55 protein-coding genes, 1 other RNA gene and 1 pseudogene (1 of these 57 running past the window's edge) are annotated in these 57,671 nt (G+C 40.4%); 25 read left to right on the forward strand and 32 right to left on the reverse strand.

Translation table 11 applies throughout. The features are described from left to right. Window positions 1–29 precede the first annotated feature (29 nt). Together tnpA and VB620_RS12285 are read right to left on the reverse strand one after the other, a co-directional pair. Window positions 30–452 carry an IS200/IS605 family transposase gene (gene tnpA, locus VB620_RS12280; RefSeq protein WP_323196439.1) on the reverse strand — a complete coding sequence of 141 codons (423 nt, stop codon included), beginning with the start codon at window positions 450–452 and terminating at the stop codon, window positions 30–32. Between the two features lie 283 nt (window positions 453–735). Then, complete coding sequence (locus VB620_RS12285) at window positions 736–1,566, reverse strand: formylglycine-generating enzyme family protein (RefSeq protein ID WP_323196440.1); 831 nt, start codon at window positions 1,564–1,566, stop codon at window positions 736–738. Window positions 1,567–1,752: 186 nt separating this feature from the next. On the opposite strand from VB620_RS12285, the gene VB620_RS12290 reads away from it, so the two are divergent. The 4 genes from VB620_RS12290 (at window position 1,753) to VB620_RS12305 (ending at window position 5,679) form a co-directional block, all read left to right on the forward strand. Next, a complete protein-coding gene (locus VB620_RS12290) occupies window positions 1,753–2,190 on the forward strand; it encodes a DUF3110 domain-containing protein (protein WP_323196441.1) in 438 nt (145 codons plus the stop codon). Window positions 2,191–2,245: 55 nt separating this feature from the next. After that, on the forward strand, window positions 2,246–3,172 hold the full coding sequence (gene murQ, locus VB620_RS12295) for an N-acetylmuramic acid 6-phosphate etherase (RefSeq protein WP_323196442.1): 927 nt from the start codon (window positions 2,246–2,248) through the stop codon (window positions 3,170–3,172). Between the two features lie 94 nt (window positions 3,173–3,266). Beyond that, on the forward strand, window positions 3,267–3,890 hold the full coding sequence (locus VB620_RS12300; RefSeq protein ID WP_323196443.1) for an exopolysaccharide biosynthesis protein: 624 nt from the start codon (window positions 3,267–3,269) through the stop codon (window positions 3,888–3,890). Window positions 3,891–4,701: 811 nt separating this feature from the next. Beyond that, window positions 4,702–5,679 carry a sucrase ferredoxin gene (locus VB620_RS12305; protein ID WP_323196444.1) on the forward strand — a complete coding sequence of 326 codons (978 nt, stop codon included), beginning with the start codon at window positions 4,702–4,704 and terminating at the stop codon, window positions 5,677–5,679. Window positions 5,680–5,744: 65 nt separating this feature from the next. Here the strand turns inward: VB620_RS12305 and VB620_RS12310 are convergent, their stop codons facing one another. The 3 genes from VB620_RS12310 to VB620_RS12320 all read right to left on the reverse strand — a co-directional run bounded on the left by VB620_RS12310 (window position 5,745) and on the right by VB620_RS12320 (window position 9,776). Continuing rightward, the gene (locus tag VB620_RS12310; protein ID WP_323196445.1) at window positions 5,745–7,625 is read right to left on the reverse strand and encodes an ABC transporter ATP-binding protein; all 1,881 of its coding nucleotides are present in this window, start codon (window positions 7,623–7,625) and stop codon (window positions 5,745–5,747) included. 76 nt (window positions 7,626–7,701) lie between these two features. Beyond that, entirely contained in the window at window positions 7,702–9,099 is a 1,398-nt protein-coding gene (locus VB620_RS12315) for a glycoside hydrolase 100 family protein (RefSeq protein ID WP_323196446.1), read from the reverse strand. A gap of 128 nt (window positions 9,100–9,227) precedes the next feature. Then, window positions 9,228–9,776 (reverse strand): 2'-5' RNA ligase family protein, encoded by a 549-nt coding sequence (locus VB620_RS12320; protein ID WP_323196447.1) that lies wholly within the window; start codon window positions 9,774–9,776, stop codon window positions 9,228–9,230. A 132-nt stretch (window positions 9,777–9,908) separates the two neighbouring features. Between VB620_RS12320 and VB620_RS12325 the strand changes: the two genes are divergently transcribed. The 5 genes from VB620_RS12325 (at window position 9,909) to queF (ending at window position 11,639) form a co-directional block, all read left to right on the forward strand. After that, on the forward strand, window positions 9,909–10,175 hold the full coding sequence (locus tag VB620_RS12325) for a YciI family protein (RefSeq protein WP_323196448.1): 267 nt from the start codon (window positions 9,909–9,911) through the stop codon (window positions 10,173–10,175). Window positions 10,176–10,212: 37 nt separating this feature from the next. Beyond that, window positions 10,213–10,309, forward strand: an RNA gene (ffs, locus tag VB620_RS12330) — signal recognition particle sRNA small type. Between the two features lie 27 nt (window positions 10,310–10,336). Continuing rightward, on the forward strand, window positions 10,337–10,720 hold the full coding sequence (locus VB620_RS12335; RefSeq protein WP_323196449.1) for a phasin family protein: 384 nt from the start codon (window positions 10,337–10,339) through the stop codon (window positions 10,718–10,720). Window positions 10,721–10,840: 120 nt separating this feature from the next. Next, the gene (locus VB620_RS12340; RefSeq protein WP_323196450.1) at window positions 10,841–11,224 is read left to right on the forward strand and encodes a hypothetical protein; all 384 of its coding nucleotides are present in this window, start codon (window positions 10,841–10,843) and stop codon (window positions 11,222–11,224) included. Window positions 11,225–11,246: 22 nt separating this feature from the next. Next, window positions 11,247–11,639: a preQ(1) synthase gene (gene queF, locus VB620_RS12345; RefSeq protein WP_323196451.1), complete on the forward strand. Its 393-nt coding sequence runs from the start codon at window positions 11,247–11,249 to the stop codon at window positions 11,637–11,639. Between the two features lie 112 nt (window positions 11,640–11,751). Here queF and VB620_RS12350 read toward each other — a convergent pair whose 3' ends face one another. The 4 genes from VB620_RS12350 to VB620_RS12365 form a co-directional block, all read right to left on the reverse strand. Beyond that, entirely contained in the window at window positions 11,752–13,125 is a 1,374-nt protein-coding gene (locus VB620_RS12350) for a cytochrome c biogenesis protein (RefSeq protein ID WP_323196452.1), read from the reverse strand. A 280-nt stretch (window positions 13,126–13,405) separates the two neighbouring features. Then, window positions 13,406–14,146, reverse strand: a complete 741-nt coding sequence (locus VB620_RS12355; protein ID WP_323196453.1) for a cytochrome c biogenesis protein CcdA — start codon at window positions 14,144–14,146, stop codon at window positions 13,406–13,408. Between the two features lie 61 nt (window positions 14,147–14,207). Next, entirely contained in the window at window positions 14,208–14,612 is a 405-nt protein-coding gene (locus tag VB620_RS12360) for a type II toxin-antitoxin system VapC family toxin (protein WP_323196454.1), read from the reverse strand. Continuing rightward, window positions 14,613–14,909, reverse strand: a complete 297-nt coding sequence (locus tag VB620_RS12365) for a hypothetical protein (protein ID WP_323196455.1) — start codon at window positions 14,907–14,909, stop codon at window positions 14,613–14,615. 105 nt (window positions 14,910–15,014) lie between these two features. On the opposite strand from VB620_RS12365, the gene VB620_RS12370 reads away from it, so the two are divergent. Next, window positions 15,015–15,455 (forward strand): YidH family protein, encoded by a 441-nt coding sequence (locus VB620_RS12370; protein ID WP_323196456.1) that lies wholly within the window; start codon window positions 15,015–15,017, stop codon window positions 15,453–15,455. A gap of 11 nt (window positions 15,456–15,466) precedes the next feature. Here the strand turns inward: VB620_RS12370 and VB620_RS12375 are convergent, their stop codons facing one another. Then, window positions 15,467–16,393, reverse strand: coding sequence for an AAA family ATPase (locus tag VB620_RS12375; RefSeq protein WP_323196457.1), 927 nt, complete (start codon window positions 16,391–16,393; stop codon window positions 15,467–15,469). 322 nt (window positions 16,394–16,715) lie between these two features. Here VB620_RS12375 and nifJ point away from each other — a divergent pair, with 322 nt between their 5' ends. Beyond that, on the forward strand, window positions 16,716–20,264 hold the full coding sequence (nifJ, locus tag VB620_RS12380) for a pyruvate:ferredoxin (flavodoxin) oxidoreductase (protein WP_323196458.1): 3,549 nt from the start codon (window positions 16,716–16,718) through the stop codon (window positions 20,262–20,264). Between the two features lie 315 nt (window positions 20,265–20,579). Here nifJ and VB620_RS12385 read toward each other — a convergent pair whose 3' ends face one another. The 9 genes from VB620_RS12385 to glpK form a co-directional block, all read right to left on the reverse strand. Continuing rightward, window positions 20,580–20,912, reverse strand: coding sequence for a DUF5615 family PIN-like protein (locus tag VB620_RS12385; protein ID WP_323196459.1), 333 nt, complete (start codon window positions 20,910–20,912; stop codon window positions 20,580–20,582). Then, entirely contained in the window at window positions 20,909–21,133 is a 225-nt protein-coding gene (locus VB620_RS12390) for a DUF433 domain-containing protein (RefSeq protein WP_323196460.1), read from the reverse strand. The genes VB620_RS12385 and VB620_RS12390 overlap by 4 nt, the downstream gene beginning before the upstream one ends. A gap of 64 nt (window positions 21,134–21,197) precedes the next feature. Next, entirely contained in the window at window positions 21,198–21,365 is a 168-nt protein-coding gene (locus VB620_RS12395) for a type II toxin-antitoxin system HicB family antitoxin (RefSeq protein WP_323196461.1), read from the reverse strand. Window positions 21,366–21,388: 23 nt separating this feature from the next. Further along, window positions 21,389–21,883: a DUF3368 domain-containing protein gene (locus VB620_RS12400; RefSeq protein WP_323196462.1), complete on the reverse strand. Its 495-nt coding sequence runs from the start codon at window positions 21,881–21,883 to the stop codon at window positions 21,389–21,391. Next, the gene (locus tag VB620_RS12405; protein ID WP_323196463.1) at window positions 21,880–22,125 is read right to left on the reverse strand and encodes a UPF0175 family protein; all 246 of its coding nucleotides are present in this window, start codon (window positions 22,123–22,125) and stop codon (window positions 21,880–21,882) included. Before VB620_RS12405 ends, VB620_RS12400 begins: the two co-directional genes overlap by 4 nt. Window positions 22,126–22,220: 95 nt before the next feature. Further along, the gene (locus VB620_RS12410; RefSeq protein ID WP_323196464.1) at window positions 22,221–22,637 is read right to left on the reverse strand and encodes a putative toxin-antitoxin system toxin component, PIN family; all 417 of its coding nucleotides are present in this window, start codon (window positions 22,635–22,637) and stop codon (window positions 22,221–22,223) included. After that, complete coding sequence (locus VB620_RS12415) at window positions 22,630–22,848, reverse strand: hypothetical protein (RefSeq protein ID WP_193999245.1); 219 nt, start codon at window positions 22,846–22,848, stop codon at window positions 22,630–22,632. The genes VB620_RS12410 and VB620_RS12415 overlap by 8 nt, the downstream gene beginning before the upstream one ends. Before the next feature lie 197 nt (window positions 22,849–23,045). Next, window positions 23,046–24,248: a pentapeptide repeat-containing protein gene (locus VB620_RS12420; RefSeq protein ID WP_323196465.1), complete on the reverse strand. Its 1,203-nt coding sequence runs from the start codon at window positions 24,246–24,248 to the stop codon at window positions 23,046–23,048. A 94-nt stretch (window positions 24,249–24,342) separates the two neighbouring features. Beyond that, window positions 24,343–25,836 carry a glycerol kinase GlpK gene (gene glpK / locus VB620_RS12425; RefSeq protein ID WP_323196466.1) on the reverse strand — a complete coding sequence of 498 codons (1,494 nt, stop codon included), beginning with the start codon at window positions 25,834–25,836 and terminating at the stop codon, window positions 24,343–24,345. 253 nt (window positions 25,837–26,089) lie between these two features. Here glpK and VB620_RS12430 point away from each other — a divergent pair, with 253 nt between their 5' ends. Next, window positions 26,090–26,413: a hypothetical protein gene (locus tag VB620_RS12430; RefSeq protein WP_323196467.1), complete on the forward strand. Its 324-nt coding sequence runs from the start codon at window positions 26,090–26,092 to the stop codon at window positions 26,411–26,413. A gap of 93 nt (window positions 26,414–26,506) precedes the next feature. On the opposite strand, the gene VB620_RS12435 is transcribed toward VB620_RS12430, so the two are convergent. Further along, a complete protein-coding gene (locus tag VB620_RS12435) occupies window positions 26,507–27,328 on the reverse strand; it encodes a sulfurtransferase (RefSeq protein WP_323196468.1) in 822 nt (273 codons plus the stop codon). 40 nt (window positions 27,329–27,368) lie between these two features. On the opposite strand from VB620_RS12435, the pseudogene VB620_RS20880 reads away from it, so the two are divergent. From VB620_RS20880 to glmU, 3 genes and pseudogenes are all read left to right on the forward strand, one after another. Continuing rightward, window positions 27,369–27,711 (forward strand): annotated as a pseudogene (locus tag VB620_RS20880) (hypothetical protein); the annotation flags it as partial. A gap of 255 nt (window positions 27,712–27,966) precedes the next feature. Further along, window positions 27,967–29,001 carry a response regulator gene (locus VB620_RS12445; protein WP_323196470.1) on the forward strand — a complete coding sequence of 345 codons (1,035 nt, stop codon included), beginning with the start codon at window positions 27,967–27,969 and terminating at the stop codon, window positions 28,999–29,001. Window positions 29,002–29,215: 214 nt separating this feature from the next. Continuing rightward, window positions 29,216–30,574 (forward strand): bifunctional UDP-N-acetylglucosamine diphosphorylase/glucosamine-1-phosphate N-acetyltransferase GlmU, encoded by a 1,359-nt coding sequence (gene glmU, locus VB620_RS12450; protein ID WP_323196471.1) that lies wholly within the window; start codon window positions 29,216–29,218, stop codon window positions 30,572–30,574. A gap of 51 nt (window positions 30,575–30,625) precedes the next feature. Here glmU and VB620_RS12455 read toward each other — a convergent pair whose 3' ends face one another. The 3 genes from VB620_RS12455 to VB620_RS12465 all read right to left on the reverse strand — a co-directional run bounded on the left by VB620_RS12455 (window position 30,626) and on the right by VB620_RS12465 (window position 34,847). Further along, on the reverse strand, window positions 30,626–31,594 hold the full coding sequence (locus VB620_RS12455) for an isoaspartyl peptidase/L-asparaginase (protein ID WP_323196472.1): 969 nt from the start codon (window positions 31,592–31,594) through the stop codon (window positions 30,626–30,628). Between the two features lie 99 nt (window positions 31,595–31,693). After that, entirely contained in the window at window positions 31,694–31,846 is a 153-nt protein-coding gene (locus tag VB620_RS12460; protein WP_323196473.1) for a DUF2256 domain-containing protein, read from the reverse strand. A 121-nt stretch (window positions 31,847–31,967) separates the two neighbouring features. Beyond that, window positions 31,968–34,847, reverse strand: a complete 2,880-nt coding sequence (locus VB620_RS12465) for a sensor histidine kinase (RefSeq protein ID WP_323196474.1) — start codon at window positions 34,845–34,847, stop codon at window positions 31,968–31,970. 104 nt (window positions 34,848–34,951) lie between these two features. Here VB620_RS12465 and VB620_RS12470 point away from each other — a divergent pair, with 104 nt between their 5' ends. Next, window positions 34,952–36,091 carry a quinone-dependent dihydroorotate dehydrogenase gene (locus VB620_RS12470; RefSeq protein WP_323196475.1) on the forward strand — a complete coding sequence of 380 codons (1,140 nt, stop codon included), beginning with the start codon at window positions 34,952–34,954 and terminating at the stop codon, window positions 36,089–36,091. A 4-nt stretch (window positions 36,092–36,095) separates the two neighbouring features. On the opposite strand, the gene VB620_RS12475 is transcribed toward VB620_RS12470, so the two are convergent. The 6 genes from VB620_RS12475 to VB620_RS12500 form a co-directional block, all read right to left on the reverse strand. Then, a complete protein-coding gene (locus VB620_RS12475; RefSeq protein WP_323196476.1) occupies window positions 36,096–36,830 on the reverse strand; it encodes a hypothetical protein in 735 nt (244 codons plus the stop codon). Window positions 36,831–36,988: 158 nt separating this feature from the next. Beyond that, entirely contained in the window at window positions 36,989–38,017 is a 1,029-nt protein-coding gene (gene egtD / locus VB620_RS12480) for an L-histidine N(alpha)-methyltransferase (protein WP_407674206.1), read from the reverse strand. Window positions 38,018–38,234: 217 nt separating this feature from the next. Beyond that, window positions 38,235–39,491 (reverse strand): ergothioneine biosynthesis protein EgtB, encoded by a 1,257-nt coding sequence (egtB, locus tag VB620_RS12485; RefSeq protein WP_323196477.1) that lies wholly within the window; start codon window positions 39,489–39,491, stop codon window positions 38,235–38,237. Continuing rightward, on the reverse strand, window positions 39,466–40,254 hold the full coding sequence (gene egtC / locus VB620_RS12490; protein ID WP_323196478.1) for an ergothioneine biosynthesis protein EgtC: 789 nt from the start codon (window positions 40,252–40,254) through the stop codon (window positions 39,466–39,468). Before egtC ends, egtB begins: the two co-directional genes overlap by 26 nt. 151 nt (window positions 40,255–40,405) lie before the next feature. Beyond that, window positions 40,406–41,431 carry an ABC transporter permease gene (locus VB620_RS12495; RefSeq protein WP_323196479.1) on the reverse strand — a complete coding sequence of 342 codons (1,026 nt, stop codon included), beginning with the start codon at window positions 41,429–41,431 and terminating at the stop codon, window positions 40,406–40,408. Between the two features lie 266 nt (window positions 41,432–41,697). Next, window positions 41,698–43,347, reverse strand: a complete 1,650-nt coding sequence (locus VB620_RS12500; RefSeq protein ID WP_323196480.1) for an ABC transporter substrate-binding protein — start codon at window positions 43,345–43,347, stop codon at window positions 41,698–41,700. A 440-nt stretch (window positions 43,348–43,787) separates the two neighbouring features. Between VB620_RS12500 and VB620_RS12505 the strand changes: the two genes are divergently transcribed. From VB620_RS12505 to VB620_RS12545, 9 genes are all read left to right on the forward strand, one after another. Further along, entirely contained in the window at window positions 43,788–44,213 is a 426-nt protein-coding gene (locus VB620_RS12505) for a hypothetical protein (protein ID WP_323196481.1), read from the forward strand. A 638-nt stretch (window positions 44,214–44,851) separates the two neighbouring features. After that, a complete protein-coding gene (gene psbB, locus VB620_RS12510) occupies window positions 44,852–46,384 on the forward strand; it encodes a photosystem II chlorophyll-binding protein CP47 (RefSeq protein ID WP_323196482.1) in 1,533 nt (510 codons plus the stop codon). 119 nt (window positions 46,385–46,503) lie between these two features. Continuing rightward, window positions 46,504–46,611, forward strand: coding sequence for a photosystem II reaction center protein T (locus tag VB620_RS12515; protein ID WP_323196483.1), 108 nt, complete (start codon window positions 46,504–46,506; stop codon window positions 46,609–46,611). Window positions 46,612–46,923: 312 nt separating this feature from the next. Beyond that, entirely contained in the window at window positions 46,924–48,072 is a 1,149-nt protein-coding gene (locus VB620_RS12520; RefSeq protein WP_323196484.1) for a 30S ribosomal protein S1, read from the forward strand. A gap of 187 nt (window positions 48,073–48,259) precedes the next feature. Further along, window positions 48,260–48,994: an HAD family hydrolase gene (locus VB620_RS12525; RefSeq protein ID WP_323196485.1), complete on the forward strand. Its 735-nt coding sequence runs from the start codon at window positions 48,260–48,262 to the stop codon at window positions 48,992–48,994. 126 nt (window positions 48,995–49,120) lie between these two features. Beyond that, window positions 49,121–50,089: an arsenosugar biosynthesis arsenite methyltransferase ArsM gene (gene arsM / locus VB620_RS12530; protein ID WP_323196486.1), complete on the forward strand. Its 969-nt coding sequence runs from the start codon at window positions 49,121–49,123 to the stop codon at window positions 50,087–50,089. Between the two features lie 39 nt (window positions 50,090–50,128). Then, window positions 50,129–51,064, forward strand: coding sequence for an inorganic phosphate transporter (locus tag VB620_RS12535; protein WP_323196487.1), 936 nt, complete (start codon window positions 50,129–50,131; stop codon window positions 51,062–51,064). An 844-nt stretch (window positions 51,065–51,908) separates the two neighbouring features. Further along, window positions 51,909–52,517, forward strand: coding sequence for a GNAT family N-acetyltransferase (locus VB620_RS12540; RefSeq protein WP_323196488.1), 609 nt, complete (start codon window positions 51,909–51,911; stop codon window positions 52,515–52,517). A 706-nt stretch (window positions 52,518–53,223) separates the two neighbouring features. Beyond that, on the forward strand, window positions 53,224–53,766 hold the full coding sequence (locus VB620_RS12545) for a hypothetical protein (protein WP_323196489.1): 543 nt from the start codon (window positions 53,224–53,226) through the stop codon (window positions 53,764–53,766). A gap of 93 nt (window positions 53,767–53,859) precedes the next feature. On the opposite strand, the gene VB620_RS12550 is transcribed toward VB620_RS12545, so the two are convergent. From VB620_RS12550 to pap, 3 genes are all read right to left on the reverse strand, one after another. Continuing rightward, window positions 53,860–55,029, reverse strand: coding sequence for a histidinol-phosphate transaminase (locus VB620_RS12550; protein WP_323196490.1), 1,170 nt, complete (start codon window positions 55,027–55,029; stop codon window positions 53,860–53,862). A gap of 219 nt (window positions 55,030–55,248) precedes the next feature. Next, window positions 55,249–55,485 (reverse strand): hypothetical protein, encoded by a 237-nt coding sequence (locus VB620_RS12555; protein WP_323196491.1) that lies wholly within the window; start codon window positions 55,483–55,485, stop codon window positions 55,249–55,251. Between the two features lie 619 nt (window positions 55,486–56,104). Beyond that, window positions 56,105–57,671, reverse strand: the 3' portion of a protein-coding gene (gene pap / locus VB620_RS12560) for a polyphosphate:AMP phosphotransferase (RefSeq protein ID WP_323196492.1). 134 nt of this gene lie beyond the right edge of the window; the window shows 1,567 of its 1,701 coding nt (coding positions 135–1,701); the start codon falls outside the window, past its right edge; it ends in the stop codon at window positions 56,105–56,107.

Consider the following 57,671-nt stretch of genomic DNA (forward strand, 5'->3'; position numbering starts at 1 on the left):
TTCTTGTTAATGATGGATGTTTTTCAATTTTATGGTGGTTTATCTAAATCGGTTTCTTGTTCTAATAATGAAATTGTAGTTTTATTTTGATGATGTATTTTTTGATTATTTACATAATGAACAGCTTTCTGTAATTGTTTACTTCCTAAAGAAAAAACACCATATCCTTCCTGCCAAGCAAATTCTTGAGTTTTCCCTAAATTATGATTATAATAATGAGAACTACTACCTTTTAAAGTTTTTACGAACTCAGCAATAGATAATTTAGGAGGAATAGAAACTACCAAATGAATATGGTCTTCAATTCCACCAATAGCATGAATAATGCAACCTAAATGATGGGCTTTACCAATTAAATAACCATAAAATTTATCTTCTATATTACTATTGATGAAAGGCTGTCGTTTTTTAGTAGCCCAAACAACATGATAGTATAACCGCCATAATGCCATATTAAACTTTAATTATAATACAGAAAAACCAGTTGTGTAATTAATTCTCTGCTATTAATTAATACTAGTCGGTTTCAACCGACTTCAGCTATGAGACAGAGAATTTATTCTCTGGCTACTCTGGCTACCGGAGAGTTCTCTTGCGATTGCTTCACTCTGCTACGCTCCGTTCGCAATGACATACCTGGAAATTTTCCTGCCTACTTAATTAATTCTCTGCTATTAATTAATACTAGTCGGTTTCAACCGACTTCAGCTATGAGACAGGGAATTTATTCTCTGGCTACTGGAGAGTTCTCCCAACAACCCACACAACACGAAAACCAAGATAGCTGTATCGGTCGTCGCGGTAGCTGTTGAGACGAGACGCGGAACGGCAGTAGTGAGGATTGCCGTACCAAGAACCACCCCGCATCATAGCAAGTCCCGACTTGTCACTTAGTGCATTGTCACTATCAAACCAGGGTTTAGCGTCTATTGGCGCGTCTGTATAGTTATTATGCCAATCATCCAAACACCACTCATCTACATTCCCGTGCATATCATATAACCCGAAGTTATTCGCTACTCCAAAACTCCCTACTTCTGTTGTTTTTTTCCTGTTAATTCCTTTGGGTCCTTGTCCATAAGTATAGTCACCATCATAGTTAGCTAAGTCTGTGGTAATCGTCTCTCCAAAGTGAAATGGTGTCGTTGTCCCGGCTCTACACCCATATTCCCATTCTGCTTCGCTGGGTAGTCTGTATTCTCTTTTTGTATGATTTGACAACCGTGAGCAAAATTCCACTGCATCATACCAAGACACTTGCTCTACAGGGCGGTTTGCACCTTTAAACTCAGATGGGTCTAGGTCTAGTTCTTTGTTGACTTGAGGGAGTTCTGCTACAAATTTCCATTGTGCTTGGGTAACAGGATATTTACCCATGTAGAAGGGTTCCACTGTGACAGGATGCTGGGGACTTTCACTACTGCGGCGTTCCAATTCTTCTGGTGGAGAACCCATCATAAAAGTACCTCCGGGGATAGATACCATTTCTAAGGTGAGATTATCACCTAAATCTTCTCTAAAATACTGTGCTGTTCTTTCATACTCATGAATCACAATTTTTGGCATTTTCTATCACCCGATTGATATGGCAGGGAACAGTTATCAGGGAACAGTTATCAGGGAACAGGGAACTGTTTAATGGTGAGGGTTTCATTATCTGTTTCTGTCCTAACCTCCTTGGCGGTTGTTATACATAATTATATACAGGGTAAAAATCTAATAATATAGGTAAATCGCAAAACAACAGGACAGATGATTACGCCAATGCGTGTTTTTGTATTAATTTTTAATGCTCGCACGGAAAACGAGGGGATTCATTCCATTCGGGTGGGAGATGCTGAAGGGTCTGAGGGGACTGTACGCAATAAAATTTTGATGTTCGAGTCGGAAGATGACGCTCTTCGCTTTGCTTTGTTGCTGGAAGCTCAGGATTTCCCTACTCCCACAGTGGAAATGATCGATGCTGAGGAAATTAAGGAGTTTTGTGTAGGTGCTGATTATGAATGGGAACTGGTTCCGGCTAACAGCGATTTAGTTTTACCCCCAGAAATGAATTTGGAAAAGACCGATTGGCAAGCAGATGATACTGATGAGGATAGCTACCGTTCTAATCAAGTGCCATCAGCAGCACCAGAAATGTCTGATGCTGAACTGGAAAATATTCGTCGTAAATTAGAAGGGTTGTTGTGAATTGCATGGGGATTGGGGAAAAAGGCAATGAAAGCTATTGATTGAGATGTAGAGTATGGCAAATTTGCAATCACGGGGCTATCTTTTAACTGAGCAGGTCAATCCTGATAGTCTGAATTTAGACCAGCTGAGTTCGGTTGAGTTGGTGAATTTATTTAATACTGAAGACCAAAAAGCGGTGGCGGCGGTGGCGGCGGCTCAACTTCAGTTGGCGGCGGGGATTGATTTGGCGGCGGAATGTTTGCGCCGGGGGGGTCATTTATTTTATGTGGGTGCGGGGACAAGTGGCAGGTTAGGGGTGTTAGATGCGGCGGAATGTCCCCCCACGTTCTGCACGTCTCCAGAGTTGGTACAGGGGATTATTGCTGGGGGTGCTGGTGCGTTGGTACGCAGTTCGGAAGATTTAGAAGATAGTACCGCAGATGGTGAGGCGGCGATCGCCCAACGACAGATTACTCAATTAGATGTGGTAGTAGGGATTACCGCCGGTGGGACAACTCCTTTTGTACATGGAGCGCTGAACGCCGCTCGTCAACGGGGTGCTAGGACTATTTTTATCGCTTGTGTACCTAGTGAACAAGTGCGCTGTGATGCAGATGTTGATATTCGCTTATTAACAGGGCCAGAAATTCTGGCTGGTTCTACCCGTTTGAAAGCTGGGACAGCGACAAAGTTGGCGTTAAATATCCTTTCTACTGGGGTAATGGTGAAGCTGGGGAAAGTTTATGGTAATCGCATGGTGGATGTAGCGGTAACAAATCAAAAGTTACGCGATCGCGCTTTACAGATGTTGCAAGACCTGACAGGTTTAAGTCGTGAAGCTGCTGGTTTTTTACTAGAAAAAAGTGGCAAGTGGGTTAAGCTAGCTTTACTGATGCACTGGACTGGTTTAGAAAAAGCAGATGGCGATCGCTTATTAGCAAAACACCAAGGTAATCTCAGGGTAGCAGTTGCTAGTTATAAAGATGAGCAAAAACTTTGAGCCTTGCTAATTTCTATGGTTTTGGGGTGCGCTGTTAGTCCTTCGAGACAGCCCGTACTTTGTTTAACTCAATTACACTCATATTCCCCAATCAATGGCTAAACTATCTCACGAGTTACAACGCTATTTTTTTGCAGAAACCCGCACCCCAGAAGTAACGCTAGCAGAAATTATGCTGTTAGCAAAAGAACGAGTGTTTGGATTTTTGTTGGTAATTTTGTCTTTACCTTCAGCTTTACCAGTTCCCGCCCCTGGTTACTCTATATTCTTTGGGATTCCGATTTTCCTCCTAGCTATACAGTTGATGATTGGGGCTAAAATTCCTTGGATACCCCCGAAAATGCTGAATCATCCCATCAAATTGACAACGGTGCAGAAGTTGTTAAAAGCCGGGAATCCTTGGTTAAAAAGAATTGAGGCGATCGCCAAGCCGCGTCTCACCTATATTTGTACTACCGTACCTGGTAAAGTTACTCTCTCCAGTGCGATCGCCTTAATGGCAATTTCCATGATGATTCCAATTCCTGGAACTAATACCCTTCCAGCCATCGGTATATTCGTCACTAGCTTTGGTTTACTAGAAGACGATGGTGTTATTAGCTTAGGTGGTTTAGTAATCTGTTTAATAGCAGCAATTACCAGCATTTCCATTTTAATTGCAGTAGTTTGGGGTGGTGCAAGTCTTGTCGATGTAGTCAAAACTTGGCTTGGTCTGTAAGAGAACAGGAAAGATAATTAAAAATCCCTAATTACAAGTCTTTAATTATCTTTTTGCTTCCTCTCATCCTGGGTAATGACGATAACTTTTATACAGCCTATATATATCATTAAAACTTTCAATACTTCTTCGCTTTATTTTCCGGTTAATTCACCTAACAAAATTGTAAAATTGCCTAGTAAATTAAATTTATCCCCACCAACCTAGAGCAAACAACCTTAATTTTCTCTGTATAGTAGCCTCAAAAAATTTGAATATCAGGTTAAAAAACCTACTAATGGAATCCATCTGCCGAGAGTCATTTTACTTTCATCTGGATGTTTTATTTTTCTGAAGTAATTGAGAATATTTTGCAATATGATTAAATTTTTTTGATATATTAAGAGTAAATACTTTCATAAAAGCATGAAACAGCGATCGCAATAACATAAACCAGTTCATGGGCGACGACAGGAAACAACAAGTATTTTCTCCTGTTACAGCCTGACTGCATTTATATAGAGATATTCATCAGGTGAGAAAAACTGAGTTTGAGTGAGTAATTTTTTTTGTTTTACCGGATAAAAGACAATCCAAAAGGAAGTTTAAAGTCACGGGAACATCTATCTGGAGATCAATCAATTCTAATCTAGAGATTTTATTAATCAGAGAGACGTTGATCACAAATAATGTTATAAAGTGGCTACCTCCTTCTACTAGTAAATGTAGATCATTCTCGTTAGTTGATCAGGATTGAAATATCGTAGCCAAAAATACATGAGTTTTGCCTCATAGTCTGCTGTCCATAAAATTCACTAATGAGTAAATTTCGATGAATACTTTTTTTTGTTCTGACCATGCACGAGAAGTAGGAGAAGATATTATTAGTAGTGCGACAAATTACCAAACATATATTTTAGTAGAATGTCCTCAACCCTGGAGCCATGATGCCTTAAAATCTAGATGGGTGCCAAATAATTTACAGATTTTGGTAGAGAAAGTGTATCGGGAAAAATTACCCGTGAGGTTTTTATTAATTTGTAATAATAATTCCCATAAAGTAGACTACAGCACCCTTTTGATTTATCAAAAACAAGAAGGTTTGAGTCATGGATACCAAAAATATGAATTTAAGTTATCACATATTGAACAAGTCGCCGGAGTAGTAAAACAATATTTGTCGGGTGAAATACCAGACCATAAAATAGAGACAAATGTCACCAGAGATATTTTAATCTGTACCCACGGTAGCCATGATCAATGTTGTGCTAGATATGGTAGTCCTTTTTATTTCCAAGCCACTCAGACCATTGCAGATTTGGGATGGGATAATGTCAGGGTTTGGAAATCTAGTCATTTTGGTGGACATCGATTTGCACCAACAGCAATAGATTTACCGGATGGGAGATATTATGGTGTTCTGAATCAAGAAGTATTTAAATCAATTTTAACCCGTACAGGTGATATACAATCTCTCAGTCCAGTATATAGAGGCTGGGGGATTCTCCCAACTGCGGTACAAATTTTAGAAAGAGAATTGATGCTGCGCCACGGATGGAATTGGTTTAATTATAAAGTGGCGGGAAAAATCATTCAGCAAAGCTTAGATAACAATACAATTTTAGCCGAATTAAGCTTTGAAAATAACTCTAATTCTCTATTTATTTACCAAGCTAAACTCATCAAAGACACTACAAGAACACTTGAAATCAAAGGTTCTTGTAATGCCAAAGAAAACTCTATATTTGTGAAATATGCAGTAGATAGTATCAGCCTAATCTGTGAAAAAGTGGCAACTTGCAGTAATTAGTAAGCTGATGCCAAAATCATAACCAAAACCTCAGCCATACTTAGCGCAGTTTGAAAAAACGATATTTAAGAACCAAGCATTTGCAAATTATGCAAAGTCGCATAAAGTCCCCCAGCTTTTAACAACTGGTCGTGGCTGCCTTCTTCGATTAATTCACCTCGTTTCAACACAAAAATTCGATTCACATTGCGAATTGTAGACAAGCGGTGAGCAATAATAATGGCAGTACGTTTGACTAAAAGTTGGTTTAATGCTTCTTGGACTAAAGTTTCTGTATTCACATCTAAACTAGCAGTAGCTTCATCCAATACTAAAATTTGTGGATTACGAATGGCGGCACGGGCAAAGGCCAAAAGTTGCTTTTGACCACTAGAAATATTTGTCCCTCGTTGTCGCAATTGAGTATCATAGCCTTGGGGTAATTGAGCAATAAAGTCGGCAATATTGGTTTTAGTAGCAGCTTGTTGAATTTGTTCCAGGGTGTAATCGTCTCCTAAAGTAATGTTACTTTTAACATCACCAGCAAACAAAAAGCCTTCTTGCAAAATTACTGCCATATACCGCCGTAGGTCTGCCTGTGGTAATTCCCGGATATCTATACCATCTACTAAAATCTTTCCTTTGGTTGGTTCATAAAGACGACATAACAGCCGAATAATTGAACTTTTACCAGCACCTGTGGGACCGACTAAGGCGATTTTTTCTCCAGGATGAATCACAAAGTCTAAGTCTTTAATGACATAATCATCGTCTTTGTAGGCGAACCAGACGTGTTGAAAGCGAATTTCTCCTAATTCTGGGGTAGGAGTAAATTCTTGTGATTCCATATTACTAGTTATCTGGTTTATGTAGCTGACACCAGAATCATTTGTAGAAAGCTGTTGATTACTACCATCCCGGATTTCTACGGGTTCATCTAATAACTTGGTAATGCGTTCAATGGCAGTAAAACCAGCTTGAATGACAGTGAATTTTTCGGCAAAATCTCTTAATGGGTCAAATAATCGCTGGGCATATAAGATAAATGCAGCTAATACGCCGAAGGTGAGGGTTTGACCTAAAAGTAACCAACCGCCTAATAATAATACTCCGGCGATCGCAACTAGTCCAATCCATTCTAAAGTTGCGGAAACCGCCGAATCATAAAAGATGGTTTGATCTAATTGCTTGATGTAGCTTTGGTTGGCTTGGCGAAATAATTCTGAGTTAAATTTTTCTCGTCGGAATAACTGCACTATGTTAATCCCAACTATATTTTCTTGTAACTGGGAATTTAAGGTGGAAAGTCCTTCCCGTACTTTGGAATTGGCGCTGCGGTACTGTTGCTGAAAGTAAATAATTAACCAGGTAATTGGTAGTAGGATCAGCAATAGCAAGCAAGCAAGTTTCCACTCAATGGTGAGCATGAAACCGATGATTGCCAACATGGTAAAGACATTGGATATGATGCCAATGGCCCCGGTGGAAAACACATCTCCCAATACTTCTACATCGCTGGTGAGTCGAGTAATTAATTTACCTACGGGTGTGCGGTCAAAGAAACGCACGGCTAAGGATGTTGTATGGTCAAATAAGTCTTGGCGGATGGCGGCGGTGATTTTTTGCCCTAGTTTCTGTAGTAGATAACCCTGAAAGCCAGTTAAGACTAGTCGGATGACAATGGAAATTAGGATTAATACTTGTAAGATATTTAACCCTTGCCACAGGGGGCGATCGCGCAGAAACTCATAGGTGCTGGGTTCATTACGGATCAGAGAAATCACCTGTCCAATTAATAGGGGTTGGATGGCGTTGGCTAATGCGATTGGTACTAGTAGTACCATTGCTAGTGTCAACAGTTTTGTACTGCGACGGGCATAAGGCAATAGACGTAAAAATAACCGCCAGTCACTCTTGTTGGCGCGGTTGTCAGAATCTGATGTGTTTAAAGTTTGGTAGCTGCTCATAATAAGAGCATTATATTCAGTTTTTCTCTGGGAAAAACAGGTTTTTTGAATCTAGTAATATGGAGAGTGGGCTAGTTTAAAGGCTACAACCCAAACTCTGGCTAATTTCGGCAAAACTCATGAGTTGTATCTGGTCTGGGTCAGCCATAAACTGTTTTGCGGCGAGTAATCCGGCGAGACTCCACGTTTGATATAGCCGGGCTTCTCTACCAATCAGACGACCATTTTTACCGTCGTAATATTCGGGATAGTTGTCGGCGATTAAACGATTTTCTACAGTGGCGATCGCTTTTTGGGCTAGTTCTGGACGACCAATTTTTTGCGCCGCAGCTACGAATAACCACAGTAATACTGGCCAGTTACCGCCATTATGATAAGACCAAGCGCTATTTTTAGGATCACAGCCGGTAATCATGCGCCATTCTAAACCTTCTAAAGCTGGATAGCAGATTTTTACAGGCATATAACCCATTAAATCCTCCCAACGTTCCGCAAATAAATTCATGATGCTTTCCGACTCAACATCACTGGCTAAGGAAACTAAAATGGACATGAGATTTCCTAAAGCAAAGAAGCGAAAATCCATCCTTCCAGGGCCAAGATTCCCGGCTAAATAACCGCCTTCTTCCGGTAACCACTCCATTAACCAATGGGGAATAGATTCGGGGTAAATATTGAATTTGTTGGCGACCTCTTTCCCAAATTCATCACCTTTATAGCGATAAATTTCGCTGATTCGTTGCAAATCTAGCCAATAATAGTTGCGGACGTGATATTTTAATGCGCCTAATCGTGCATTTACCTTAGAGATATATTCATCATTATCTGGTAAAAGTAGTTCACGGGCAGCGATGAGGGAAGCGTAAAATAATACTTGAATTTCTAGTGGATGTTCGTAGACTCCCAGGCGGCGATCAATCATAAATGCACCATCGGGAACCAACATTGTGGGGTACATGGAAAACCGATGCACTAAACATAAATCCAAAATTAACTTGATTCCCCGTTGAAATTCTGGCTGACGCGCCAAATCCACATCCCCTGTAGATTTTTCATAAGCCCGGAGGAGGAGCAGCCACCACATACAAGAGTCTATGGGAGGAACACGGGCGATCGCTCGTTCACCAAAATCAGCTACTAAAAATTCCTCATCACCGTCATGTTCTACCTTAAAACTAGCAGGCATTAATCCTGCACCTGGTTCAAAGCAGTCCATCTGTTTTTCATGACTTTGTAATTTCAGTGTTTCTCCTAAAAAGTTGCGGACAATTTCCGGTTTACCCGCCATCAGGAACACCAAAGCTGAAGGGATAAAATCACGGAAAAAACACTGGTCATAATTAAGTGAATTTAACTGCGGATCTTGGGCGGCTACAGTCCCAATGGGTTTACCTTTGTAATAGATTATCGATTTTTCTAGAAGTTTCCAGGCTTGTGTATCTAGCAGTTCGTTCTTGTCAATTGCGCGGGTCATAATTATTCGGGCGGAAAAATGGCTGTTGTTTGCAGTCAGCAGAGGATATGCAGAATCTAGGGAAATTTTGGAGTAATGGGGCTAAAATGCGATCGCAGTCCCTCACCAGGATATCACTACCAGAATTGCTATAAGTTTCGCCTCAAAGCAAACTCTGATCGGATATTCCAGCGCTGGCCGTCATGAACTAGCAGGGTTAAATTTGCCGCAGTGAAATCAAAATCTAGAGAACGGTGGACAAATTCCCCCCAAGCCACTCTAAAATTTTGCTTGGTTAAATCCCGAAAAGCTACAGTTAAATGAGGTGTAAAGGGGCGAGTTTGCGATGTTTGATCAACAATACCCAAATTACTTTCAATATTAGCCATTAAATCAGCTTGTAAGGTTAAAAGTGCTTGACTTTTGACTACATTCATGTATATAACACGGGGAGGAAAGGCTGCATAACCCTGGAGTTTAATGGGGATTGGCTGTTGTTGATCAGCAAATTCCTTCAGGGACGATTCTAGCTGGGGAACTTGGGCATCTGACCATTCAAAGGGCGGTTGCAAGGTAATATGAGGCGGTGACTTTTGCGCCCCGCGACTGGCATAATGATCAGCAAAGTGCTGCTTAATTTCGTTAGCGTAGTCCTGAATATGCTGGGGTGGTAGGAGAGCGATGAAAAAGCGGGTCATGAAAATTACTAATATTACACAGGTGGACGGAAAAACCAAAATATCCCTACTCCCACACCTCCCACACTCCCCACACTCCCCACACTCCCACACTCCCCACACTCCCCACACTCCCTACGAGGTTTCTAGTAAATGCCCTTATTTGTCAAAATTGAAGCAGGTAAAGTTGATAAACCGATTTTTGACCAATATATCCCCGCCCATAAAGCCTATGTTGAGGATTTGATTGCGAAAGGACACAAAGCCCGCACCGGCTATTGGGCAGAAGAAGAGGGCGGAATGTTGCTGTTTGAAGCGGCTTCTAGGGAAGAGGCGGAAGCAATTGTAGCTCTTGATCCTTTAGTGCAGAATGGCTGTGTGACTTATCAGATATATGAATGGAAAATTGTGGTGGAGTAAGACACAGTTACGGATTTTTGGTGTTATACTTGTTTCAGACCTGGATCTACGCGACTTTAACGCCTAAATTTTGTCAGGACCGGAAGGTAGCAGCAATACGGGATGCTTATAGTAGGCGTAGTCTCCGGGTCGCCCTATTTTTTTAGGAGCGATCATCAAAAATGCCTGGTTTTGGAGATATTGTTCAAAAAGCTTTTTACCTCGGTGTCGGGTTAGCTTCTTACGCAGGTGAGAAAGCGGGAGGGAAGTTGGGCGAACTGCGATCGCAAGTCCAAAAACTGGCTGATGAAATGGTGGCAAAGGGTGAAATGAACACTGAAGAAGCCCGCCGTTTTGTCGAAGATATGATGAATCAAGCTCAACAGCCAGCCAAACCTGATACAACTCCCGAAAAACCCCCAGCATCTGAACCGCGCCGCATTGAAATTTTAGAAGAAGATGAAGCGGGAACTGTTAAAGATAACCCTCCCAATAATGTTTCTGATTTACGCCAACAAGTATTAGAACTGCAAGAACAATTAAAAAACTTGCAAAAAGATAAATAAGTAGTTAAGTGACCCTAGTAGACAGAAACTTGATAATATACATTGCCAAGGATATAGTATAGTGCAGCCATATTAAAAGCACTAAACGTCCTGTTGATATTTGGTAACGGCGTATATTTTATGGAAGAATGGCAAAAAGATTTAGCAGAAATGGTCGAAACCGTCGCTGATGAAGTAGAACGTTTCTTCCTGGGAATGAGTGACATGATAGATGTATTTTTTGAACTAACGGAAGAATTTTCGGAACAGGTACAAAATTCTATCACTACTGACATTGACGAGTATTTACAGGAATTGACTGACCCTTATGGGGACTTGGAAGATTTTATTGGAGATTTAGATCCCGGTTTTCCTTACGGAGTAGAACCGACAGTAGAAAAAAATGCTGCTTGTATGGGTTGTCATCACTACCACGGACAGGTGTATGGTGGTAATCTATTAGTGTGTGGTATGCATCCTCACGGCTGGGATGATCAAAGTTGTCCTGACTGGGAAGGGGTTTAAATTCAATTGTATTGAAAAAAGTATGAGCAATTCTTCTGTTGAAATGAAGTATGGTGAACGTGAGATTAGTGAGGGTGAGTTAATTACTTTTCCTAATCCCCGTGTGGGTCGCCGATATGATGTGAGTATTTCTTTACCGGAATTTACTTGTAAGTGTCCTTTTTCTGGTTATCCTGATTTTGCCACGATTTATATTACCTATGTTCCTGATGAGCGGGTGGTAGAATTAAAGGCTTTGAAGCTTTATATTAATAGTTACCGCGATCGCTATATTTCTCATGAGGAATCTGCAAATCAAATTTTAGATGATTTTGTGGCTGCTTGTGATCCTTTGGATGTGACGGTGAAGGCAGATTTTACTCCCCGTGGTAATGTCCATACTGTGGTGGAAGTGCGTCATCAGAAAGAGGTTTAAACGCAAAGGTACGCTGAGGTAAGCGCAGCGAAAAGTTCCTCGAAGCCGGGTTTCCCGGCGTAGGAAACTTTTCAAGACAGAGGTACGCTGAGAAAAGTTAACCTCTGTGCTTTTAGGTTTTTGGTTGGGGACTGAGGGTGTTTAAGATTTCTAGGATTTCTTGTTCAAATGCAACTTGGGCGCGGTTAGTCTTACCTCCAATATACAAGCGATCGCCTGTTTTTAATGCCCAAATCTGGGAGTGGGTAAAGTAACTCATGGTTGCGCCTAGCATTAATAAGGCGAATCCTGTGTAAACTAATGGGATACCTGGGTCGGATTTGATTTGTAATCCAGTGCTACCAATGACATCGACAATTTTCAGGTTTACGCCATTGACTTCAGCTGACATTCCACTCCGCACTGTGTCTACTAGTTTTCCGGCGGAATTATATATTAATACCATTCCTTGCAGGTCTTTGGCAATCACTGAAACCCCTTCACTCAAGTCCGGTTTGGTGGGTATCCAACTTCCCCAAATTCTTCCTTTCCCATTGGTGTCTAAGGAAGCCATTGGTAACTGAAATATGGGACTATTATTAAATTGAATCTGTAGGGCGGAGATTCCCCAGTCGGTTTGATAGAATGTTACGCCACGATAGCGTAGGGGTTGATTAACGAAAATCTTTTTATGGTCAACTTCTTCCCCTGCTTTATTCACAACAGACATATCTGAATAAAATTGGTCAATTCCACCAGTGGGAGTGTAATCAATCCAAAACCGATTTACTCGCACAGACCAATCTTTAAGATTGCGGGTATTTGCCCAGGGACCAGCGTCTATAATATTTTCAACTTGGAATGTATCACCACTAGATATCATTTCTTGAGCCATAAATCCCGTCATCGCCCCGAAAATTCCCCCCAGGAGAATAGTCACAATCCCCACATGGACAATTATCGGTCCGATGCGTCCAACTATTCCCTTACGGGCGTAAAGAATATGATCTTTTTCTGGGTCTGGAAATATCTGATAACGGCGATTTTGTAAGATTTCTTGTAAAGAGTTGAGGGAACCGCTATCTAACTCTGCACTCAAGGCTAATTTTTGAAATTTACGGGGTTCTTCGTAATATTTCCAGCGCTGGGCGGTTTTTAAGGCTGGTAACTGACGGGTGAATGTACAAGCTGTGAGACTAGTACCAAATAAAATCAGTAAGCCGAGAAACCACCAAGTGCGATATACATGGTCTAAACCTACGACTTGAATCACCTTCCAAGTGAGGAAACCAAATAAAGCGGGATTTTCGGGGTAATTAGACTGATAATATGCAGGTGACTGACCTTGTTCAATTACCGTACCACTGATACTAAAAAGAGCGATAATTAATAAGAGTGCGATCGCTAGTCGTAAATTAGTCAGTACAGGTAAAATCTCTTGGCGTAAGAATCGCCCAGGTAATGACCACCAATTTAATTCTGTGGATGCTGAATTTTCTACAGTCATACAATTTTAGATTTTAGATTTTAGATTTATAGCTAGGGAGTAGGGAGTAGGGAGTAGGGAGTGGGGTGAAAGCCTTTCAGTGTCTAACTTTGATAATCAGTTTATGTCCTAACGTCCTTGGCGGTTGCTATATTCCACAGATGAATCTAGGGGCTTTTGACACCAAGAAGTGTTGTTAAAAACTTCAACTTCTACAGTCATACAATTTTAGATTTTAGATTTTAGATTTTAGATTTATTCCACAGATGAATCTAGGGACTTTTGACACCAAGAAGTGTTGTTAAAAACTTCCCAAAGGGAATCGAGAAATTAAAGAGAATACACCAAAGGCGACTAATAACACCCCACTAACGGGATTAATCCAACCAGACCACCGCCGTAGTTCTAACAGCTTTTTAATCGAAGCCGTAAAAGTCCCAGCTAAAATCAAAGGTGCTACATACCCCGCCGTATAGGATAGTAACAAAATCGCGCCGAGAATTAAATCTTGTGTGCTGGCAACCCAACCCAGTAAACTAGCTAAAACCGGGGTACTACAAGGAGAAGCCACCAAGCCAAAAGTTAACCCCAGTAAATAAGAACGCACACCCGGCGGTAAATCTGCGGAAATCCACTTAGTTTCACCCAGGGAAGGAAATTGTAGCGGTAGGGCTTCCAGTAAGTTTAAGCCCATCAGGATGGCGATGACACTGACGATAATCGGTAAGCCGATTCCCACCTGACCATAGACTTTACCCACAAAAGCGGCTATGATTCCCAGACCTGCAAGGGTAGTTGCTAAACCCAAAGCAAACCATGTAGATTGGGCGGCTGCTTGGAGACGGCCTTTCGCTTCATAACCCCCGATGTAACCAATGGTAATTGGTAGCATGGAAAGCATACAAGGGGTCAGACTGGTGAGTAAGCCAGCTGTGAAAATAATGCCAATACTAAGTAAACTGAGGTGCGTTAGTTGCTGAGATACTAAAGTGTTGGCGAATTGTTCTAGTTCGTAAAGTCTTGTTTGTAGAGTCTCCAGCATGGGAATTTTTAAGCGGCAAATGCTTGTGATATTAGCATTCTAGCTTATTTACTGGGGATGTTTAACCTAGTAACCAATCCTCTAATTTTAAATTGGGGATTCTCGCTAAATCAGAATCATGGGAAACTAAAATAAGATTATGAATGAAAGCTGTCGCCGCTATAAATATATCTGCTTCTTGAATTGGCAAACCTCTAATTTTTAAATCCGCATGAATTTCCGCAGCTTTCTGGAATATTGCCATGTCATCTAATAGTAAAACCGTGAATTGTGGCAATAAATTTTCAAAAGCAGCTAATTTTTTTATAGCCTTAACCGCTAACAGACCACGCTGAATTTCATAGTAAGTAATAGCACTAATGAAAATACCCTGATTCTGACGATTTAAAGTTTTTAACTTAGTAATGACTTTGTCATTTTGCTTAATAATTGCGGTGACAATATTTGTATCCAGTAGATATCCCATTTATTTACGCTTGACTGCTGCATCAAAAATTGTCATTTCTTCTGATGTGAAATCATTTAATAAACCTGACATTGCTTCTACGACTAACATTTGATTAATACGGTTTGTTAAGTCACCTTCAGTAATAATGTTTATATCATCGCCAGAATCAGGTTGAGCAAACAAATTATAAATCTTCTCACTCATCTCGTGTCTATCTAATCTTTCTTGATATAAACTGTTACTAGCAATCAACTTTTCTACAATTGCTGAGATGCGTTTAAAGGCTGTTTCTGTGTGCAAAGATATATCAGGCATCTGTTTACTCCCATGTTTTTTGAGGGTATATCCTAATTTTAGCAAAAATCGGTATTCTGGAGGTTTATTCTAATTTTTGGGTTTCCCTAAAAGTGCTGTTTGATTATGAGTAGAATCTCCAAAGTTGACCGTCAACGGGAACATCAAGCCAACGAGCGAACTTTTTTAGCATGGCTACGTACTTCTATCGCCTTGATTGGTTTTGGTTTTGCCATAGCGCGATTCGGTATATTTATGCGTCAGTTGAATGTTGCCATCACACAACAAGAGTCTTTAGTCAACCCCATATTTAACTCGGAAAACTTGGGGATTATGTTTGTAGTTTTTGGGATTGGGGCGATCGCCTTAGCTGCATGGCGATACAATCAGGTATTCTGGGAAATTGAACGCGCTGATTATCGACCGCACCGTTTACCTGTATGGATTATGACCGGAGTAGTGATCATTCTGGGGATTCTTAGTCTTCCTTTACTCTTGTGGCGAAATCCAGTTTCTCCGCCTCCTTCCTCAGCACCCAATCAGCCACAATCGCGCCATCTTCTTTAAAGTGTCAAAGTTTATATATCCTCCCAGGTAATTGTCATCAAGATTTCCTTATTGTGTTCACCTATTTTCATTAACCTGTTAGCTTGTCTTTGAGTTGTTTCCTCAAACATATTCCTAACAAGTCTACCATTACCAAAATTTTTCTTTCTGTTAGCATATAACTCGACAAACTGTTTTAATAATTTTTCTTTTCCTCTTTTAGTTAACCTAAAATGTCCTTGGTTACAAAGCATGAGAAAAATATTTAATAATTCATCTGGTTGATAATCATCAAAAGTAAAATATTTATTAAATCTTGATTGTAGCCCAGGATTAGCATTGATAAAATGTGACATCTCTTCACTATAACCAGCCACGATTACAACTAATCGATCTCGATGGTCTTCCATTTTTTTCAATAAAGTATCTATAGCTTCTTGTCCAAAATCTTTCCCCGAACCTGCTGGTGCTAAAGTATAAGCTTCATCAATAAACAATACTCCATCTAAAGCCGAATCAATCACCTCATTTACTTTCAATGCAGTTTGTCCAACATACCCAGCTACTAAACCGGATCTATCAGTTTCAATCAGATGTCCACGCTTAAGAATACCTAATTCCTGGTATATTTTCCCCATCAAACGAGCCACTGTGGTTTTACCAGTTCCAGGAGGTCCACAAAACACAGAATGTAGAGAAATATTAACCTTATTCAACCCATGTTTCTGACGCAATTTTTGAACTTTCAGAAAATTGATCAAAGTATTCACTTCATCTTTAATATTTCCCATCCCCACAAGATTATTTAATTCTTGTGTCACACCTTCTAAACCTTCAGATTGAGAATTATTCTGAGAGAGTTGTAATTTCTGCTTCATCTGGCGAAGTTCATCATCTATTTCTAAATCTCGAAAAGTCATAATTGATATACCTTCTGTGTAAATAAACGAAAACTGCATTCAATTATACTTCAGGAAAATCCCAAAAACTCTCTGCGAACCTTTGCGCTTCCCTCCGCGTACCTCTGCGTTTAAAAAACTCCCATACCTCCACCCCATAAACCAGAAAAAAACACCTCAAACCCTCACCAATTAAAAACTATAAATAATGAGTACAAACTTAATAATAAATAGATCAGCATATCTACCAAAAGATAAACTTTAAAATATTGGCTATAAATCAAAATAACCAGTAATTATATAGACAAAAAATATTTAAAATTCCTGAATCTAAATATTAACCAAGCCAATATATCGCCACAAACAAAAGACAGGAAAAAAAATGAACAAAACCTTTGCAACCATTGACGGGAACGAAGCTGTAGCCCGTGTTGCTTACAAGTTGAATGAAGTAATTGCCATATATCCTATCACCCCCTCCTCGGCAATGGGTGAATGGGCGGATACCTGGGCGGCTGCAAACCTTCCCAACCTGTGGAATACTATTCCTAGCGTGGTGCAGATGCAGAGTGAAGGGGGCGCTGCTGCTGCGGTACATGGCGCATTACAAACGGGTTCCCTGAGTACCACATTCACTGCTTCCCAGGGGTTGTTGTTGATGATTCCCAACCTTTACAAAATCGCTGGGGAATTGACTAGCGCTGTGGTTCACGTTTCCGCCCGTTCTTTAGCTACCCACGCCTTATCAATTTTCGGTGATCATAGTGATGTCATGGCATCCCGTGCTACAGGGTTTGCGATGTTATGTTCGGCTTCAGTGCAGGAAAGCCATGATTTTGCGTTAATTGCTCAAGCTGCTACCTTGGAAAGCCGTGTATCATTTATGCACTTCTTTGATGGCTTTAGAACATCTCATGAAGTCCAGAAAATTAAGTTATTGTCTGATGAGCAATTGCGATCGCTCATTGACGAAAATCTCATTTTAGCTCATCGCAGTCGCGCCCTCACCCCAGACCGTCCCCTATTGCGGGGAACAGCCCAAAACCCTGATGTTTACTTCCAAGGGCGGGAAGCTGCTAACCCTTACTATAACGCCACTTCCGCCATTGTCCAACGCCTGATGGATGAGTTTGGAGAAGTGACAGGGAGACATTACCAAATCTATGAATATCACGGCGCAAGAGATGCGGAACGGGTAATTATTCTCATGGGTTCCGGGTGTGAAACCGTCCATGAAACAGTAGATTATCTCAACGCCCAAGGGGAAAAGGTGGGTGTGCTGAAAGTGCGCCTGTATCGCCCCTTTGATGTGGACAGATTTATTGCATCCTTACCTAATACTGTACAGGCGATCGCAGTTCTTGACCGCACCAAAGAACCAGGAAGCGCCGGCGAACCCTTATATTTAGATGTAGTCACCGCTCTTTATGAAGCTGCGGAAATAACTCCCAAAGTTATCGGTGGTCGTTATGGTCTTTCCTCCAAAGAATTTACCCCAGCGATGGTTAAGGGAATTTTCGATCACCTGTCCCAACCACAACCGCAAAATCACTTTACTATTGGTATTAACGACGACCTAACCCATACATCCCTCAGCTTTGACCCCAACTTTTCCACCGAAGCAGATAACGTCGTTCGCGCCATGTTTTATGGCTTAGGTTCCGACGGGACAGTAGGTGCTAATAAAAACTCCATTAAAATTATTGGGGAAGAAACCGACAACTACGCCCAAGGTTACTTCGTCTACGACTCCAAAAAATCCGGGTCAATGACAGTTTCTCACCTACGCTTCGGTCCTCAACCCATTCGGTCAACTTATTTAATTGACAAAGCGAACTTTATTGGTTGTCATCATTGGGGATTTCTGGAACGCATAGATATTTTGAAAGATGCGATTCCTGGCGCAACTTTATTAGTAAATAGTCCTCATGATGCTGATAGCGTCTGGGAACATCTACCCCAAAAAGTACAGCAGCAAATTATTGACAAACAACTGAAACTTTACGTTATTGATGCCAACCAAGTCGCCCGTGAGAGTGGGATGGGTGGTAGAATTAACACCATTATGCAGGTGTGCTTTTTTGCCTTAGCAGGTGTTTTACCCCAAGGGTCAGCCATTAGCAAAATTAAAAAAGCCATTGAAAAGACTTACGGTAAAAAAGGCGCAGATGTTGTCCAGAAGAATTTGCAAGCAGTAGATAATAGCCTGACTAACTTACATCAAGTAGACATCCCCAAAACAATTCAAAATCCAAAATCCAAAATCCAAAATCCAAAATTGCTAGATAGTGCGCCGGAATTTATCCGGGATGTTCTAGGTGAAATCATGGTATGGCATGGTGATGATTTACCCGTGAGTGCATTACCAGCCGATGGCACATTTCCCACCGGGACAGCTAAATGGGAAAAACGTAATGTGGCGGAGGAGATACCTGTATGGGAACCGGATGTCTGCGTTCAGTGTGGTAAATGCGTCATGGTTTGTCCCCACAGTGCTATTCGGGCTAAGGCTTATCAACCAGATGAGTTGATGAATGCACCCAGTAGCTTTAAATCCGTGGCTGCTAAGGATAAGAGTTTTAGTCAGCAGAAATTCACGATTCAAGTCGCCCCAGAAGATTGTACAGGGTGCGCTATCTGTGTTGATATTTGCCCAGCTAAAAATAAATCTCAGCCATCCCAGAAAGCGATTAATATGGCGCAACAGCTACCTTTGCGGGAACAAGAACGCCAAAATTGGGATTTCTTCTTGAGTTTACCCAATCCTGACCGCAGACTGTTGAAAGTGAACCAAATTCGCCAACAACAACTGCAAGAACCGTTATTTGAATTTTCTGGTGCTTGTGCAGGTTGTGGTGAAACACCCTATTTAAAACTATTAACACAATTATTTGGCGATCGCTCAGTGATTGCTAATGCGACCGGTTGTTCCTCAATTTACGGCGGAAACCTTCCTACTACCCCCTGGACAACCAACAGCGAAGGACGGGGACCCGCATGGTCTAATAGTTTATTTGAAGATAACGCCGAATTTGGGTTTGGCTATCGTTTATCGCTGGATAAACAGGCGGAATTTGCGGCGGAATTGTTGCAAACATTGGGAAGTGAAATAGATGAAAAACTCGTAACTTCTCTTCTCAAGGCTGAACAAAAATCCGAAGCCGATATCTGGGAACAACGAGAACGGGTAGAATTACTCAAACAACAGTTAGATAAAATACTGACTTCTGACCCTAATCTAAAATCCCAAATCCAAAACCTCAAATCCCTGGCTGATTATTTAGTGAGAAAAAGCGTGTGGATTGTTGGTGGTGACGGCTGGGCTTATGATATTGACTTTCACGGTATTGACCATCTCTTAGCCAGTGGTCGCAATGTGAATATCTTAGTCATGGATACAGAAGTCTATTCTAATACTGGGGGGCAATCATCCAAAGCCACACCGAAAGCCGCAGTAGCGAAATTTGCCGCCAGTGGTAAACCTGCACCGAAAAAAGATTTAGGCTTAATTGCTATGACCTACGGAAATGTTTACGTAGCCAGTGTAGCTTTAGGTGCAAAAGATGAACATACCCTGAAAGCATTTTTAGAAGCCGAGGCTTTTGATGGTCCCTCATTGATTATTGCCTACAGCCATTGTATCGCCCACGGTATCAACATGACCACAGGTATGCAACATCAGAAATCGCTGGTAGAATCAGGACGGTGGTTGTTGTATCGCCATAATCCAGAGTTGCAAAATCAAGGTAAAAATCCGTTGCAATTGGATATGCGATCGCCTACACAGTCGGTAGAACAATCAATGTATCAAGAAAATCGCTTCAAAATGTTGACTAAGAGTAAACCGGAAATTGCTAAACATCTGTTAGAACAAGCCCAAACCGAAGTAGATGCACGTTGGCAGATGTATCAATATTTGGCACAAAAGTAATATTTAATGGGTAATAATAATTGATACCCCTCCCCGCAAGCGGAGAGGGGAGTTTTACACTCCAGGACTTACGCAACAATTACCAAAAATCTTGATTTATCGTTCGCGTAGCGTGCGCGAAGCGCATACCGCCAAGCCGCCAAGAACGCCAAGAAAACGTAGATTATGCGTAAGTCCTAACACTCTTTAACTCCGTGTCCTCTGTGCCTCTGTGGTTTGTTTTTATTTAACTTATGAATAAATATACTAGTTAAAATCCTTTTATACATGATTTGTATATCATAAAATATCGCGCTCCCAGATATTGAAGTGTAACTAAATTAATACCAAAATACTTTCTGTATCACTACTATCAAATTGGGTAATTGTGTCCAATTTATCTCTCAAAATCTGCACAATTTTTGATGTGGGACTATTACCAATACGCAGATAAATAAATTTAGGTGGATGACCATAAAGTAAGCTACGTTGATGAAAGTCAGAATCTTTGGAAATAATCACAAACTTGTTTATTTTGGCAAATTCCCAGATAATGGCATCATCAGTATTTATAAGTCCTAAAGTTTTAACGTGTCGAGAATCAGGATACAGATCAATAATTTTATCAACAATCCGATCTGACAAATTTTCATCTAATAGCAATTTCATATAGAGGCAACAAATAACTTTTTCTCTCTATCAGCAGCAAAAGCAAGACAAGCCTTAATATCTTCAGATGTCAGTTCTGAAAAATCTTCGAGAATTTCTGCTTCTGTCATCCCACCTGCTAAATATTCCAAAATATCGTACACAGTGATACGCATTCCTCTAATGCAAGGTTTTCCACTACGTTTTCCAGGTTCAATAGTAATAATGTCTTGATAATTCATAACTTCTACAAAATTATATATTGCTAGAATTTGGCAGACTTCTCGACCTGATAACACTCGTAACTTACCCAATCGCTACCTCCAAGCGAGTTACAAAAACTTCTGTATGTAAGCGATTCTCGATTTCTGAGGTATCTGCCACTTCAAAAAATAGTTGCAACGCTTCCAGCAAATTATTTTTTGCTTCCTCTACTGAATCTCCCTGACTGGCAATGTCTAATTCTGGACACAACGATACATAACTATAATAATTAATTATTCCCCAGCAGATTGTATAATTGTTGTGTACAATTGGTCACTCACTCGGAAGTCAGCTTGCTCAATTAGTTGATCCATTAAAATTTTTACAGAAGGAACCAACATTTTTCGTTTCGCTTGCAATAAGATTCCTAATAACCCGGTTATTTGTAAACCATAGCTAGTTGCAACTATCCTACCTCGACGTTCATCCATTAATAGTAAATCAGCCTTCAGTTCCAGAGCTAAAACAATCGCTTCTGCTTCACCCAAATCAATATTTTCTTGGGTTTCTTGAATCAAGATTACTCTTTGAAAATCTACGACAGCCTGTTTTTGAATCCAAGGCAAAGTTTGTACCTCTACAGCACCAGGTACAATTTTATCTACCTTGACCATTTCATTATAAACGGCTGTAGGGATAACAATTCCAGTGTAAAGTTTTTGCAGTAAGTCTAGCTGATTGATTGCTGCTAAATTAGTAATTGGTGATGTATCACTGACAATAATCACAATAACCCCATTGATTCTAGGGTTTTAACATCTGATTGAAAATCTTCTACATCATAATTGATACAAAGTCCTCTCAAAGCAAGTTGATGTTGAAACTCAATTACTGTGAGTCCAGTCCAAGCACGAACTTTACCGCTACTAATTTTTCCTTGCTGATAAAGCATGATAGCGATTTCTAATTTTAGTTCACCTTCCGTCATTTTGCTGGCTCGGAGAATATCATCAGGTATTAAGACGCTCATGATCAAGTTTCCAGTTGTAATTTATATAATTTTAGGATAATTCATGGGGTAATAGATGGAATAGGTAGTATTAGGGTAGCGATCGCATTTTATGATTAATCTGAAAAAATTTCTAAAAATTGCGTGGCTGTAATAACATCAACTCCTCTAAAGGGATGAAGTTCTAATAAATCTTTATCTCCTGTAATGATATGAGTTGCATTACCATTAATAGCAACCTCCAGAAATTTGTCATCCTTTGGATCTCTACATTCTTTGATAATCTGATTTATTTCAATTTCTTCTGATTCAAATTTGAATTTAGCTAAAAATTGAGTACGAATACTCAGAGAAATATATTTATCGAATTTTGAGCGATTGAGAATTTCTTGCAATTCTTGAAAAGTCGCATCTGAAAATAAAATTATTCCTAAGCTTTTGGCTTTTTTAAATGCCACATCTGGAATAGATGATTTAATCAAGATAGCACTAACTAAAATGTTTGTATCAATAACAAACCGTAATTCATCCATTCTGAAGAATTTCATCTAAAATTTCTTGAGTCAATCCCCGGACTTTAGCTTGTTCTTGCATTTCTTCAATAATGTCATCTAGGGATTTATCTTGAATAATTAGTTTGAGCAAATCGTTAACAATAGTCTGAATTTTTTGCTGTTTTTGTGGTTCTGCTTCTTGATAAGCTTTAGCTACTTCCGCATCAACTTGAATTGCAATTGTTTCCATACTTTGATAGGAAAAATAAATTACATTTGCTTAATTATAGCATTCAACAGATGCAAGAGCAGTGATTGGATTACAGGAAGTGCGAAGCCCAAGCAGAAGTAGATGCACGTTGGCAGATGTATCAATTAGCACCTAAATTAGTAAGAGGTGTCGCTTTCAAATGTTGTCATTTGCTACACCGTATGTATATAAAATTATTATATCCAGTTTTCTGGCCTTTTTATATTCTCTGGTAATTTTGTTTTTGTATTACCTATAGCTGATTTAATTTGATCAAAAGTTAAGCCTTTAACGTTAAATAAGTCTGCATCACATAAATTAGTTTCCCATAAAATTGAATCCGTAAGATCAACTTCCTTAAATATTGCACCAGTAAAATTAGCTTTTAATAGATTTGCTTGACAGAATGTAACTCTAAATAAAATAGTTTTTGAAAAATTAGCTTGAATGAGATAACTATTTGAAAAATGAGTATTATCAAATTGAGCATCTGAAAAATCTGTTCCAGAAATATTTGAGTCAGCAAGAGTAGTTGATGTAAAAGTACATCTTTGAAATTCTGCCATAGAAAGATTAGCACCTCTCAAATCTGTCCCTGATACTTTAGCTTCATGAAGTTTAGCATTTACGAGTTGTGTACCCCTGAAAATAGCTCCAGAAAGATTAGCTTTTATAAGAATAGCGTTAGATAAATTAGCTAACCTAAAGTTAGCAAATTTGAGGTTGGCTTTTTCTAAGTTAATACCTTCTAAATCAGCATTCTCAACAGGTAATCCCTGAAGAGATAATCCATTTTTATTCAAATCTTCGATAGCTTGTAATCTTGCACTACTTCCTTTTTGACCATTAGCCATGTGTATCATTTGCCAAGACTGATACTGTTCCTGTTTTCTTCTAGTGGGTTCATCTTTAAGGTATTTAACAAGAGTAAAAATTCCCGTAAAAATAAATCCCTGTTGTAGTACAAAAAAGAAACCATTTCTAAATATTTCTAGTCTTTTATCAGAAGAAACGTCCTGAAACCACCACTGCCGCCACATAAGTATTGAAAACTTATTTTCAGGATAATCTGGTAAAGGCTGTGCATTACGTCTATAAATATTATAAAAATTTTTATAATCATAAAAAAGAATATCCAATTCTTTTGAATCTTGATGCAGTTTAAATTCACGTTTTAAAGGGTCAGGAATTGACCTTGCTTCTTTAAATCTTTTACGCATGTCTTGCAAAATCTTAGAATCTGAATCTAATTTATAAAAATTATCAATTCTTGGTTCTTCATAAGATAGAAAGAAACCTAACCATACAAAAAATATAAATCCAAGAGATGAGTATATCCAAACCCTTTTCTTATCTAGAAAAGTAATTTTATTTAAAAAAAATTCCTGATATTTAGTCAATGAGTATTTCATTGGAATCTACATATTAAACAATTAGACATACATTTTAAATTTTAATCTTAATTTAGCAGGTTTTAGTTATCCAATTTTACACCTATACCCAATCAAAAGTTTTACTAACCGCCTTCTTCCAAAGCCGATAACAACCTTCCCTCTCCACAGCATCCATATTCGGTTTCCAAGTCTCGTCTAAAAGCCAATTATCAGATAATTCCTCCAAACTTCCCCAAAAACCAGTCGCCAACCCAGCAGCATAAGCCGCCCCTAAAGCTGTAGTTTCTGCTACTTGGGGACGAATCACTGGCACACCTAACACATCACTCTGAAATTGCATCAGCAGGTTGTTGTAAACCATACCGCCATCTACCTTCAAAGCTGTTAAATTTACCTGCGCGTCTTCTCGCATCGCATCTAAAACCTCACGAGTCTGCCATGCTGTCGCTTCCAACACCGCACGGGCAATATGACCTTTATTTGTGTAGCGAGTCATACCTACGATCGCACCTCTAGCATCATTACGCCAATAGGGAGCAAATAACCCAGAAAAAGCAGGGACAAAATAAACACCACCGTTATCTGTAACTTTACTGGCTAATACTTCTACTTCTGCACTGGTTTGAATTAATCCCAAGTTGTCACGCAACCATTGCACCAAAGCCCCGGCGATCGCAATACTACCCTCCAAAGCATAAACTGTAGGAGCATCACCCAACTTGTAAGCTACCGTTGTCAATAAACCATGTTGGGAAAATACCTTTTCCTCTCCAGTATTCAGCAGCATAAAGCAGCCAGTACCATAGGTATTTTTGGCTTCACCCACCTGAAAACAAGTTTGTCCAATTAATGCAGCTTGTTGATCACCTAAATCCGCCGCAATGGGAACACCTGCTAAAATACCCGTAGCTTTGCCATAAATAGCTGACGAAGGATGAATTTCTGGGAGCATTTGCCGAGGAATCCCCATAATTTCCAATATTTCCTCTTCCCAGTTGAGTGTATCTAAATTCATCAATAAAGTACGACTAGCATTAGTCACATCGGTAATGTGCAAACCGCCTTCTGTACCACCCGTTAAATGCCAAATCAAAAAAGTGTCAATTGTGCCAAAAAGAGCGTTACCATTTTCGGCAGCAGCTTTTAATCCTGGGACATTTTCCAGTAACCATTTAATTCTGGGTGCGCTGAAATAGGTAGCCAGTGGTAAACCTGTCGTCGAGCGAAAACCGTCTATACCAAAATCTTTTGCGAGTTGATTACAGATATTATCAGTTCTGGTATCTTGCCAAACAATGGCATTGTAATAAGGTTCGCCTGTTTTCTGATCCCAGATTACGATTGTTTCACGCTGATTTGTAATGCCAACGGCTGTAATCTCTGCGACAGTAATATTACCCTGCTCTAAAGCATCCTTAATTACAGCTTGAGTACATAACCAAATTTCCTTGGGGTCGTGTTCCACCCAACCAGGCTGAGGATAAATCTGCTGATGTTCTTTTTGAGCATAGCCAGCAACTTTACCTTGCTTGTCAAAGATCATGAAGCGGGTGCTAGTTGTTCCTTGGTCGATAGCAGCTACATATTTGGTCATGGTTTCTGTTATTTCATGATCTTGAAAAACTTTCTTAATACCATCTCACTCAACGGCATTGATAACATTAAAGTAACACTCTGCGTAACTTTGCGTTCAAAAACTCATCGAAAATCTGAAGATACTCCTGACCACCAACATCTCATAAATAAGTAGAGAGTATCTTTCCTGATATATGCGATCTATTATTTATCCGGATTAACTCAAAAACCGATGAATAAGAATTTAGATCAAATCTCCATGCTTAAAACTTATGGATATTCCCCAGCGCGTATCAATTCGCTACAAAGATACGTCCTACAACGCTAATGAGATACGTTTAAAAGTCTTCCGTCTTGGGTTCCAAATCTGGGAGGAACAAACTAAAGCTAGACAAACAGAAATGTATGATTTTGTCTTCTCTTCTTTGAAACAGATAGACCGTCAGGATCGTTATATGTTTTCTTTACTGTTTGTTGAATTAGCAGAAATGATCCGCAACTCTCAGCTAGACAGAAATATGAAAGAAGTCTTAATTGAAACTGCTTTTCGTGAGTTTGCTTACGCCTTAGCAGATTTTCAAGACGGGGGGAAATAACCAGTTTAGGATTTAAAAATAAATTTGGTTCGTAGTTGGAGAGTCATCTTGAGCAGGTTTTAAAGATGATCTAGCCCTAACTACGAACTTTTTTTATTCATAACTAATCCAGTCACTCCAACTGCCAGCATACAGTTTTCCTGTGTGAATGTTGGCTAGTTCTAAAGAAAGTAAATTTACGCAAGCAGTGACACCGGAACCACAATAAACGATGATTTCCTCTGCTGTTTGCAGTTTTTCCCATCTTTGACTGTGCTGTAAAGCGGAAACAAGATTACCAGAAGAGTCGGTAATTTCTTGCCAAGGATAGTTAATAGCACCGGGAATATGACCAGCTATTTTATCTATTGGTTCTCGTTCTCCTCGGTAGCGATCGCTTTCTCTGGAATCTACTAAAGCTATTTGCGGTAAATCTTTACGGGTTTTTACGGTTGCAAAATCTACTACCATTTCTGGGTTTAATTGGGGAATAAAATTACCAATTTTCGGGGGCGAAATGACATCTGTAGTCGGATAACCAGCTTTTTCCCATGCTGCAAATCCTCCATCTAATACGACTACTTGCTGATGTCCGAGATAGCGTAATAACCACCATAAACGAGACGCAAAGGCCAAGCGGGAATCATCATAAGCAACTACTAAAGTTTTTTGGGAATCCACACCCATCGCTGATAACTTCTGCGCTAATTGATTAACATCAGGTAAAGGATGTCTACCGCCATGTTTACCCACAGGACTGGAAAGATCCTGATTTAAATCAAGATAATAGGCATTTTGAATATGACTGGTTTGGTATTGTTGTTTTCCTAGTTGTGGATCAGCAAGAGAAAAGCGACAATCGACAATGACGACCTGTGAATCCTGAAGATGTTGAAAAAGCCAAGTTGGGGAAACAACAATTTGGGTATTATTCATGAAAATTGCTATGAGAGAGTTATAAAAATTGATACCGTAAGTCACAGGATATGGTTCTTTTTGCTTTGTCTCGGAAGAGTTTGGCGAAATGTTTCATAGCCATTTTGGAGCGAAACAAGAGCATTTTTGTAAGTTTGCTCTTCCGACTCAATTAGCGAAACCTGCCCAAAAACCAGTTTTGCGGCTATTTATATATTTGTTATGGACTAGGATACAATACAGCCGCCGCTTTGTAGACAATTTGGGCGATGAATCCCTAACGTGAGTTAGAATTAATTGGTTTAGAACTAAATCTAGATTTCCCACAAGCGGCGATCGCTGATTGGACAATTGGAACGATGAATACATACACCGAAATTCTATCCCAACTGACATTTGAGCAGTAAGTACCAATACCGCTCATACAAGCATAATTACTAATTAGTAAGGTAAAAGCATACATAAGTTTTCATAATTTAAATTACTAAATGTAAAATTTGCATTCTAAATAATAATAATTATTGTATTTTCTTAATATGTGACATTTTTACGGGACTGATGTCAGCAATGAATTCCCATTGTCAAAGTTAGCAGATTTTCCTTTAAACTCGTATCAAGTAAACCCTTTATTAAAACATATCTAAATAGCAGTTGGTGGGATGAAAAGTGATATTAATTATGGTTATGATACTTTCTTATCTGTAACTTCAGAAGCGACAGTTTCGAGAAAAGTCAACCAGCTTGATGCAGAAGTGGGAAGAGTTTTAGTTGTTGACGACCATACCACCAGTCGGATCACTGCTGTTGCTCTCTTATTGGTGGAAGGATACGAAGTCATTGAGGCGGAAAATGGTCCGACTGCTTTAATGATGGTAAAACAAAAACCACCAGATTTAATTTTGCTGGATGTGATGATGCCAGGTATGGATGGGTTTGAAGTCTGTCAGCGACTCAAGGAGGATGAACAAACTAGACTTATCCCAGTAATATTTGTTACAGCTTTAAATGATCGGCGATCGCGCATCCGAGGTATAGAAGTAGGAGGGGATGATTTTCTCAGCAAACCTTTTGACAGTTTAGAACTAACAGCCCGTGTCAAGTCTTTAGTACATCAGAAGCGTTTAAATGAAGACTTAGACCATGCGGAAAAAGTCCTATTTTCTATTGCTAGAGCCATTGAAAGTCGTGATCCTAACACTGGTGATCACTGCGAACGCCTAGTCAAAATGGGACAGGGTTTTGGTGAATACCTCCATCTCTCACGCCACCGAATTAGAGATCTAATGTGGGGTGGTTATCTCCATGATATTGGTAAGGTGGGTATTCCTGACTCAGTGCTACTGAAAAAGGGCAAACTCACCCCCGAAGATTGGAAGATTATGAAGCAGCACGTTTTAATTGGCGAACAAATCTGCTTACCACTCCGTAGTATGCAGGGTGTGATTCCCATTATTCGCCATCACCATGAGCGCTGGGATGGATCAGGTTATCCAGATGGACTGAAAGGTGATGAGATTCCCTACCTAGCCCAAGTATTTCAGATAATTGATATTTACGATGCTCTGACTAGCGAACGACCTTATAAAAAAGCCTTCACGATAGAAGCAGCAATATCTTTAATTCAGCAAGAAACCGATTTAGGTTGGCGCAATCCGGAACTTGTACAGCAGTTTATTGACTTTATTCACAGTTGATTCTCCGATGGCTGGGAAATGTTGGTCTAGGTGCGATTAACTGCTATGATTTGAGCCTAAATATAACTAGGACTTACGCATAATCTACGTTTTCTTGGCGTTCTTGGCGGCTTGGCGGTTAGATAAATCAATATTTTTGGCAATTGTTGCGTAAGTCCTAATAACAAAAGATCAGGCTCGAAAAGATAGTTTATTCATAGCTGATAGCTAAATTATGGTAGTTGTAGCAATTTTAGCGGCGGGACGCGGTACGAGGATGAGATCACACCTACCCAAGGTTTTACATTCTTTGGGTGGGCGATCGCTAGTTGAGAGAGTTCTTGACAGTGTAGAAACCCTTTCACCTTCACGGCGGATGCTGATTGTGGGATATCAAGCAGAAACCGTGAAAACAGCCATGCAATCCCCTAACTTGGAGTTTGTCGAACAAACTGAACAACTGGGTACAGGTCATGCCATCCAGCAATTATTACCCCACTTGGAGGGTTACACAGGAGATTTGCTAGTACTAAATGGCGATGTCCCGTTATTACGCAGCGAAACCCTCACAGAACTACTACAAACTCACCAAGCAAATCAGAACGCCGCCACTATTCTCACTTCACACGTACCTGAACCCAAAGGCTATGGGCGGGTTTTTTGTAATAGTGACAATGTAGTGCAGCAAATTGTGGAACACAAAGATTGTACTGCGGCTCAAATAGAAAATCATCGAATTAACGCCGGAGTTTACTGCTTTTGTTGGCAGAAATTAGCCCAAATTTTGCCCCACTTACAGGCAAATAATGCTCAGAAAGAATATTACCTTACCGATGCTGTTACCCAAGTCGGTAAAGTCATGGCTATGGATGTGGAAGATTACCAAGAAATTCTGGGGATTAATGATCGCTTGCAATTAGCAACGGCGGACGAGATTTTACAAAAACGTGTTAAAGAAAAATGGATGATGGCTGGTGTGACTCTCATCGACCCCAACAGCATTACCATTGATGACACCGTAGAATTACAGCCAGATGTAATTATTCAACCTCAAACTCACCTGCGGGGAAATACTACTATTCAAACTGGTAGTTGCATTGGTCCAGGGAGTTTAATTGAAAATAGCCAATTGGGTGAAAACGTCACGGTGCTATATTCTGTAGTCACAGATAGCATTGTCCAGTCAGGTAGCCGCATTGGCCCTTATGCTCATTTACGTGGTCATGCTGTAGTAGGTGCTAATTGCCGTGTGGGTAATTTTGTAGAGTTGAAAAATACGCAATTAGGCGATCGCACCAACGCCGCACATCTATCATACTTGGGTGATACTGTTACCGGGAACAAAGTAAATATTGGTGCAGGTACAATTACTGCCAACTATGACGGCGTGAAAAAACATCCTACCCACATTGGCGATCGCACCAAAACCGGTTCCAACAGTGTTTTAGTAGCACCAGTGACTTTAGGTGATGATGTTTATGTAGCCGCAGGTTCAACTGTCACCGAAGATGTCCCGGATAACTCCTTAGTAATTGCCCGTAGTCGTCAAGTAGTCAAACCAGATTGGCAGCAGCCAAAACCTGAAAATTCCTGAGTGCTGAGTGCTGAGATCATGATCTTCACTCAGCGCACCCCAGCGTTAACCTCAGCGTGACTCTGCGTTCAAACAGCCCACTAATTCGCCATTATTCCATTCCAAAGTATCACCAATGGCTGTACCATCGTGGTAAGCAGCAAGTAACACCTGACTAGTCTTACCCCATGATATCGCTCCAGAGGCATCTAAAGCGATCGCACCCAAATCGCGCTGATGTTTACTAGCTTCCATAAAAGAGCGCTCCATCGCATCCTTGAGCGACATTCCATCAGTTACCCGGATGACAACCTTGGCAGCTAAACATTCATCAATGATATCTTCCCCAATACCAGTACAGCTAACCCCGGCATTTCGAGTTGCATAATTACCTGCCGGCATAGCAGAATCACTGACTCTACCAATGCGTTCAAAACCTTTACCCCCTGTAGAAGTTCCAGCCGCCAACCGCCCACAGGCATCTAAAACCACCACACCAATAGTACCGCGCCCAGCATTGCTAGTTTCCACCACTTCCGGTTCCGCTACCACCCCAGCCATTGTGCTTTTAAAATCATCTTGGCGCTCTTGCATCCATTCCTGTAATCTTAAATCAGTTAAAGGATTGAATAAAGGAACTTGTAATTCCCTGGCCAGTTCAGCTGCACCGTGATCAGAAAGTACCCGATCAGCCGCACTTTGTAAAAAGTGTACCAACTCAATGGGATTTTTAACCCGCGAAATATTAATCACACCACTAAAACGCCCTGATGTGCCATCCATCAAAGAAGCACTCATGCGGACTTGACCATCAGATTGTAGTACTGAACCAGTACCAGCATTAAAGCGGGGATCATTTTCTAACATTTGGCAACCCAGCAACACCGCCTCAGATGCAGTTGCGCCAGACAATAGAAGAGAATAAACTGCCTCCACCACCTTATATAAAGAACGCCGTACCGCTTCTAATCCTCCCTTACCGTGGAGAGAACTACCAGCTCCTCCATGAATAATTACTTTAGGTTGCACCTGTAAATTCATTATCTATAATCCTTGTATTTTTTGCGTCTCATTTGTAGTTAATTTCCCGAATCTTTAGAAGAGTCGTCAGCCTAGACTCTACTTCTTCCCAGTCCCCAGTCACTGAATCTCAGAACGGCGACGGCGACAGCGTTCCGAGCAGTATTTTACTTCCTCCCAACAATCTTGCCATTTTTTCCGCCAAGTGAAGGGACGTTGACACACCGGACAAATTTTTGTAGGTAGGTCTGATTTAGACCGAACTCGTCCCATAATAAATACCCGACAGATGTGAATTTTCTGTTTGAGAGCAATGGAAAATTATTATAACGAGTTTGCGCTAAAAGCAGGATAATTTAAATTCCACTATTCAGGGAAAAATTTTTCCAATTAGTTAGGTGTCGTATTTTTTGGTAGCTAAGGGCAAAAGTAAGCGGCTAACTACTCGACTATCCGGTAACTGATAGATATGTAACTCTCCTCCTAATTGCTGCATGAGGTTTTGGCAAATCAATAAATGTAAGCCTGGAGGTTTATCCAGAAACGAGAGAGCGAGGACATCTTTGGATTTACTGCGATCTAATTCTGCCAGTAGCTGTGAGTCAATGATGCCATTATCTGTAATCGATAACTCTAATAATTTCTCATCTAATCGGCGACACCAGATATCAATTCTGCCTCCCTCTTGAGAACGGTGACAGGCAAAAACTAATAATTCGTGGAGAATTAATTCAAATTTGACAATATCACCAGAAATGGCCATTGAGGAAGGGGAACTTGAGGCTTTAATGCTTTGCAGGAATGAGGAATTTTGTATTGGTTCTGGTTCTGCGCCCGATTTTCCTAAACCATGCACACCCACCCATAATTTGTGATGCTTAAATAAAATTTCTACTCCTTCGAGCGATCGCTTGAGTAAACTGGAGATATTCATAGTCTCCGCACTCTTATGTAAGTTCCATTTTTCCAGTTTGAGTAATCCAGTCATGGAGGCATTTGTCTGGTCTAACTGCCGCAATAGTAACTGGTAACGTGTGCGAGTTAAATCATTACTAGGAATACCCAAATCATGTATTTGTCCCAGTAACTGGGTTGTTGTTCTTTGAATTTCCTCAAGACGGCTATGTTTATACCAATTCAGTTGTTGTAATTCCAGGCTCCTAGATTCTAAAAGTTGGGTAAGTTGTTGTTGACGACGTGACCAAGCGAATTGAGTTAGCAGAGTTTGTGTCGCATCGAGACTTCGCTGTGACCATTGACGTTCCCAATAGTCTGCTATCACCACCACGGCTGTGGGTTCATAACTAGCGGTACGTAATGCAATAATTAAAATTTGACCAATTCCTGAACCATTCAACCATATTCTGGTTTCTGGTGTTAAATCATTGAAGGTGAAACTGAGGTAAGAATTACGCGAAATCGCCCACTGAATCAGAGTTTCTGATTGAATATTTATTCTTGCATTTGTAACAATTGTAAATTTATTATCAATGATGGGATTGACTATAATTTCGGCATTAGTTTCACCAGCACGCCAAGATAACATGAAGACCAAGGGGCATCCAATTACAGATTGGATTTTTTCCAAGAAAGTCAGTTCTAGAGCATTAGCATCGGTAGCGGTTGTTTGACCCGGATCGCTGTGTTCCAGAATGCGCAAACATTCCTGAACGCTTTGCAGTACCTTTTGTTGCCGCTCGTTCTCATGTCGCAGTTGCCATTGTTGAACAATTACACCAATCTGTTGACTAACAACCCACAGTAATTCTTTTTCTAAGGTTGACCAAGTGTGATAACTTTCGTGAGTGATTAGGAGCAGGACTGTTGGGGCGTGACCTTGTTTGCAATTACAAATTAACAGCGATCGCACACCATTTTCTACCAGAGAATCTCGCCAATTAAAAAACCGCAAATCTTCATCTAACTTCTCTATATCTATTGCACCTTGAGCATACCTTAATAAAGAACTATCCACTGCTGTCAGATCATAGAAAGGGAATGTTAAAGGTCGCCGATTATGAGGGTGGCTTTGGTAAATAACTTGATAATTATTTTGATCGGGATCGGATTGTAATAGTAAAAAGCGGGTAGCTGTTAGCCTAGCTAAAACTTGCGATGCACAGGATCTGATAATTTCGTCAAATTCCTCTTGGTAATAAATAGCTTGAGCAATTTGGCTAGTCAGATGGGTGTCATCTTGAATTTGTTGGATGGTAGTTTCCATGCTCTCTATGGGAGCAACTAAAGAAATTAGTCCCGCCGCACTTTGAACAAAGTTTTTATCCGCCTCAGCCCAAATGCGTGGTTCATTACCTTCGACAGCCAAAAAACCTAGTAGATCATTTTTCCAGATAATCGGAGCGGCTAATAGCGATCGCACCCCTAAACGTCGTAATAATTTGGCTGTAAAATGGCTTTTGAGAGAACTACGTGCATCACCAATCCAGACAATTTGATTCACTGACAAAGCATAATATAATTCGCTCAACTCCTGCACAGTCATCCCTACTGCTGGTTTGTCATCAGCAGAACTACGACCAATATTCACCAGATGATTGCTCATCCGACACCAAAAATAACGCCCTTGTCTGTCAAACCAATAAATATTTGTACGACTGGGAGCAACAAATGCATGAGTTTCCTCTACTACCCCTTTCAGCCTTTGATCTAAATTATTGAGAGTGCGGATATTTTCTAGTAATTTTAATAATGCTTCATCAGGGTGTTTGGTTTGCTGTTGTTTTAAATCTATCTCTTTCTGATAAAGGACTGCCCCTAGTGTATCTAAAACTATGCTTAATCTGGTTTTTGCATTTCCTGGGAGTAAGTAACCCCAACGTTCTGAACCGAGTAAGAGTAAACCTAAAAACCGATTTTTATGGCGAATTGGCCAAAAAATTGTTCCCTGGATATTAATTTTTTTAGCAAATTCTTGCCACGTAGCGGCACGGGGTTCGTTCCGTAAATCAACTACACCTAATGGTCCTTGTTCAATAACTACCTGCTCTAATATGTCACCTGGATTCAGAATCACCTGTTTATATAAAAAATTCGTGTCTTTATTAGGTGTAATACCACCTTTACCTAATAGTGTGTGTTTAAGACGATTGTAAAGTGCAACCCAAATCAAATTGTAGTCAAATTGATCTTGAATATACGAAATCGTGGTTGAAATCAGAACGTCAACATCATCCTCTTCTCTCAATTGTTGGAGGACGTTGCACAAGGCCAGAATCTGTTGTTCGTCGGTGAAAGATTTTTGTGGCTGCCCCATCTGAATTATTTATCAACTTAGCTTGTAATATATTAAAATACCCAGAAAAGCATCCTGAATCGAAATAAGTACGGATAATTGCTGCAAATACTGGGTAAATTTACATGGATATTTATCAATTTGCCATTCGTCCCATCTTATTTAATTTTCTCAAAGCAGATCCAGAGTGGTTACATCAGCAAACCATCGGGAGTTTAAACTGGCTATCACAAACCAGTAATCCTTCTGCTCATTGGGTAAATCAACGTTTACAGAACTCCTTGTGTCTCAAAGACCCACGCTTAGAACAAAATTTGTTTGGCCTCAAATTTCCCAATCCTTTAGGACTAGCAGCTGGTTTTGATAAAGATGGAGTTGCTGCCAATATGTGGTCTAGTTTGGGTTTTGGGTTTGCAGAACTAGGAACAGTCACCTTTGTCCCACAACCAGGAAACCCTCGCCCCCGCTTATTTCGCTTACCATTGGATCAAGCTGCTCTTAATCGTATGGGTTTTAATAATAGCGGAGCGCCAGCAATGGCTGCTAGGTTAGCACCAGATCAACAACAGTCAGCCTACTCTATACCCATAGGTATAAATTTGGGTAAGTCTAAGGTTACACCTTTGGATGCAGCCGCAGAAGATTATCTTAACAGTTTTCGCTTACTCAAACACTTAGGAGACTATTTTGTTGTTAATGTCTCTTCTCCCAATACTCCAGGGTTGCGATCGCTCCAAGATGCTACTATGCTCAGTTCTATCCTGGATTTATTACAACAAGAAAACGATTCACAAAAACCGATTTTTGTCAAAATTGCCCCAGATTTAGAATGGGAGGCGATCGCTGACATTATTACTTTAGCCAAAGATTATCAGCTAGCTGGAATTATTGCTACTAACACCACCATCAGCCGTGACGGACTGCAAACTCAAATCATTAACCAAACAGGCAAATCACCCCAGGAGGAAGCAGGTGGGATTAGTGGTGCGCCTTTACGCCATCGCTCTACTGAGGTGATTCGGTTTATTTGGCAGCAAACCCAAGGACAAATCCCCATTATTGGAGTGGGGGGTATTTTTACCGCAGAAGATGCTTGGGAAAAAATTACTGCTGGTGCTAGTTTAATTCAAGTCTACACAGGCTGGGTTTACCAAGGCCCGATGATGGTACGCCAAATTCTCGCCGGTTTGCTTTTACAACTGGAAAAAAATCAGTTAAATTCCATCACCGAAGCCATAGGTAGAGAATCAAAAATTAAAAATTAGGAATTCACAATTTTTCATTTTCTTCCAGTGGGAAAAACTCCTTAGTTTTTTCCGAGTATGTCCAGGCGATACCATCAGGATCTTTGTGACGACACCACTCAGGAAACTCTGGATCATTGCGCCGTTTGTATACTGTGCTGGAATATACATTCAATCGCTTGGCTAATTCCGACTGAATCAGAGAACCAAACATTAACTGCTGTTCTAGCGATCGCTTAATTTCTGGCTCAGTTTCTGGCGGTGCTGCTTCAGTTTCCGTCTCTGAATCTACAGGCTGGACTTTTGGTGGTGCTAAGAGCGATCGCCCGGTTTTACTTACAGAATGAGATGGTAGCTCTTCAATTGGTTCACTACTATCCAGGATACTGCCCAGAATACTAGCAGTCATAAAGTAATAAACCTCACCCCCTGCTTCTGCTGTTTCTATACTTCCACCGAATTCACTCGCCTTAGTATCTAAATAGCGTTTTGCCCTTGTCCCAGGAAAATTGCCCCTCATTGCCAAATCCATTGGCGTAATCTTACCTTGAGTTTCCCCAATCATTTGATGGAAAACTGGATTAACTTCCTGACACCACTGTTGCCATTGGTATTGTTGCCAAACCTTGATACCACTGACCAGCATCAGGATAACCAATAAAATTTTCCAGGTAGAAACCAAGAAAATAATCAAAAACGAGATTGGCAAAAGTATAACGAGAAACCCTTTCCCGTCGCTTTCTATTATTTTTTCACTCATGCCGATTATTGCCAATAAAATTTTTGGGAAATAATACTACTATCTTGGCAAAAATTTGCACATTTTTTTGTATCGTTTGGCAAAGTTATCGCAAATTCCCTCACAGAAAAACTAGGGAGGAGTGTCAAAGATGCAGAAGTGAAGTTTTGTACCAATCCCTAAACTTGTCGTTGGCAAAGCAACAAACCAAACCACTGGTTAGGATCAGTCCACACATTCAAAGGCACTAAACCCATTGCGGCGAGTTGCTGTTGAATAATATTTAGATCAAATTTGCGAGAAATTTCCGTGTGGATAGTTTCCCCCGCCGCAAAATCCACCTTGAGGTTAAGAGCGGCTAATTCCACAGATTGCGATCGCAAACTGCGTACATAGGACTCAATTTGATTTTCTGTTTCGTTATAAAACGTCCAATGCTCAAACTGCGTTGTATCAAAATTTCCCTGAAATCGCTGATTTAAATGAGTCAAAATATTTAAATTAAACGCCGCCGTCACACCTTGACTATCGTCATAAGCAGGTTCCAATATATGTTTTGGCTTTTGTAAATCTATTCCCAATAAGAAATACTCACCCACTTCCAGAGAATTTGTAATTTGAGATAGAAAAATATCACACTCTTGGGGTTTGAGATTACCTAAAGTACTGCCAATAAAAGCAATCATCCGACTAGGTAATTCCGATGGCAAGATTTTTGCCAAGGCTAACTCGTAGGTTCCAGCCAGTGCATGAACTTTTAACGACGGATAATCTGCTAGTAATTGCCTAGCACTAGTTTCTAAAATCCCTGCACTCACATCAATAGGGACGTACAGCATGGGATAGCCTAGCTGCTCATAGGCATCTAGAATAATTCTAGTTTTAGTAGAACTACCACTGCCCAGTTCTACCAATTCACAGGGTCCAGTTATACGGGCAATTTCACCAGCATACTGTTGTAAAATTTTTGTTTCTGTCCGTGTCGGGTAATATTCTGGTAATTCACAGATTTGCTCAAATAACTCAGAGCCACGATCATCATAAAGGTATTTAGTGGGAAGAGTTTTGGGTGTTTGAGTTAATCCCTGAATCACATCAGATCCGGAATTAAGTGTGGCGATTTCATTTACTGAAACCAAATTCTCTATCTGCAAGCGCTCTTCAATGCTTGTTGAGGACGCAACTTTGGTAATAGCAGCTTTAGACATTGAGATTTAACCTCCATTGTGTAAATTGATATAAATCAAGAAAAAAGGATATGTATTTTCCGGGCCAAGAAACCCTAATTGCCAAACACATTGTCTTAGCTCATAACATCACACCTGAGATAGATATATGCAGATTTTTAGATACCCTGAATGATCTTCTCATAAAAATGAATGCCGAGTATTTTTTAATCAGCATCCTCTTCGGTATAGATGAGATTCAAAGTGTCTTAGCACAGCGAAATCCCGCAAATATTTGCCGGATATTAGGATAATACCAATTACGAAAACTAGTACGTAGTCCCCAATGACGTGTAGCCCAACTCCCGCCTTTGAGAACACGGTGCTGATGGTCAAAATAAACTTGGGAATAACCAATGTAAGGGTAACTTTGGAAACCATCGTAAGCATCAAACCAGGAATCAGTCCACTCCCAGACATTACCTAGAGTATCGTATAAGCCGTATGCACTTTGTCCGGCTGGATAGGCGTTGACTGGTGTCGTCTGACCAACGAGGCGATCGCAATTACAATATTCAGCAGTTACGGATTCATCCCCCCAAGGATAAATGCGACGACAACCAGCCTTTGCATCCCAACTCGCCGCCTTTTCCCACTCAGCTTCTGTAGGTAGTCGCTTCCCCACAAATTGCGAATATGCTTCCGCCTCATACCAACTCACACCACAAACAGGGTGATTATCCCAACGGACATCCCCAGACCAGTAAAGTGGTGTAAATACTGCCTCAGTTTGTCGCCATTTCCACCCATCCCCAGACCACCACTGAGAATCTTCGTAACCTCCAGCCTCAATAAATAAACGATACTGTCCACAAGTCACAGGATATCGGTCAATACAATAAGCATCTAAATATACCTTATGCGCAGGTCGCTCATTATCCATAGCATATATATCATCACTTCCCTGTTCAAATTCACCAGAGGGGATAAGAATCATCTCCGTCACATTCGTGACAGCAGAGATATCACCTATCTTCCCCCCCATCCCTTCCGTCTTCCACTGTTCCCGCTTAATCAATTCCAGCACAAAGCTAATAATTTCACAGTGTTGGCTTTCATGCTGAATTAAAAAGCCCCAAAGACGTTCTTCCTCTTCAATATCAACCAATTCTAGACGTTCCAAAACCTGCTTTCTCACCGTATCCAAGTAATAAAGCGTTTCCTGTAAATGAGGTAACTGGACACGTTTTGATTTAGGTAAACCATCAGCCGCAAATAACTTTCGGTATTGAGGGAACGAACAAGGCAAACCAGCACTATGTTCTAGTAACCATAAAGACTCAGTATAGCCAATATGCCCCAAATGCCAACCCACAGGACTAAAATCAGGATGAGGCTGACTACAAAATGTAGATTCATCCATACCCTCAAACAACTTCCAGGTTTTCTGACGGCATTCAACCAAAGCGTTAAAAACAGACTCTTTCACACTAGATTGGTATAGTCTGGATATCACAGTCTCCTCCCACAATGATCATGCTATTTTCTGGACAAGCAGTCCAATTACCAGTAAATAACGGTTCAGAGGCAATAATTACAGATTTGGGAAAATTTTTATGATTTTTCAGCCAATATAGTGAAGGCGCAGGCGCATGGGTAGAAAAGCGCGAAGCAATCAGACGATTTCCATCACTAAAAACAATATTTGCAGAAGCTTTCACCTCATGGTGCTTTGCCATTTCTAATAAAATAACTAATGTATTGCGTAAAGCATCTTCTCGAGAACAATCTTGGTTAATTTGAATCTGAGAAAGTAGCAGCGCAAAGATGTGTTCCGAATCAGTAATCCCATTAATTTGTTCGTAAAAATCAGGAGTTAATAGGCCACGGATTTTTCTGTGTAGTGATTTACGAAAATTCTCAATATATCCATTATGAATAAATAGCTGTTGTTGATAGTTAAACGGCTGACAATTAGCAAAATCTAAAGCTTGTCCAGGTGTAGCACTACGAATATAAGCCAATACACATTTAGATTCTACATAACGACTAATCTGAGGCAGATTTAAATCATTCCAAATAGGTAATGTATTTCTGTAGGTAAATGGGTCTGTATTTTTTTGAGTATGATACCAACCCACCCCAAAACCATCTGCATTCACAACACCAGAAGTCATTTCACGGGGTTGGTAACTCTGAACTATCAAAGAATGTTCAGGTTTATACAGAATATCTTCTAAACTAACAGGCGCACCCAGATAAGCAAGTAAACGACACATACAAAAATATTATCAACAAAAAAAACTAAAAACTAAATCCCTTAAACATCTGAATTTATCGGCATTTATTGGCGTTTCTCTGCGGTTAATTATTCTTACCTTCTATTCAGTGAAAAACAGATTTGCACAGCCATAAATCATCTGCTTGCAATTAATAGCGAATACGCGGATCAACATAAGCATTGAGAATATCAATCAAAATACTCGCAGTCACCACAATCGCCCCAAAAAATACTAAAACTCCTTGTACAGTGGGATAATCACGGTCAGAAATAGCTTGATATAAGCGATTTGCTAAACCAGGCCAAGAAAAAGTCACCTCAGTTAAAATTGCGCCCCCCAGCAGAGATGCAAAAGTTAATCCTAACACCGTAATTACTGGAATTAAGGCATTTTTTAAAGCATGGGCGACTAAAATTTTATTTTCAGCGATTCCTCTAGCTCTCGCGGCTTCTACATAATCTCCTTTCAGAGTTTCTTTTAAATTTACCCGCACAATGCGTTCAAAAATTCCACTCAATAAGATTCCTAGAGTAAGACTAGGGAGAGCTAAATGATGTAAAGATATGAAAAACTGAATTAAATTGCCAGTAAGCAAGCTATCAATGGTATATAGTCCAGTGATAGATGCAGGAATCGGAAGATTAGGCGGAAAACGATTAGAACTAGGAAACCAACCTAATTGCACAGAGAAAATTAGCTGTAAAAGCATTCCAGCCCAAAACATCGGGAGTGCGTAGGTAATAATACCAAATAATCGCCCCCCAATATCAAAATAAGTACCGGGACGAGAAGCTGAAAGAGTACCAGCCAGGATACCAACAATTAGGGCTACAGCCATACTTGATACTGCTAACTCTACAGTGGCGGGGAAATACTGACCAATGATTTCCCAAACAGACTGTCCTCGACTGGTTAAAGAACTTCCCAAATCAAAGCGCAGTATGTTTCCCAGATAATTTAAATATTGTAACCATAGAGGAAGATTTAAACCTAGTTGTTGGCGTAACTCTTCCTTAGCAGCCTCTGGCGCACGTCCGCCCAGAATTGCATCTGCGGGATCTCCTGGCGTAGCTCGTAGTAATAAAAATACAATAGTAATAATAGTCAACAATTGTAGTGGAGCCAGAAGTAATCGAGAAGCAATGTAATATTGTAAAGCTTTAGAACGAGACATATTTTAATTCGTAGTTCGTAGTTCGTAGTTCGTAGTTCGTAGTTCGTAATTCGTAATTCGTAGTTTAATACTTTTCTTTCTTAGTGTACTTTGTGTCCTTCTCCCAAGGGGAGACGCTATGCGAATGCGGTTCGTTACTCATACATAATTAACTCAGTGCATCATCAATAAAATCAAATAACTTATTAAAGTTATGGGGTGCGTTAGTTGGTAACATAACTCACCCCATTGGCTTTTAGATAATCAAATTTGATAACTGTTAACTGTTAACTGTTAACTGTTTTCTTGATAGTTTTATAAATCAAATTCTGAGTGGGGTCAAGTTGTACATTATTCACACCATTTTGAGCAAATACATAATCTTTGGTTTGCCATAAAGGGATATAAGGCACATCATTAGCTACTTGTTTTTCAATTTCTGTGAAAATTTTCTGACGTGCTTCTGGATTTTGCTCTTGGCGTTCTTGAGCAATTAGTTTATTGATGGCTTCGCTATAGTAGAATGAACCCTGACTTTTACTACCACCTTCTTCGCAGCCTTGAGCATTAGAACCTTTTTCACAGGATAAGAATGGCTGCACATAATTATCGGGATCTAAAAAGTCTGGATACCAGTCAAGCAAAGCTGCTGGATATATACCCCTGGAGATGTCTTTAAAGAAGGTAGCACTTTCTACATTTTTTATTTCTAGTTGTAACATTCCTGCCATTTCTTGATCAGCCAGAGATTTGAGGGTTTGTGCTGCTAAACTTCGACTAGCTGAACTAGAAGGATACCAGATTTGCACTTTGGCGGGGTTTTCTTGAGAGAAGCCGGCCTGAGTTAATAGTTCTTTGGCTTGATCAAAGTTAGCATCGCCATATTTTTCTTTAAATAATGGTTGGGAAACTTTAAAGGTGTTAGGAATCATGCTATAAAGTGGATCAGCTTGACCAAGTAAAACCCGTTCATTGATCAGTTGACGGTCGATCATAGCGGCGATCGCAGCTCGAACTTCTGGTTGATCTAAAGGCTGCTGATTCCGGTTCAAGACCATGTAACTCACAACGCTACCCTGAGCCGTAATTGCTTGCCAATCGCCGTTTTTAGCTCCTGATTCTAAACTGCGGATTTGGTCTGGTTGTAGAGATAAATACGCTACATCTACTGTACCTGTACGAAAAGCATTAAACAAATTCACAGGGCTAGTTTGAATCTGCACATTAACGCCCTGATTAGCTGGTTTGTCTCCCCAATATTTGTCAAATACATCCAATCGCAATGAATCTGTGCCATACTGCTCTAACTTGTAAGGGCCAGTCCCTACAAAGGTATTAGGCTGGAATTTCCCCGCCCCAATTTCGTAAGCTGTGGGTGACACTGCACACACCCCAGTAAATGCTAACAGTGAGGGAAATGCTGCAAATGGTGTTTTTAACTGAATTGTTAATTCGTATTCATCTGTGGCTTTGACTGAATCCACTGTGTCTGATAATAAGAAGGAGGGTTTTCCCTTATTCTCAATAAAGCGCTGAATGCTAAACTCCATTGCTTTGGCATTGAAAGGAGTCTCATCGTGGAAAACTACTCCCTGACGCAAAGGGATGGTGTAAGTTAAACCATCAGCACTGACTTCGGGTAATGCTGTTGCCAATTGGGGTTTAATTTCGGTGCTACCTGGTTCATAAGTGTACAGGCGATCGCTCATATTTAACACCAAACCCAAAGAAGCCAACTCGTAGGTATCAGCTGGATCAAGGGTTCTAGGTTTTAAAGTTGTACCTACAGTAATCCGACCATCACCCGTACCAGATGATAAATTCGTTGTCTGCTGGCTAGGGGCGCAACTCACAACCAAAAGTAAACACAGACAAAACAATGATAAAAATTGGGGAATCCCACGCCATCGTTTTGCAGTCAAGGAAAAACAGTCCATATTGTTCGGATTTTTCAACTTAGCAGTCAGCTATCATACTATAGATATGTGGCTGTAACACTTAAACATTCGCAACACACTGGTACAGAACAGCAGAAATCAACAGATGATTCAAAATTGATGAAAAGCCTAGATCATCAGCATTTTGAATTGTGTTCGGGCATATTGCAACTGACATGATCTCATATTTGAACACCACGAAAATAGAAAATCATTAATTAGACCTGCGACGTATATTTTTATCACCAATATATATCTTTCGTTAGAAGGATAATTTTGTTTTTTTAGATAGAGTTTATTTGTAATCTCAGGAAATTAATTGGCTCAAATATAGTGACAGTTTTGGCAGATTTCATCACTAAATAATAATTCTATTTATTGAGATTATGAATCTCAGTTAAAAATAAATTCAGTTTTTCAAAAAAATAGCTGAATTAGGAATGAGCCAAATATATTTTGAAACTGTAAACACAGCACAAATATCAAGTATTGACATGATGAATTTGATTTCTAGGACGATGAATCACATTAACTTCCTACTCCAGGGAGTTCAAATAAAAAGTTTATTAGCTGTTGTCCTAGTTGGTTTGATGACGCTAACGACTAATGTTGCTTTTGGGCAAAATAATCAAGTTTTAAAAGAGCAAGTCCGTCAAGATATACAGCAAGATGATTCCCAAAGACCAAAAACCATCAGGGAGTGGAATCAGGAGGCTCGTGAAACAGAAGGTTCTCCTATCGAGCGAATGCAAAAAATTGGGGAAGAGTCAGCAGAAGCTTTAACAGAATTTGGTTCAGGATACGTAGAGGGTGCTGAAAAAATGGCTCGTGATATCCAAAATGGTGTAGCTGAGATAGGCGAATAGGCGAATATATTCCGGGCTAATATAGCCGTATGCACTTGAATGAACTACATCATATTCCCCTCCTCGCTTGCACCGGAGGGGGTTTTTGTATCTCAACAATATTAGCCGAGACATACGCAAAATAAATTATGAGGGAGATTTGTATCTATATGATACAGAAATTCTATGCGATCGCATCTATTTACACGCTTGCAAACAAGTCCACAATATAGTTACACTTTTTAAAACATTCTCATTTTTGCTTGGCAATTACGTAGACGGTTAAATGGGGGTTGACTCAAGGATGGCATTTCCTGGTGTCCAAACGGTTTACAGACGTTTGCTAGGTTCTCAAAGAACTAGGAAGAAATTTTCATTGAGAAAATCTCTCGGCAGTCATACAGGCGATCGCTACTCTAGAAAGTAAAGCTACCCAGCGTCTCAAAATATTGCCAAACTAGCCACACCGTCTGATTTATCAAGACTAATTTGTGGTTAAATTTAAGATCCTGGCAATAAAAAAACTCAGAGAGTTCACTGAACGGCGGAAAAGCATCGCAGTAGGAGGATTAAACCCACCTCAGCGAATCTTCCCTCCCTCAAAACCTCAGTCATAAAATTGCTTTGTAAACATAATTCATCGAGGAGGAGCGTAGTCGATGGGACTACCCTGGTACCGAGTACACACAGTCGTTCTGAATGATCCAGGTCGGTTGATTTCTGTACACTTGATGCACACAGCTCTAGTTGCAGGCTGGGCTGGTTCAATGGCATTGTACGAACTAGCTATTTATGACCCCAGTGATCCAGTGCTTAACCCCATGTGGCGGCAAGGAATGTTCGTCCTGCCCTTCATGTCACGTTTAGGTGTTACCGAATCTTGGGGTGGCTGGAGCGTCGTCACTGGTAACGCCGCAAGTAATCCTGGTTTCTGGTCTTTTGAAGGTGTAGCCGCAGCTCACATCGTTCTTTCAGGTCTATTGTTCCTAGCTGCCGTCTGGCACTGGGTTTACTGGGATTTGGAACTCTTCAGAGATCCTCGTACTGGTGAACCTGCCCTAGATTTGCCAAAAATGTTTGGCATTCACCTATTCTTATCCGGTTTACTTTGCTTTGGCTTTGGTGCTTTTCACCTCACCGGACTATTTGGCCCAGGTATGTGGGTCACTGATGCCTATGGAGTTACTGGTAGCATTCAGGCAGTAGCACCAGAGTGGGGTCCGGCTGGGTTCGACCCATTTAACCCTGGTGGTGTTGTAGCTCACCATATCGCCGCAGGCGTTGTTGGCATTATTGCGGGTTTATTTCACCTCACAGTCAGACCTCCCGAACGGCTATATAAAGCTCTACGGATGGGGAACATTGAAACCGTACTTTCTAGCAGTATTGCTGCCGTATTCTTCGCAGCTTTCATTGTTGCTGGTACGATGTGGTACGGTAACGCTACTACCCCGATTGAACTGTTTGGCCCCACTCGTTATCAGTGGGATCAAGGCTACTTCACTCAGGAAATTGAGCGTCGCGTCCAAACTAGCCTATCTGAAGGTGCAACCCTTTCAGAAGCTTGGGCAGAAATTCCCGAAAAATTGGCTTTCTATGATTACGTCGGTAATAGCCCTGCTAAAGGTGGTCTATTCCGTACTGGTCCTATGGTCAAGGGTGATGGTATCGCCCAATCTTGGCAAGGTCATGCCGTATTCAAAGATGGTGAAGGTAGAGAATTGACCGTGCGTCGTCTCCCCAACTTCTTTGAAACCTTCCCAGTTATCTTGACCGATGCTGATGGAGTGATCAGAGCCGATATTCCTTTCCGTCGCGCCGAATCCAAGTACAGTTTTGAACAAACTGGTGTCACCGTCAGCTTCTACGGTGGTGATCTAGATGGTCAAACCTTTACAGATCCTGCTGATGTTAAGAAGTATGCTCGTAAAGCTCAAGGTGGCGAAATCTTTGATTTTGACCGCGAAACCTTGAACTCTGATGGTGTATTCCGCACCAGCCCCAGAGGTTGGTTTACCTTTGGACACGCTGTATTTGCTCTACTATTCTTCTTTGGTCATCTCTGGCATGGTTCTCGGACAATCTACCGAGACGTATTTGCTGGTGTGGATGCGGATCTAGAAGAACAAGTTGAGTGGGGTCTATTCCAGAAAGTGGGTGATAAATCTACCCGCCGGAAGGAAGCTCTCTAACTCTAATCTTTCGGTACTAGGGATTGAGAAATAATTCTTCTTATACTCAATCCCCCAATACCTTATTTCATAGACTGAATAAACGATCATTATTGGCTGGTTAGGCAGGAGCTTTTAATATGGAAAGCGTTGCATATATCTTGATTTTTGCTCTGGCATTAGGAGTTATTTTCTTTGCGATCGCATTCCGCGAACCCCCCCGCATCGAAAATAAAGAAGAAAAATAGACTGCTCTTACCAAAATTCTAAGGGCATTTAAACCTTTTATCTGCTGTTACCAATCATGGTGGCAGCAGATATCTGTCTTTTATAACCATAGATTTTATGGGGGCAATTCTCAAATAAACTACTCAATAAATACTAAATTGACAGAAGATATGATATAATTGTTTATCTGGAAGTTAATATGTGTTAATACTAGCTTTTCTGCGCTAGGATAAAAAAAAGATGTAGGTGTACCTGCCGCCTAGTGCCTCGGATATACATCATCACGCCTATGCCACAAAATTTACGGAGACTAGAACCAGGAACAAATCAGCATGGTCAATCAGAACTTAACCGCTACAGAAATTGGATTTACTCACGAAGATTTCGCTGCTCTACTTGACAAGTATGATTATCACTTCAGCCCTGGAGATATTGTACCAGGTACAGTTTTCAGTATAGAGCCGCGCGGCGCTCTGATTGACATAGGTGCTAAAACAGCAGCCTACATACCTATACAAGAAATGTCTATTAACCGGGTTGACGCTCCGGAAGAAGTTTTACAATCAAACGAAACAAGAGAGTTTTTCATCCTCACCGATGAAAACGAAGATGGTCAGCTCACGCTTTCCATTCGTCGCATCGAATATATGCGGGCTTGGGAACGTGTGCGGCAGTTACAAGCAGAAGATGCTACTGTTCGTTCCGGTGTATTTGCTACCAACCGTGGTGGTGCATTAGTACGCATCGAAGGATTACGCGGGTTTATCCCAGGTTCTCACATCAGCACCCGTAAACCGAAGGAAGATTTGGTAGGTGAAGAACTGCCATTGAAATTCCTAGAAGTAGACGAAGAACGTAACCGCTTAGTTCTATCCCACCGCCGAGCGCTGGTGGAACGGAAGATGAACCGCCTAGAAGTAGGCGAAGTAGTTATTGGTACAGTTCGTGGGATTAAACCCTACGGTGCTTTTATCGATATTGGTGGTGTTAGCGGACTGCTACACATTTCTGAAATTTCTCACGAACATATTGATACACCTCATAGCGTCTTCAATGTCAATGATGAAGTTAAAGTCATGATCATTGACTTGGATGCAGAAAGGGGTCGGATTTCCTTGTCTACCAAGCAGCTGGAACCCGAACCCGGTGATATGATTAAGAACCGTGACTTGGTTTATGATAAAGCTGAGGAAATGGCAGCCAAGTATCGTGAACAGATGCTAGCTAAACAGCAAGGTATTACTGCTGTACCTACAGAAGCAGAGGAAGTTGTGGGTGCTGAGGAAGCAGTAGAAGCAGCAACTGAGGAGACTCCAGTAGAAGCTACAACTGAGGTAGAAGCAGTAGAAGCTACAACTGAGGAAACTCCGGTAGAAGTATCGGCTGTAACCGAAGAAGAAATTCCAGCAACTACTGACACTGAACCAGCAGCTACTGTAACTGAAGAAGAGATTCCAGCTTCTGTTGAACAGGAAGGTTGATTCCCTCTGTGATGCACGCGTTAGTGCTGCACTACATTTAGTAATATGGACAGTCAAGCTTTTAAACAGGGTTAATACGCCTGTAGCTTGACCTGTTGATCAAAAAAATTATTAAAGTATTAATGAAAGAGGGAATAACCCTCTTTTTTTGTGGTGATTTTCCATTGATCAAATGAGGTGAAAGATTTTGGTAACTATTAAATGTAGAAACATGAGTTTTTACAATATCCAGGCCATTTTTTTTGATAAAAATGGGACATTAGAAGACTCAGAAGCATATTTGCGATCGCTTGGACAAAAAAGTGCGCGGATGATAGATGCACAAATTCCCGGAATTGGCGAACCCTTATTAATGGCCTTTGGCATCAATAGCGATACCTTAGATCCAGCAGGATTAATATCCGTAGCCAGTCGTCGGGAAACTGAAATTGCCGCAGCCGCATATATTGCCGAAACTGGGAAAGGATGGTTTGAATCTTTAAAAATAGCCCAGAAATCCCTAAACGAAGCCGAGAAATATCTGGGTACAACTCCTGCACCACTATTTGCAGGTAGCTTGGATCTCTTACAATCCTTGTCAGCAGCAGGAATAAAACTAGGTATAATTTCAGCCGCAACCACAGCCGAAGTTAGCAATTTTGTAGCACAACACCAGTTAACTAATTACATCCAGCTACAAAAAGGAGTAGATGACGGCCCCAGTAAACCAGATCCAGTTTTGTTTTTACAGGCTTGTCAAGATTTAGGGGTAGAACCAGGGAATACATTAATGGTAGGAGATGCTGTTGGTGATATGCAAATGGCACGTCATGCTAAAGCCGCAGGTTGTATTGGTATTACCTGGGTGGGTAAGTCAAATCATGTCCAAGGTGCAGATGTGGTGATTAATCAACTCAACGAAATTCAAATTGTCGCAGATTGATTTGGGCTTTCAATACGATTCTCAAAGGTTTTCAGCTTTGTGTCTGATAACTAAGCACAAATAATGGTTAGTTATATTAGGATGCAAAAAGTCAAATCGACAAAAACATATCAAACCAAAATCATAATGACCTATCTAGAAACAGCAGCACAGTTTTACAGTGAAGTCGCACAAGAACCAGAAGTGGGACTATGTTGTGTTCAAAGTACACCCATAAAACTACCAGGACTGAAAATTCCTCTACCAATGCAGGAAATGAACTATGGTTGTGGTACAACCGTTCATCATACTGAACTTTCAAACCAGCCCACAGTCATGTATGTCGGTGTTGGTGGTGGGTTAGAAGCACTGCAATTCGCTTATTTTTCTCGTTATCCAGGTGCTGTAATTGCCATTGAACCAGTTGCAGCTATGCGGGAAGCCGCCACACGTAACCTAGAAATTGCTGCTGAAAAAAACCCTTGGTTTGACACCAGCTTTGTAGAAATTCGGTCAGGCGATGCTTTTAATCTTCCTGTGGGTGATGCAAGCGTGGACATCGTGGCGCAAAATTGCCTGTTTAACATTTTTGAACCAGAAGATTTGACCCGCGCTTTAAAAGAAGCATATCGAGTATTAAAACCAAAGGGACGCTTGCAGATGAGCGATCCTATAGCTACTAGCCCAATTCCTGCACATTTACAACAGGATGAGCGTCTCCGTGCTATGTGTTTATCAGGCGCACTCACATACGATGAGTATACTCAGCGCATCATTGACGCTGGTTTTGGTCAAATTGAAATTCGCGCCCGTCGTCCTTATCGTCTGTTAGATTCTCACACTTACAAATTAGAAGCAAATCTCTTGCTAGAAAGCTTGGATTCGGTTGCTTTTAAAGTTGATGTTCCTGAAGATGGTGCTTGTATATTCACAGGAAAGACGGCTATTTATGCTGGTGTAGAATCTTTTTTTGATGATCAGGCAGGACATATACTGCATCGTGGGATTCCCGCAGCTGTGTGTGATAAAACTGCGGCTCAACTTGCCACTTTACAGCCAACCGAAATTATCGTTACTGATTCAACTTGGCACTATAGTGGTGGTGGCTGCTGTTAACTTTTAACGCCCCCAAAAATGTTTATAATCAGTTTATTTTTGGCTACGCTTTTTTTAGCTTATTCCAATGGAGCCAACGACAACTTTAAAGGTGTAGCAACATTGTTTGGTAGCAGAACTATAAGTTACCAAACAGCAATTTTGTGGGGAAGTTTTACAACTTTTGCTGGTGCATTAGCTGCGGTTTTCGGGGCAAGTACATTGATCGAAAAATTTACGGCTCAAGGTATATTTCCCGATGCGATCGCTAATGCACCAGAAATCCATTTAGCAGTAGCCATCACCACCGGTTTAACCGTTCTAGTTGCCGCCTTAACAGGATTTCCCATTTCTACAACTCACAGTATCATTGGGGCGCTTCTAGGTGCTGGATTAGTGGCTATTGGACTCAAAGTTAATTTTGCTGCTTTGGAGAGGTTATTTATTTTACCTCTATTTTTCAATCCTATTATTGCTATTTGTTTGTCAGCAGGAACACATAAATTATTACACTATATAAATTCTCAATTACACTGGCAACCCAATCAGAAAATAATTAACACCTGTCACTTAATTAGTGCTGGGATTATCAGTTTTATTCGCGGGTTTAATGACACCCCTAAAATCATGTCCCTAATTATAATTATTGACTATTTTTCAGTTCAGGGGGGAATGCTGACAATAGCAATGGCTATGGGACTAGGGGGTTTACTCAACTCCCAAAAAATCGCCCAAACCATGGGTGAAAAAATTACCATCATGAATCATACTCAGGGTTTATCGGCAAATATGGTAACAGGCGTTTTGGTGATTACATCTAATTACTTTGGGGTTCCTGTTTCTCTGACTCAAGTTTCCGTTAGTTCTATCTTTGGTGTGGGATTGCTTCACAACCAAGCCAAGGCGCGTGTTTTTTACCAAATTTTATTGGCGTGGATTTTAACTTTACCTATCACCACAATCATTAGTGGTATCGTTTATAGATTATTGCAATGATCGGATACCAAGAACTTACTAGTGAAGAAGAAAATAAATCTTCTCCAAGACCCAATAGACAAGACCTTCCCCCTGTTACAGAATAGTGGTAAAAAAAATTCTGTTACCAAAATGGTTACGAGAGTTCTGCCACTTTGGTATTACCTTATGATGATACTTAGTTAAGCTCCTCACACTACACCAAAAGCCTTGCAACATCATGTTGTATGGCTTTTTATTTTATGTATCATTTACCTTAACCTACTGTCCACACTACTGAGTAGAAATTTAAACTCTCCTGGCTGGGTAACACAGTCCCTGGTGCTGAGAGGTTATAATTCCAAATATCCTGGGGCGGATTATTTTAGATTAAATATATCTAGATGATTAAGCTAACTTATTGACATACCTCCTCTTCCTGAAGGAGAGAGGATTCCTTAACGCTTAATTGGGTTGTGCTATCGAAATAGTCTAACCATCCCTCGACGTTCGTTTAAAGTCTCCCAATGCCCTATGGCGACTATATCCAATTTTACCAGAAAGCCGTCCTAAAAGGCGATGCACTGAGCAGTTCGACAGGCTCACTGTATCACCTGTCGAAGTGACGGGGCTTGTATCCCGTTATTCTTGGTCAGAACTTACGCAAAAGCTCGCTCAAATCCTGATTTCTCTGTGTCCTCTGCGTCTCTGTGGTTAATTATTCCGTAATTTTTGCGTAAGTCCTATTAGTTAAATAACCAGTATTAGGTTAGAATTTCAATGCGAACTCAGTTATTTAGGTAATTTTGCATTTCCACAGGGATTGTAGAGTATTGTAGGATATTTGAGTAAATTTTCGTTTCATTAAATCAATACTAAACTAGCCTTGACATCCTGGTTTTTTGATCCTTACTACCAAAAGCCTATCATATCTGCCGCCGAGCAAGCCTCCTGGCGTTGCCAAATTCGCGTGGCTACACCTGATGATTGGACTGGTATTTCGCAAATTATTGCCGAAAGCTTTCACGCACACGATGGTTTCTGGGGGTGGGCTTTTCCACTATTACGTTTGGGTATTTACGAAGACCTCAAACATCGCTTGTTATCACCTGCGCCTCATCATGTTTGTTTGGTTGCTATTGATACTAGTATTGCGGCAAAGCCTACTTTAGTAGGAACGGTGGAATTAGGTGTGCGTTTCAATGATTCTTGGGTAGCGACGGGTAGGAGTTTTCCTTATCTTTCTAATTTAGCTGTTCACCCTAAATATCGTAGGCATGGTGTAGCTTCGCAACTACTGATTAGATGTGAAAAATTCTCTCAGGAGTGGGGGTTTGAAGAGTTATACCTCCATGTCTTGGAAAATAACCATAAGGCACGGCAACTTTATTTCAAGCTAGGATATCAGCCATATACTTCAGAATCTCACTGGAATATATTTTTTTTCGGACGTTCTCGGCAAATATTGTTACAGAAATATCTCAATATTGAATAGGACTTACGCCAGAAATATCTGAAACCCTCTTTCCTTCCTGTCCTTCTCTCAAGGGGAGAGGCTAGTGCCAACGTGGTTTATTCTTTCGTGACTTGTGCGTCAGTCCTAATATCTGCGGATAAAATTAGCTGAATAGCTGTGTAGAGAAGAGTTACAGCTAGGGATTTTCAAGTCTGTTAACTGTTAAATAGCTGAGTTGTGGCAGGTTTATTATTTGCTGACGCTAATTTTTATTATTGTAAAACTTGACTCTTGTTAATGTTCAAAAGATTGATTTTAGTGATTTTATTTCCAGCTAAAATTAACCCAATATAGATATTTTAATTAAATATAATATGTGATCTAAATTTAATGTGGTATTTGGATATTGAAGGATTTAAATATATTAGATATACTATTATATAACAACATTAAAATTACCCTTGACATAATTTCAATACCTCATAATATCTTTTTATTGAGTAATTTATCTTTATATAATCTTTAAAAAAGAGTAGCTGATTGTCCGCCACAGAATCACCTAAATCTCATAAAATATAATTAATTATTTAGTAATCAAATTGTTTTTTAATATCTGAGTTACATCAACTAGTAAGTTTTTGTGATCAAAAAGGTTTCAAAAAGCATCAAAAATATAATTTTAGTTCGCCCAAATTTTTGCTAGAACTACATAACACTAGCAACTTATCTGCAAGTTCGAGAAAACATGGATAGCGAAAGCTACCGACGCTATCAAGCTGCTATGGTATCAACTTACTACCCTGACATTCTTCTCCTAGACCATCTTGTGATGACAGATGGCTCTGAGCAGTCTTATGACTCGGATATCCTCGCACTTCTGCATAGTGGAAAGGTGTTTGTTGTCAATAGTCGTAAGCGCAATGGTTTAATCCTCTTTAAACGCTATCATGCAGAATTTGCGGGGCCGGGTGCTGCCGTTGGGGGGGATTATGATCATGATTGTGAACGGGTGCTGACTATAGGTAATTTGTCTTTACTAACTCCAAAATGTTATGAGGAGCGTCAGAAGGCTTACTTAATTCGGCGACAGTGGGTGAGGTTAATTAAGCAGATTACTGAACACCCGCTACCTCAGCAGCGAGTGGAGAAAATTTTAGATCAATTTGAACAATACTTTCCACTACTAATGGTGGATCAAATGCCAGATATTGTCTTTGCGCTGTTAGTAGGGGTGTTGCCAAAAACTGTAAAAATAGTACGCGGTTTGGGTAATAGTTTGGATTATTGAGTCAATGTTCTAGGGCATATTTTATCTAATTTTGCTACAGAGGGGCGGAGGGAATGCCTACCTCTGATGTTGGATTATCTGAAGATGTCTAGTTCATTTACTGGCAAATTGCTGTAATTTTAGATTTGCTAATGCAGATTGTATTCTATTGCAGGTACGGGTATTTTCTGCGGATGTGCCGATGGTAATTCGCAATCCTCCACTAATTTCGCGTACAAGAGTACCAGAAGTCTTGAGTTGTTGGTGAAGAGTTTTGATAGTGGTGTTGTTTTCTATGTCTGAGTTATTCGCTGAGAGACGCAGAAAAAGAAAGTTGGCATCACTTTTGGTTATTTGTAATGCGGGGTGTTGGGATAAAATTTCTCTAAGTTTGTCTCTTTGATCTAAGGTGGTGGAAATTGATTCCAGCAACAGTTGGTGATTTTGCATAGCAGTTAATGCGGCTGCTATTGAGAAGCTAGGAAGATTATAAGGTAAGCGGACTTTTTCTAAGATGGCGATCGCATCTGGATGAGCAATACAATAACCCACACGCAGGGCTGCTAACCGGAAGGCTTTAGAAAATGTCCTCAATACAATCCAGTTAGGATGTTCTGCTAGTTCACTAACTAAGGTATTTTGACTAAATTCAAAGTAAGCTTCATCAATTACCACCAAAATTTCTTCACCCAGACTTTTTAACCATGACAATTCTGCCGCAGTTAAACAGTTACCGGTGGGGGAGTTGGGATGTACGACAAAAACCACGCGAATCGGGGGATTTTGAGGTTCTGCGATCGCAGATTGGGCTGCTTTTAAGTCAATTTCAAAGTTATCTGAATTTCTGTCTACAGTCACGACAGGAATACCCAATGTTTTCGCTAGGATTCCATACATTGAGAATGTGGGATTGGCGACTAAAATTGAGCCTTCTCCTCCCAGACAGGTGGCGATTAATAATGAGCGGATTAGTTCATCTGAACCATTACCTAGAGAAATATTAGCAGCCGTAAATACCGAGGATGTGAGGCCAGCAGATTCATTGACGTATTCAGCGATCGCCTGTTTGAGTGTCTCATGTCCCCCGTCAGGATAACGATTTGTTTCAATGACTTGCTGATATATCCCAGCCAGCTTTTCTTTTAACTCTGGTGGCAAATCATAGGGGCTTTCGTTGGTATCCAGCCGATCCAACTGCATGGGTACTCCTGCGGCTGTATCACTACTGGGGTGGGGTTTATAGGCGGTAAATTGGGCTAAATCTGACCGGATAAAATTCAGCATAATTTTAGTAATTAGTCGTTAGCCATTAGTAATTGTTTAAACACAAGAAACAAATGACTAAGGGGTAGGTTATTTTAGGAAGATTCATATTTTACCGAAAAATTGGAGCTTAAAGGTAGCGATCGCTGATATCCGGTGCTTGGAAGCAAAACCGTGTAAGTAGATGGCGGCGATCGCCTAATTAATTATCCTGAGAATGCGATCGCCTGTATGAGAACTTTAAATTACAACTTCTTCCCGTTGACAATCAAAAACCACCATAAAAGCAGAATCAGGTTTTGTTTGGCTTAAGTGTTGCATATAACCATCTGCATCAGAACGACTGCGGAAGCGAGCGACAATTTCCCGTTGTGCATCAGGAACTAAACGTGCGATCGCCCAAGAATTTAGACGTGCTTTGTATGCGATCGCTGGATTTGTTGAATTAGCAGCTTTGTGGTCAGTATTTTGTGGCATGATTTATTTTAATTACCTAATTTTTTCTTAACAGCTTTACTGAGTCTTATTGCAGGGGGTGAGATAAGGCATTTTTTTATCTTCTGCCACCTTGTTATGCGATTATTTTGAGATTGTCAATAGTCTTAGATACATTTTAGACCTGCTTATTTGAGATTTTTCATCAGCTATGAACCTCAAAGCTTTGATTTGCAACTATGCAAAGAATAAAATTGAATTTATGAGAATATTCTGATATTTGTTACGTGTATCAAGGTGCATAAATAGCCCCATTCAACATAATTACGGTTAATTTATGTCTGAAACAATACTAATTCTTGGGAACCTTCAAATAGTAAAATTTATATATGATGTGTATATTATTATCATTATTTTTTTGGATGAGATTACTATATTACAACACAAATCTCATTCCTGTAGATTAATCAATATTCACTAATTTATACAAGATTTCAAAATTAAAATATCTCTAATATCAGTGTCATTATTAACCACTAGGTAGGGTAGACCTTAAGAGGTGATTTAAAAAGTTATGGGCGAATATATTTACCAAAGCTGGTAATAAATTAGACTTTTACCATATCCTTTAACCAAAAACTCTAACGCTACCCTCACCGTTTTAACTATTACTGTGCTTACGACGTTTTAATTCCGCCTCAATAGCGGCGACAACAGTTTCAATTACCTTAACTCTGGCATAGTATTTGTCATTAGCAGCCACAATTGTCCAGGGAGCCGTAGGGGTAGTAGTGCGCTGAATAGCCTGATTAATTGCGACATCGTAATAATTCCACTTTTCCCGATTGCGCCAGTCTTCATCAGTCAGCTTATATTGCTTAAAGGGATCATTTTCACGGTCTGTAAAGCGCTGGAGTTGTTCCTCTGGGCTAATGTGTAGCCAAAACTTCACTAAAACATAGCCAGCACTGGTTAACTGTGCTTCAAACTCATTAATTTCTCGGTAGGCTCTGCGCCATTCAATTTCCGAAGCAAAGCCTTCTACTCGCTCCACCAACACCCTTCCGTACCAAGAACGGTCAAAAATTCCAATTATCCCAGCCGTTGGTAATCGTCGCCAAAATCGCCAGAGGTGGTGATGAGCTTTCTCTTCATCTGTGGGCGCAGCAAAGGGATTAACAAAGTAACTCCGAGGATCGAGAATATCCGTTAGCCGCTTAATCGCTCCACCTTTACCTGCTGCATCCCAGCCTTCAAACATGACCAGGACAGGGATTTCATGCTGGTGGATGCTTAATTGTAACTTGCGTAGTTTTACCTGGGCTTTGGCTAATTGTTCTTCATAGTCGTTTTCGGTAAGGCTTAAGCTCAAATCAACCTGTGCAAGTAAGTCTGATTCTGTGGTTTCTAATTCCGTCTGTGCAGGTAAAACCGGAGCGGGAAGCTGAATTTTCAGCCTATCTAAAGCCGCAGTTAGGGTAGCAGCCAAATCTGTTAGTACCTTCACCTGCGCCCATCGTTCCGAGTCAGCCTCAACTAAAGTCCAAGGCGCAACCCCGGTACTAGTTTGCACCAGCATTTCTTCTGCAAAGGTGGCGTAGCGGTCATAGTGTTTGGCTTGCTTCCAGTCTTCTTCTCGCACCCGCCAAGCGGTTAATTCATCTTTGGCGTAATCTTTTAAGCGACTTTTCAATTCTTTACGACTGAGATGTAACCAAAATTTAGCGATCGCAGCTCCATCATCCACCATTTGACGCTCAAAAGAATTAATTTGCCCCATTAATTTCATCACAGTGGGAACTTGGTCGGTTCCGACTCGCTCAAATAACCGTTCTTCTAAAACATGAGTATACCAACTGTGATAGAAAAAGCTAATGTTGCCTTGGGCGGGAAGTTTTTCCCAGAATCTCCACAGGAAGGGATATTTGCGTTCTGCTTCAGTCGGAGGCCAAATCGGATGTACTTTAAATCCACGGGGGTCCATGTAAGAAACCATTTGCTTCACCAACGCACCCTTGCCGGAAGCCGCCCAGCCCTCCAAAACCACAATTACAGGTAAATTTTTATCCCAACAGGCATTTTGCAATTCCCGCAGTTGATGCATCAGCCTGTTAATTTCTGATTTATAGGTGGATTTATCTAAGGAAAGTGTTAAATCTAATGTATCTAGCATAGAAACTTTTTGATCTGCGTATTGCTGAATTATGGCATCATACTTATATTTGTGG

This window comes from Nodularia harveyana UHCC-0300, assembly GCF_034931085.1.
Classification (GTDB): Bacteria; Cyanobacteriota; Cyanobacteriia; order Cyanobacteriales; family Nostocaceae; genus Nodularia; species Nodularia harveyana.

Excerpts from the sequence above, each read along its gene's own strand:
- tnpA (WP_323196439.1), bottom strand. The coding sequence starts at position 452 with ATGGCATTATGGCGGTTATACTATCATGTTGTTTGGGCTACTAAAAAA.
- VB620_RS12285 (WP_323196440.1), bottom strand. The coding sequence starts at position 1,566 with ATGCCAAAAATTGTGATTCATGAGTATGAAAGAACAGCACAGTATTTT.
- VB620_RS12290 (WP_323196441.1), top strand. The coding sequence starts at position 1,753 with ATGATTACGCCAATGCGTGTTTTTGTATTAATTTTTAATGCTCGCACG.
- murQ (WP_323196442.1), top strand. The coding sequence starts at position 2,246 with ATGGCAAATTTGCAATCACGGGGCTATCTTTTAACTGAGCAGGTCAAT.
- VB620_RS12300 (WP_323196443.1), top strand. The coding sequence starts at position 3,267 with ATGGCTAAACTATCTCACGAGTTACAACGCTATTTTTTTGCAGAAACC.
- VB620_RS12305 (WP_323196444.1), top strand. The coding sequence starts at position 4,702 with ATGAATACTTTTTTTTGTTCTGACCATGCACGAGAAGTAGGAGAAGAT.
- VB620_RS12310 (WP_323196445.1), bottom strand. The coding sequence starts at position 7,625 with ATGAGCAGCTACCAAACTTTAAACACATCAGATTCTGACAACCGCGCC.
- VB620_RS12315 (WP_323196446.1), bottom strand. The coding sequence starts at position 9,099 with ATGACCCGCGCAATTGACAAGAACGAACTGCTAGATACACAAGCCTGG.
- VB620_RS12320 (WP_323196447.1), bottom strand. The coding sequence starts at position 9,776 with ATGACCCGCTTTTTCATCGCTCTCCTACCACCCCAGCATATTCAGGAC.
- VB620_RS12325 (WP_323196448.1), top strand. The coding sequence starts at position 9,909 with ATGCCCTTATTTGTCAAAATTGAAGCAGGTAAAGTTGATAAACCGATT.
- VB620_RS12335 (WP_323196449.1), top strand. The coding sequence starts at position 10,337 with ATGCCTGGTTTTGGAGATATTGTTCAAAAAGCTTTTTACCTCGGTGTC.
- VB620_RS12340 (WP_323196450.1), top strand. The coding sequence starts at position 10,841 with ATGGAAGAATGGCAAAAAGATTTAGCAGAAATGGTCGAAACCGTCGCT.
- queF (WP_323196451.1), top strand. The coding sequence starts at position 11,247 with ATGAGCAATTCTTCTGTTGAAATGAAGTATGGTGAACGTGAGATTAGT.
- VB620_RS12350 (WP_323196452.1), bottom strand. The coding sequence starts at position 13,125 with ATGACTGTAGAAAATTCAGCATCCACAGAATTAAATTGGTGGTCATTA.
- VB620_RS12355 (WP_323196453.1), bottom strand. The coding sequence starts at position 14,146 with ATGCTGGAGACTCTACAAACAAGACTTTACGAACTAGAACAATTCGCC.
- VB620_RS12360 (WP_323196454.1), bottom strand. The coding sequence starts at position 14,612 with ATGGGATATCTACTGGATACAAATATTGTCACCGCAATTATTAAGCAA.
- VB620_RS12365 (WP_323196455.1), bottom strand. The coding sequence starts at position 14,909 with ATGCCTGATATATCTTTGCACACAGAAACAGCCTTTAAACGCATCTCA.
- VB620_RS12370 (WP_323196456.1), top strand. The coding sequence starts at position 15,015 with ATGAGTAGAATCTCCAAAGTTGACCGTCAACGGGAACATCAAGCCAAC.
- VB620_RS12375 (WP_323196457.1), bottom strand. The coding sequence starts at position 16,393 with ATGCAGTTTTCGTTTATTTACACAGAAGGTATATCAATTATGACTTTT.
- nifJ (WP_323196458.1), top strand. The coding sequence starts at position 16,716 with ATGAACAAAACCTTTGCAACCATTGACGGGAACGAAGCTGTAGCCCGT.
- VB620_RS12385 (WP_323196459.1), bottom strand. The coding sequence starts at position 20,912 with ATGAAATTGCTATTAGATGAAAATTTGTCAGATCGGATTGTTGATAAA.
- VB620_RS12390 (WP_323196460.1), bottom strand. The coding sequence starts at position 21,133 with ATGAATTATCAAGACATTATTACTATTGAACCTGGAAAACGTAGTGGA.
- VB620_RS12405 (WP_323196463.1), bottom strand. The coding sequence starts at position 22,125 with ATGAGCGTCTTAATACCTGATGATATTCTCCGAGCCAGCAAAATGACG.
- VB620_RS12410 (WP_323196464.1), bottom strand. The coding sequence starts at position 22,637 with ATGGATGAATTACGGTTTGTTATTGATACAAACATTTTAGTTAGTGCT.
- VB620_RS12415 (WP_193999245.1), bottom strand. The coding sequence starts at position 22,848 with ATGGAAACAATTGCAATTCAAGTTGATGCGGAAGTAGCTAAAGCTTAT.
- glpK (WP_323196466.1), bottom strand. The coding sequence starts at position 25,836 with ATGACCAAATATGTAGCTGCTATCGACCAAGGAACAACTAGCACCCGC.
- VB620_RS12430 (WP_323196467.1), top strand. The coding sequence starts at position 26,090 with ATGGATATTCCCCAGCGCGTATCAATTCGCTACAAAGATACGTCCTAC.
- VB620_RS12435 (WP_323196468.1), bottom strand. The coding sequence starts at position 27,328 with ATGAATAATACCCAAATTGTTGTTTCCCCAACTTGGCTTTTTCAACAT.
- VB620_RS12445 (WP_323196470.1), top strand. The coding sequence starts at position 27,967 with ATGAAAAGTGATATTAATTATGGTTATGATACTTTCTTATCTGTAACT.
- glmU (WP_323196471.1), top strand. The coding sequence starts at position 29,216 with ATGGTAGTTGTAGCAATTTTAGCGGCGGGACGCGGTACGAGGATGAGA.
- VB620_RS12455 (WP_323196472.1), bottom strand. The coding sequence starts at position 31,594 with ATGAATTTACAGGTGCAACCTAAAGTAATTATTCATGGAGGAGCTGGT.
- VB620_RS12460 (WP_323196473.1), bottom strand. The coding sequence starts at position 31,846 with ATGGGACGAGTTCGGTCTAAATCAGACCTACCTACAAAAATTTGTCCG.
- VB620_RS12465 (WP_323196474.1), bottom strand. The coding sequence starts at position 34,847 with ATGGGGCAGCCACAAAAATCTTTCACCGACGAACAACAGATTCTGGCC.
- VB620_RS12470 (WP_323196475.1), top strand. The coding sequence starts at position 34,952 with ATGGATATTTATCAATTTGCCATTCGTCCCATCTTATTTAATTTTCTC.
- VB620_RS12475 (WP_323196476.1), bottom strand. The coding sequence starts at position 36,830 with ATGAGTGAAAAAATAATAGAAAGCGACGGGAAAGGGTTTCTCGTTATA.
- egtD (WP_407674206.1), bottom strand. The coding sequence starts at position 38,017 with ATGTCTAAAGCTGCTATTACCAAAGTTGCGTCCTCAACAAGCATTGAA.
- egtC (WP_323196478.1), bottom strand. The coding sequence starts at position 40,254 with ATGTGTCGTTTACTTGCTTATCTGGGTGCGCCTGTTAGTTTAGAAGAT.
- VB620_RS12495 (WP_323196479.1), bottom strand. The coding sequence starts at position 41,431 with ATGTCTCGTTCTAAAGCTTTACAATATTACATTGCTTCTCGATTACTT.
- VB620_RS12500 (WP_323196480.1), bottom strand. The coding sequence starts at position 43,347 with ATGGACTGTTTTTCCTTGACTGCAAAACGATGGCGTGGGATTCCCCAA.
- VB620_RS12505 (WP_323196481.1), top strand. The coding sequence starts at position 43,788 with ATGAGCCAAATATATTTTGAAACTGTAAACACAGCACAAATATCAAGT.
- psbB (WP_323196482.1), top strand. The coding sequence starts at position 44,852 with ATGGGACTACCCTGGTACCGAGTACACACAGTCGTTCTGAATGATCCA.
- VB620_RS12515 (WP_323196483.1), top strand. The coding sequence starts at position 46,504 with ATGGAAAGCGTTGCATATATCTTGATTTTTGCTCTGGCATTAGGAGTT.
- VB620_RS12520 (WP_323196484.1), top strand. The coding sequence starts at position 46,924 with ATGGTCAATCAGAACTTAACCGCTACAGAAATTGGATTTACTCACGAA.
- arsM (WP_323196486.1), top strand. The coding sequence starts at position 49,121 with ATGACCTATCTAGAAACAGCAGCACAGTTTTACAGTGAAGTCGCACAA.
- VB620_RS12545 (WP_323196489.1), top strand. The coding sequence starts at position 53,224 with ATGGATAGCGAAAGCTACCGACGCTATCAAGCTGCTATGGTATCAACT.
- VB620_RS12550 (WP_323196490.1), bottom strand. The coding sequence starts at position 55,029 with ATGCTGAATTTTATCCGGTCAGATTTAGCCCAATTTACCGCCTATAAA.
- VB620_RS12555 (WP_323196491.1), bottom strand. The coding sequence starts at position 55,485 with ATGCCACAAAATACTGACCACAAAGCTGCTAATTCAACAAATCCAGCG.